Below are 57,671 nucleotides of genomic sequence, written 5' to 3'. Positions count from 1 at the left end.
CCGCCAGGCGGCCCCGGCGGAGTCCGCGACGGTGGGGTGGACGGCGATGACCGCGCCGAGCGGGGCGTAGTAGGCGTAGTCCGACAGCGTGGGCGGCAGCAGGACGGCGATCTGCCAGGCCAGCCCCGCGGCGACGGCGGCGCGGATGCCCCGCTGCACCCACGGCCGGCGCAGCACCTCGACGAGCGCGATCACCGGCCCCAGGGTGCCCTACGCGGCGCGGGCCGCCTCGACCCCGGCGGCGACGTACTCGGGGAGGCGGACGTCGTCCAGGGTGGCCGGGTCGACCAGCACCCAGCCGGCCAGCTCGCGGCCCTGCATGACCATCCGGGCCACGCCGTCGCGGGTGACCAGGTCGTCGGCGAGCGCGGGGTCGCAGCGCACCATCAGCCCGCCGCTGCCGCTGACCGCCAGCCCCATGGACCCGCCGACCAGGAACGCCAGCCCGCCGAACATCTTCTTCTCGGTGACCTCGGGCGTGCCGCCGAGCGCCGCCCGCACCCGCTCCGCCAGCTCGAGGTCGTACGCCACGCCGGCAGGATGGCGCCCCGCCCCGCGCCGGGCAAGACCCACTCGACGCAACTCCCGCGAGCGGGACGGACGCGCTCAGCCCACCGGGGAACGGCCGGTGGCCGCGGTGCGGTCCGCAGGACCGCGATCGGGCACTGCCTCCAGGTCCAGCGCCGTCACCCAGCCCTGCACGGGGAGCGGGTGGCCGGTGAGCCAGCCCTGCACGGCGTCGCAGCCCAGCCGGGAGAGCAGCTGCAGGTCGGCGGGGTCCTCGATGCCCTCGGCCAGCGCGGACAGCCCGAGGTCGTGGGCCAGCCGGATGCTGTGCCCGACGATCACCGCGGCCGCGGCGTCGGAGGAGATGCCCGCGGTCAGCGACCGGTCGAACTTGACCTCGTCGATGGGCAGCCGGTGCAGGTAGGCCAGCGAGCTGTAGCCGGTGCCGTAGTCGTCGACGGCGATGCGCAGCCCGATGGAGCGCAGCGCGGTCAGGGTCTGCAGGGCGCGGTCGGGGTCGAGCATGAGGGTGTCCTCGACGACCTCGACGGTGAGCGCGCGGGCGGGCAGGCCGTGCCGGTCGAGGGCGTCGGCGATGCGGTGGGGCAGCAGCGGGTCGTCGAGGTCGGTGGCGCTGAGGTTGACCGCGACGGGCACCTCGCGGTCGGCCCACCAGTCGGCGACGCCGCCGAGGGCGAGGTCGAGCACCCGCTCGGTGACCGCGTCGGACAGGTGGCCGTGCTCGGCGGCGCGCAGCACCTCGCCGGGGCCGAGCAGGCCGCGGGTGGGGTGCGCCCAGCGCAGCAGGGCCTCGCAGCCCACGACGGTGGCGACGGTGCCGGTGCCGGTGGCCTCGATCCGGTGCTGGGGCTGGAAGTGCAGCAGCAGCTGGTCGTCGGCGTCCAGGGCGGCGTGCAGGTCGTCGACCCAGGCCAGCAGGCTGTCCTCCTGGGCGCGGCCGCAGCGGGCGGGGTCGTGCACGGCCACGCCGCTGGTGCTGGCCTGCGCCTCGGCGAGGGCCTGGTCGGCGCAGCGCAGGAGGTCGCCGGTGGTCACGGTCTCGCCGGGGCGGTCGTCGAGGGCGTGGCTGGTCGTCGTCCCCACGTTGACGGTGAGGTGCAGCCGGTGCCGGTCCATGTCGAAGGGACGGCCCAGCACGTCGCGGACCTGGGCGGCCAGCAGGGAGGCGCGGGCCGGGTCCTCGCCGACGAAGGCCAGCGCGAAGTCGTCGCCGTCGATGCGGGCGACGACGGTGCCCGGCCCGGCGAGGGTGGACAGGTGCGAGGCGACCCGCTGCAGCACCCGGTCGCCGGTCTCGTGGCCGGCCTCCTCGTTGATCCGGCGGAAGCCGTCGAGGTCGAGGGCGAGCAGGGTGACCGGCTCGGGTCCGGTGAGCCAGCGGTCGACGCCGGCGCCGAGGCCGCGGCGGTTGAGCAGGCCGGTGAGCGGGTCGGTGAAGGCGTCGGCGAGCTGCTCGAGGGCGGCGCGGGCGACCCGGATGGTCAGCTGGAAACGCGCCACGACGACCGCGAGGCAGCCGGCGGCGGCCAGCACGAGCGGCAGCACCCAGCGGCCGGTGCCGGGGGAGTGGGCGGCCAGCAGGACGGCGAGCAGGTTGGCGCCGCACCCGGCGAAGGGCAGCACGTTGGACCAGCTGCGCAGCCGGTGGGTGGCGTCGAGCATGGCGTGGTCGGTGGTGCGCACCGGCCGGGTGACGGCGTAGGCGAGCACCACGCAGGCGCCGGCCATGAGCAGGAACGCGGGGCCGGGGGACGCCGGGCCGGCGTGGTGCAGCGAGTAGCCCGAGGCCAGGTCGGCGGCGAGCACCAGCGCGGAGCCGGCCAGCAGCGGCGGGACGACGGAGTCGCGGCCCGGGCGCAGCACGGAGCACAGCGCGACGGCGCCGGAGACCAGCGCGACGTCGATGCCGGTGAGCACGAGGACGGCGCGGGTGGCGGCGTCGGTGCCGCCGTCCCCGATGCCGATGAGCACGACGGTGCCGGCGACGGCGGTGAGGCCGAGGGCGGTGCTGACGGAGTCCAGGCCGATGCCGGCCAGCACGAGACGCCCGCGCAGCGGCAGGACCAGCGACAGCAGCAGGACGCCGATGCCGACCTGGCCGACCAGGTGCAGGCCGTCGAGCAGCCAGGCGAGCGCGCCGGTGGGCACCGGGTGCAGCACGCGGGCGAGCACCGCGCCCAGGGCGAAGGCGCCCAGGCCGGTGCCGAGGGCGGTGCGGGCGACGGAGCCGGGGGAGCCGGGCAGCCGGTCGCGGAGGGCGACCAGGGCGGCCAGGCCGTGCACGCCGGCGAGGACGACCACGTCCACCGCGAGCCGCCAGGCGCTGTCGGGTGAGCTGGTGCCCTGGACGAGCCCCCAGGCGGCGAGCACGCCGGCGGTGACGAGCAGGGCCCGGGGCGGGGTGACCCGGTGCAGCAGCGGGCGGGTGACGGGCGGGTGGTGCATCGCGACGGTCTGCACGGTCGACATCACCCTTCCTGGTCGTCGTCGGTCCACGGACGAGCAGCGGGGTCGCTGCTCGTCCGTGGGTTCTCGGCGGCCGCCGGCACGACGTTGACCAGGGATGGAGTCGTTCCACCCCCGCGGGTGAGAACGAACGCGCTCCGGTTTCAGCCCTGCCGGGCCGCGTTCGCCTGGCACGCGGTGGCGAGGAACGCGGCCAGGCCCGGGGCGACCCGCTCGTAGTACGCGGTGAACCGCTCGTCCTCGGTGTACATCCGCCCCAGGCAGGCGTGCAGCTCGGGGGAGCAGTCGTAGTACCGCCGGGTGATCTGCTGGCGGTGCTCCTCGGCCAGGTCCATCGCCCGCTCGCCGTCGGCCGGGGCGCCGTCGGCGACCGCGGCGGCCAGCCGGCGCTCGAGGTCGTCGGTCTCGGCCTTGATCTCCAGCCAGTCGGCCTTGGTGTAGCTGCCGGTGCGGGCCTGGGACTGCGACCAGGCCTCGGTGTCGCCCCAGCGCTGCTCGGCCTCGTCGGCGTACTGCTCGGGCAGCCAGTCGCCGAACACCTCGAGCTTGTCCTGCGGGGTCATCGGGTTCCCCATGGCCAGTGCCTCCATCTCCTTCTCCACGGCCGCCACCATCGCGTCGGTCCGGTCCCGCTGCTCCAGGAGCAGGCGGTGCTGCCGGCGCAGGTGCTCACCCGCGTCGGCGTCCGGGTCGTCCAGCAGGGCGGCGATCTCCTCGAGGCCGAAGCCGAGCCCGCGGTAGACCAGCACCTGGTGCAGCCGGTCGACGTCGGCGAGCTCGTAGACGCGGTAGCCGGCCGGGGTGCGGCCGGACGGGGTCAACAACCCGATCCGGTCGTAGTGGTGCAGCGTGCGCACCGTGATCCCGGCCAGCCTCGCCAGCTCGCCCACCGTGTGGCTCATCGCTCCGTCCTCCTCATGGCGACGATGGAAGTGCCTGACGTCGGGGGAGGGTCAAGCCCGTTCGCGGATCAGCGTGCGGTGCGGGTCCACTGCACGACGGTCTGCACCTCGTCGGTCACCGAGACCACTGCGGCCTGCCCGGTCAGGACACGTCGTAGCCCAGCGCGTCGTAGCGCTCGCCCGAGACCGTGCCGACACCTGTGGGTTCGCCGTCCCGGCCCACCTGCACGTCCGTGACGGGCTCGACGTCGTCCGTCGAGCCGGGCTCGGGCAGCGGTCCCTCGCCGTCGACGCCGTCGGTGGCCAGCGCGTCGGCTGCCTCGACGTCCCCCTCGGCGATCGCGTCGGTGTAGGCCACGACCAGGTCGTGGGGGTCGGTGCGCTGGGCGAGGCCCCAGGCCAGGACCGCGAGCGCGGCCACGGCCAGCCCGCCCAGCAGCAGCAGGGCGCGGCTGCGGGCGGGGGCCTTCTCGATCACGACCCGCACCCTGGCACAGCCGGGTCGCGGTCAGGGGCGGGCCGGGGCGAGGATCGGGCCATGGCGGCCTCCCCGCACGACCCCTTCCCCCGCTCCCGGGTGCGCGTCCGCGGCCACGAGATGGCCTACGTCGACGTCGGCGAGGGCGACGCGGTCGTGCTGCTGCACGGCAACCCGACGTCGTCCTACCTGTGGCGGGGGGTCATCCCGCACCTGACCGGGCTGGGCCGGTGCGTCGCGCCGGACCTGATCGGCATGGGCGAGTCGGACAAGCTGCCCGACCCGGGACGGGGCACCTACGCGTTCGCGACCCACGCGGCCTTCCTGGAGGAGCTGCTGGAGGAGGTGCAGCTCGGCGACCGGGTGACCCTGGTGCTGCACGACTGGGGCGGTGCGCTGGGCTTCGACTGGGCCCGCCGGCACGCCGACCGCGTCCGGGCGATCGCCTTCACCGAGACGATCGTGACGCCGCTGCTGTGGGCCGACTGGCCGCGGGCGGCGAAGGGCGTCTTCCAGGGCATGCGCTCCGACCACGGCGAGGAGCTGGTGCTGGAGCGGAACACCTTCGTCGAGCGGATCCTCCCCGCCTCGACGCTGCAGGGGCTCAGCCCCGAGGTGCACGACCGGTACCGGGCGCCCTACCCGACGCCGGAGAGCCGCTGGCCCACCCTGGAGTGGCCGCGGAACATCCCGATCGAGCACGTGCCGCCGGACGTGCACGACGTCGTCGACGCCTACGGCGAGTGGCTGGCGACCTCCGACGTCCCCAAGCTGTTCGTCGACGCCGACCCCGGCTCGATCCTGGTCGGCCGGCAGCGCAACCTGGTGCGCCGCTGGCCCAACCTCACCGAGGTGCAGGTGCCGGGCAACCACTTCGTCCCCGAGGACAGCCCCGACGAGCTGGGCCGGGCGATCGCCGACTGGCTGCGCACGGTCCCCTAGAGGACGGCGTCGCAGACGGCGAGCAGGCGGGCGCGCAGCGCCTGGCCGCGCTCGGCGAAGCCCCGCTGGGCCTCGGCGTAGGCGGCCTTGCCCGCGGCGGTCTCGATCGGCACCGGCGGGTAGCCGGCGCCGGCGAGGTCGTAGGGGCTGGCCCGCATGTCCAGGACCCGGATGTCCACCGCGAGCTCGAAGCAGTCCGCGAGCAGCTCGCCGGGCACCGCGGGGGCGAGCTTGTAGGCCCACTTGTAGAGGTCCATCCCGGCGTGCAGGCAGCCCGGCTGCTCCAGCGCCACCTGGGTGTCGCGGGTGGGGGTGAGGGCGTTGCGCGGGGCGGCGGTCGGGGTGAAGAACCGGTAGGCGTCGACGTGGGTGCACTGCAGGCGGTGCGACTCGACGACCGCGTCGGTGCCGGCCGGGCCCAGCCGGAGCGGGACGGCGCCGTGCCGCGGGGCGCCGCGGTGCACCATCGCCCACTCGTGCAGGCCGAAGCAGCCGAACTGGCCCGCCCGCCCGGCGGTGGCACCCAGCAGGCCGGCGACCCACCCGGCCGACGTCCCCCGCTTGGCCCGGTAGGCCGCGATGTCCAGCCCGACCGAGCCGTCGGGCAGCCGCGCGTACAGCGGCCAGCCCAGCCGCTCCTCGGCGAGGTCGCCGATGACCGAGCTGCCCACCCCGGCGTGCCAGCGCAGCAGCCGGGCCGGCGGTTCGGAGTAGTAGGTGAACAGGAAGTCCAGCACCGGGTGCGCCTCGTGCCGCTGCCGGCGCTCCAGGTGCGGCCCGACCCAGGTGAGCAGCCGGTCCCGGTGCGCGGCGGCGCGGGCGGTCGCCTCGTCGGGGGCCAGCACGGTCACCGGCCCAGCGTAGGTCGGCCTTGACACTGGTCGAACGCTCAACCAGTGTCGCGGGCGGACCGTGACCGCGGTCACCAGCCCTCAGCGAGGAGTGCGCCCGTGCCCGTGGAGACCGACGTCCTGGTGGTGGGGACCGGCCCCGCCGGCGCCTCCGCCGCGCTGTTCCTGGCCAGCTACGGCACCCGCGTCGTCGTCGTCACCAAGTACTCGCGGCTCTCGCAGGACCCGCGGGCGCACATCACCAACCAGCGGGCGCTGGAGACCATGCGGGACATGGGTGTCGAGGACACCCTCATGGCACTGGCCACCCCCTGGGAGCTGATGGGGACGACGACCTTCTGCACCTCGCTGGCCGGCGAGGAGCTGGGCCGGATCCCGAGCTGGGGCACCGACCCCGCCCGGCACGCCGACTACCAGCTGGCCAGCCCGTGCACGATGCTCGACGCCCCGCAGACGATCACCGAGCCGGTGATGGTCAAGGCCGCCCAGGACCGCGGCGCGACGGTGCGGTTCGACACCGAGTACCTGCGGCACGTGCAGGACGACGAGGGCGTCACCACCACCGTGCGCGACCGGCTCTCCGGCCTGGAGTACGAGATCCGCTCCCGCTACCTGGTCGGCGCGGACGGCGCGCGGTCGAAGGTCGCCGCCGACCTGGAGCTCCCCTTCGAGGGCCCCGGTGCCGTCGGCGGCGCACTGGGCATCGTGTTCAAGGCCGACCTCACCCACCTGGTCGCGCACCGGCCGTCGGTCCTCTACTGGATGCTGCAGCCGGGTGCGGAGAAGGAGGGCGTCGGCCTCGGCGTGCTGCGGATGATCGAGCCCTGGACGAAGTGGATGCTCATGTGGGGCTACGCCGTCGCCGACGGCCCGCCGGAGCTGACCGACGAGTTCGTCCGCGAGCTGGCCGTGGGGCTGGTGGGCAGCGACGACTTCGAGATGGAGGTCGTCTCGGGCTCGCCGTGGACGGTCAACCACCACTTCGCCACCACGATCGCCCGGGGCCGGGTGCTCTGCGCCGGCGACGCCGTGCACCGGCACCCGCCGACCAACGGCCTGGGCTCCAACACCTCGATCCAGGACAGCTACAACCTGGCCTGGAAGCTCGCCCACGTCATCAGGGGGACGGCGGACCCCTCGCTGCTGGACTCCTACGACGCCGAGCGGGCGCCGATCGCCCGGCAGGTCGTGGAGCGGGCGAACCAGTCGATCGCCGACACCGGCCGGATCATGGCCGCGCTCGAGCTGACCGACAGCACCGACACCGAGGCCCTGGAGCGGCAGCTCGCGCTGCGCCGGGCGCCGGGTGCCGAGGGGGACAAGGTGCGCGCGGCGGTCCGGGAGGCGATCGCCTACAAGGCCTACGAGTTCGACGCGCACGGCGTGGAGCACAACCAGCGCTACGCCTCGGGCGCGGTGGTCCCCGACGGCACCGACATGCCGCCCTACCGGCGCGACCACCAGCTCTACGCCCAGCCCACCACGTGGCCCGGCGCCAAGCTGCCGCACGCCTGGGTCACCCGCGGCGGCCGTGAGGTCTCCACGCTCGACCTGGTCGGCAAGGGCCGGTTCGCCGTCGTCACCGGGGTGGGCGGCGAGGCGTGGCTGGAGGCCGCCGCGTCGCTCGGCGCCGAGCGGGGGCTGGAGATCACGCCGGTCGCCATCGGCCCCGGCCTGCCCTACGACGACCCGTACGGCACCTGGGCCGACCTCCGCGAGATCGCCGACGGCGGCGTGCTGCTGGTCCGCCCGGACTGCTACGTCGCCGCCCGGCACCTCGAGGCGCCCGGTGCCGACGCGCGGGAGTGGCTGGCCGCTGCGCTGCGGCAGGTGCTGGGCCGCTAGTCCGCGGGGGCCGGGAACGGGCGCGCGAAGGTGAACGCGTCCGGGCCCGGCCCCTCCGCACGGAGCCGGGTGAGCCTCGCGTCGGCCTCGGCCACCGTCGGCCGGTGCCCGGCCGGCACCCACCACAGCACCGTGAAGGCCTCCCGCACCTGCTCGAACCACTCGCGCCGGCGCCGCATCGCCGCCGCGTGGGCGCCGGTGTAGACGAAGTCGCGCAGTGCCCCGAGCGACGTCCAGGTGCTCAGGTTGATGATCAGCCGGTCGCCGCGGGCGCGGAGGTAGGCGTCGGCCTCGGCGTCACCGGGCGGCAGTCGCCAGGCGAAGCCGGGCGCGGCGTCGGCGAGGGCGTTGACCGGCTCCATGAGCTCGAAGAAGCCGTCCAACCGGGCCGACGTCACCGGCTCCACCGTCGTCCCCACGTTCAGCTGGGCGACGTGGTGGCCGGGCACGGCCGGACCCTAGCGCCGGGTGCCCCCCGAACGGCAGGTCCGCCGACTACCGTGGTCGGCTCGCCCGCCCCTGAGGAGACCCGCACGTGTCGAGCAGCACCACCGACCAGGCGCTCGCCGAGGAGCAGGAGCACGTCACCGGTCTCTACGCCCGGCTGGACGCCGCCCGGGAGCTGGCGGTCACCCGCCGGCAGCAGGCCATCTCGGCGCCGCTGGTGGACAACCCGCAGGCGATGGGGGAGAAGGAGGCCGCGGTCCGGTTCCACGGCACCCGGATCGTGCAGCTGGACGCCGCCGAGGCCGGGCTGGTGCTGGGCCGGCTGGACCGCGAGGAGAACCCCCAGCCGCTGTACGTGGGCCGCACCGGGCTGCCCGCCGACGACGCCGGCGGCGACCCGGCCCTGGTCGACTGGCGGGCGCCGGCCAGCCGGCCGTTCTACACCGCCACCCCGTTCCGGCCCGAGGGCATCGCCCGGCGCCGGCACATCCGCACCCTGGGCCGGAAGGTCACCGGCATCGACGACGAGGTGCTGGTCCTCGCCGAGGGCGAGGAGGCCGACGACCGCGGGCTGACCGGCGAGGCCGCGCTGCTGCGCGCGCTGACCGCCGAGCGCACCGGCCGGATGACCGACATCGTGCGGACCATCCAGGCCGAGCAGGACGCCATCATCCGCTCGGACTCCCGCGGCATCCTGGTCGTGCAGGGCGGCCCGGGCACCGGCAAGACGGCCGTCGCGCTGCACCGCGCCGCCTACCTGCTCTACACCCACCGCGACCGGCTGGCCCGCAGCGGCCTGCTCGTCGTCGGGCCCACCCCGACGTTCCTGCGCTACATCGCCGACGTGCTGCCGGCCCTGGGCGAGACCGGCGTGGTCATGGCCGGGCTGGGTGACCTGCGCCCGGGGCTGTCGACCACGCGGGTCGACGAGCCGGCGGTGGCCGAGGTCAAGGGCCGGCTGGCGATGGCGGACGTGGTCGCTGCGGCGGTCAAGGACCGGCAGGGCGTGCTGCGCGGCACCCGCGAGCTGGTCGTCGACCGGGAACGGATCCGGCTGCGCGCCGGTGACGTCGCGAAGGTCCGCACCCAGGCGCGGCGGGCGTCGCGGCTGCACAACCTGGCCCGCCCGGCGTTCTACCGCGGCCTGGTCGACCTGCTCGCCCAGCGGGTGGCCGACCGGCTGGGCTCCGACGTCCGGGGCGGGGAGAACCTGCTGGACGCCGAGGACCGCCGCGCGCTGCGCCGGGAGATCGCCGGGGAGCCCGCGGTGGTCGACCTGGTCGAGGAGCTGTGGCCGCTGCTCACCCCGGAGGAGCTGCTGCGGGACCTGTTCTCCTCCCCGGACCGGCTGGCCCGGGCGGGCAAGGGGCTCTCCGAGGCCGACCGGGCGCTGCTGGTGCGCGACGCCGACGCCCCGTGGACGGTGTCCGACGTCCCGCTGCTGGAGGAGGCCGACGAGCTGCTCGGCGTCGACGACTCCGCGGAGCGCGCCGCCGCGGCGCGCCGCCGGCAGGCCGGGCTGGACGAGGCGCAGCGGGTGCTGGACCTGCTGCACGGCTCCCGGTCGCACGACGCGGACGACGACGAGGAGTCCGAGGAGCTGATGGCCGGCGACCTGCTGGACGCCGAGGGCCTGGCCGCCCGCGCCGACGAGGCCGACTACCGCTCCACCGCCGAGCGCGCGGCCGCCGACCGCACCTGGACCTTCGGGCACGTGGTGGTCGACGAGGCGCAGGAACTGTCGGCGATGGCCTGGCGGGTGCTGGCCCGCAAGTGCCCGACCCTGTCGATGACGGTGGTCGGCGACCTGGCGCAGACCGGGACGCTGGGCGGGGCGGACAGCTGGGCCGAGGTGCTCACCCCGCACGCCCGCACGCAGTGGCGGCAGGCGGTGCTGACGGTCAACTACCGGACGCCGACGGAGATCATGGAGGTCGCCGCGGACGTGCTGGCGGCGTCCGGGTCGTCGCTGGAGGCGCCGCGGTCGGTCCGCAGCAGCGGCGAGCAGCCCACGGCGGAGCGGGTGGCGGCGGGCGACCTGCTGGACCGGGTGGCGGAGGTGACCGCGGACCTGGCCGGCAAGGGCGGGACGGCGGCGGTCGTCGTGCCGCCGTCGCTGTTCGCCGCGGCGGTGGCCGCGCTGCCGGGTGCCACGTCGGGGGCGGACGCGGACTCCTCGGCCGGGCCGGTGCTGCTGCGCCCGGCGGAGGCCAAGGGCCTGGAGTTCGACTCCGTGGTGCTGGTGGAGCCGGCGGCGGTGCTGGCCGAGGGCGTGCGCGGGGACTCCGACCTCTACGTGGCGCTGACCCGCGCCACCCAGCGGCTGGCCGTGCTGCACGCGCTGGACCTGCCCGACAGCATGTCCCGCCTCACCGACCGGTAGCGGAGGCGCCGATGCCGGTGCGGACCTCGTAGAGCTCGGGGAAGAACGTGAGGTCCAGGGCGCGGCGGAGGAAGGCCGCGCCCGAGGAGCCGCCGGTGCCGGTGGTGAAGCCGATGGTGCGCTGCACAGTGCGCAGGTGGCGGAAGCGCCAGAACTGGAAGGCGTCCTCGATGTCGACGAGGTCCTCGCAGGTCGCGTAGGCGTCCCAGTGCGCGTCGGTGTCGTCGTAGACCCGGCGGACGACCGGGACCAGTTCGGGGGCGAAGGTCCAGGCCTCGCTGACGTCGCGGTGCAGCAGCTGCTCGGGGACGGCGTGGCCCGTGCGGGCGAGGTGGGCGAGGAACGCGTCGTAGACGGTGGGGGTGTCCAGCAGCTCGGCCAGCACGGCGCGGGCCGCGGGGTCGGCGTCGAAGACCTTCAGCATCGCGGCGTTCTTGTTGCCGAGGATGAACTCGACGGCCCGGTACTGGTGGGACTGGAAGCCCGACGAGCTGCCCAGCCAGCCGCGGAACTCGGCGTACTCGCTGGGGGTGAGGGTGGCGAGCACCGACCACTGCTCGGCCAGGGTCTTGAAGATGTGCTTGACCCGGGCCAGGCCCTTGCGCGCGCGGGCGGGGTCGTCGGCGTCGAGCTGGTCGCGGACCGCGCGCAGCTCGTGCAGGACGAGCTTGAACCACAGCTCGGTGGTCTGGTGCTGGATGATGAACAGCAGCTCGTCGTGGTGCTCGGGTCGGCTGACCGGGTGCTGCGCGGAGAGCAGGCGGTCCAGGTCGAGGTAGCCGCCGTAGGTCATGGTGTCGCGCAGGTCGGTGCGGATGCCTGCCTCGAGGGGGCGCTCGCCCGCGTGCTCGCTCATCCCCGCATCGTGCACCCCCGTGGGCGGCTCAGCCCTCGAGGTCGAGCACCAGGGGCCGGTGGTCGGACACGACCGGCGCAGCGACCACCTCGAAGCGGCGGACCGCGTCGACGTCGGAGACGAGCGCGTAGCTCGCGTGCCGCACCGCCTTGGCGTAGAGGTGGGTGCGGGTGTCGGCGGTGCCGACGAGGTCGCGCAACCCGATCCCGGCCAGCACGTCGAAGGTCTCCGAGTCCGGCAGCAGGTTGAGGTCGCCCGCCAGGACGACCAGGTCACCGGGACGGCGGACCCGCTCGACGACCTCGGCGAGGCGCCGCGCCTGCGCCCGTCGGAGATCGGTGTCGCCCTTGCCGCTGCGCTCGCGGACGCCGTGGGTGTGCAGCACGACGACGGGCCGGCCGCCGTCCGGGTCGACGACGCGCACGGCCTGCGCGAGGCGCGGCCGGCCCCCGGGTGGCCACTCGTCGTGCGCGGCGAAGTCGCCGACGACGTACTCCGCGCCGAGACCGACCACCGGCAGCCCGTGGCGGACGAACACGGCCTGGCCGAACAGCTGGCGGTGCCGTGTGCCGTCCTCGCCGACCACCGGGCCGGTGTCGAAGGTGACGAAGTGGGCCTCGTGGCCGGGCAGCACGGCGCGGACGTCGGCGAGCAGGTCGGAGCGCTGGCGCAGCGTGCGGTCGCCGTCGGCGTAGGTCACCCAGCCGTGGTGCGTCGAGGAGCTGGTGACCTCCTGCAGGCACAGCACGTCGGCCCCGACGGCGGGGAGCCAGGCGAGCAGGGCGTCCAGCTCGACCCCGCACCAGGCGTTGAGGCTGACGACGCGCACGGGCGCCGAAACTAGCGAGGCGCGCGGGCGTCCGGACGAGCGGCCCCCGCGGGAGACGCCAGCCGACGGCGGCGCCGTCGACGCCGGGGCGGGGTGCTGCTCAGAACGGGGCGGGGTCGGCGACCGGGTCGTGCGGTGGCGGTGGCGGGTGGCCGAGGTCGAGGACGTGGCCCTCGCCCGGTGGCCGGGTGACCAGGGTGCCGCCGCTCCGGCGCGGCCCACGGCGAGGCGCGGGGTGATCTCCACCCAGAACCGCTGTGCCGTCGCCGTCATGGACCCGTTCGACCAGAGGGGTACGACATCCCTGCCCCGCCGAACTGGCCGCGGCGCCGGAGATCAGCGGACGGCGGCGCCGGTCACGCGGAGGAAGTCCAGCTTCTCCGCCGCCGGCGACCCGGCGGGCACGGTCATGGCCACGATCTGCAGCTCTGAGCCGCTCACGGTGAACACGTCGCAGTCGACCTCGAGCCGGCCGACCGTCGGGTGCTCCACCACCTTGCGCTGGGACAGGTGCTCGCCGACCACGCCGGTGCGCCACAGCCTGGCGAACTCGGCACTGCTGTCCTGCAGCCGGCCGATCAGTGCCCGCAGCCCCGGGTCGTCGGGGTGACGGCCCTGGGCTCGGCGCAGGCCGGCGACCAGCGACGCCCGGAAGCCCGCCCCGCCGTCGGTGTACACCGCCCGGCCGATCCGCTCCCCGGCGAACAGGTCCTCGTGGAACGTCTGCACGACCAGGTTCCGCTCCCACGCGGTGCGCCCGGCCGGCTGCCCGAACAGCGCCGCCCAGGTGGGGCTCCACAGCAGGATGTCCCAGCTCGCGGTGAACACCGCGATCGGGTTGTCGCCCATCCGCGTCACCATCCGCTGCACCCCGGCCGGCACGTGCGTGCTCACCAGGGCGTCCCCGGGCGGCCGCAGCCCGGCGAGGGAGTAGAGGTGGTCCCGCTCGGCCCGGTCCAGCTGCAGCGCGCGGCCCAGCGCCGCCACGACCTGCGCGGACGGCGTCCGGGCGCGGCCCTGCTCCAGCCGGACGACGTAGTCCACGCTCACCCCGGCCAGCGCCGCCAGCTCCTCCCGCCGCAGCCCGGCGGCCCGCCGCACGCCCCCGGTCGCCGTCCCCACGTCGGCGGGGGACAGCCGGTCCCGCCAGGACCGCAGCAGCGACCCGAGCTCACCGTGGTCCGTCACGCCCCCAGTCTCGTCCCGACCGCACCCGGCAGCCTGGTACCGGCACTCCACAGGCTGTGCCGGGCCACGCGCGGGCCCCGGCCCCCGGCGCACAGTGGCGGACATGACCACGACACTGATCACCGGCGGCAACAAGGGCCTCGGTCGCGAGACCGCCCGCCGCCTCCTCGCCGAGGGCCACACCGTGTGGATCGGCGCCCGCGACGAGACCCGGGGCCGGCAGGCCGCCGACGAGCTCGGGGCCCGCTTCGTCCAGCTCGACGTCACCGACGACGCCTCCGTCGCCGCCGCGGCCGCGGCCGTCGGCGCGCAGGGCGGCCTCGACGTCCTGGTGAACAACGCCGGCATCGCGGGCAGCCACGCGGACCCGGCCGACCTGACCGGCGCCGACGCGCTCGCCGTCCTGGACACCAACGTCGCCGGCGTCGTCCGGACGACGACCGCCTTCCTGCCGCTGCTGCGCGCCTCCGCCGCCCCCGCGATCATCAACGTGACCAGCGGCCTGGGTTCCTTCGCCGCGGTGCACGACGCCGACCGCATCGAGTCCACCGTCGTCGCGCCGCTGTACACCGCGTCGAAGTCGGCGCTGACGATGCTGACCGTGCAGTACGCCAAGGCCTTCCCCGGCATCCGGGTGAACGCCGCCGACCCCGGCTACACGGCCACCGACCTGAACGGGAACAGCGGCCCGCAGACGGTCACCGAGGGCACCGACGCCGTCGTCGCGCTGGCCCTGCAGGGCGCCGACGGCCCGACCGGCACGTTCACCGACCGCTCGGGCACCGCACCCTTCTGACACCCGGCCGGGGGAGGGCGGCCGACGGCGGGGGCCGGGGCGCGCGACACTGATCACCATGGGGTTCACCTCGGTCTACCGGCACGGGTTCGCGCGGGTGGCGGCCTGCACGCAGCGCACCGCGCTCGCCGACCCGCCGGCCAACGCCGACGCCGTCCTCCGCCAGGCCCGGGCCTGCGCCGACGAGGGCGTCGCCGTCGCGGTGTTCCCCGAGCTGACCCTGTCGGGCTACTCCATCGACGACCTGCTGCTGCAGGACCCGCTGCTGGACGCCGTCGAGACCGCGCTGGTCCAGCTGGTCGAGGGGTCCCGCGACCTGCTGCCGGTGCTGGTCGTCGGCGCCCCGCTCCGGCACCGCAACCGCGTCTACAACTGCGCGGTCGTCGTCCACCGCGGCCGGGTCCTCGGCGTCGCCCCCAAGTCCTACCTGCCGACCTACCGCGAGTTCTACGAGCGCCGCCAGCTCGCCCCCGGCGACGACCAAGCGGGGGGCGAGATCCGGGTGAACGGAAGAGCAGTCCCGTTCGGCCCCGACCTGCTCTTCGCCGCCACCGACGTCCCCGGCCTGGTGCTGCACGCCGAGGTCTGCGAGGACATGTGGGTGCCCGTCCCGCCCAGCGCCGAGGCCGCGCTGGCCGGCGCCACCGTGCTGGTCAACCTGTCGGGCTCGCCGATCACCGTCGGCCGGGCCGAGGACCGCCGGCTGCTCGTGCGGTCGGCGTCCAGCAGGTGCCTGGCCGCCTACGTCTACGCCGCCGCCGGCGAGGGCGAGTCCACCACCGACCTGTCCTGGGACGGCCAGACCCTGGTCTACGAGAACGGCGTCCTGCTCGCCGAGACCGACCGCTTCCCCGACGGCGACCGCCGCGCCGTCGCCGACGTCGACCTGGACCTGCTCCGCCAGGAGCGCGCCCGCATGGGCACCTTCGACGACAACCGCCGGCACGTCGCGCCGTCGGTCCGCACCGTCGAGTTCACCCTCGACCCGCCGGACGACGACCTCGGCCTGCGCCGGGAGCTCGAGCGGTTCCCGTTCGTGCCCAGCGACGACGCCCGCCTCGAGCAGGACTGCTACGAGGCCTACAACATCCAGGTCGCCGGCCTCGCGCAGCGGCTGGCCGCGATCGGGGACCCGAAGGTCGTCATCGGGGTCAGCGGCGGGCTGGACTCCACCCACGCCCTGATCGTCGCGGCCCAGGTGATGGACAAGGCAGGCCGGCCCCGCAGCGACATCTTGGCGTTCACCATGCCGGGGTTCGCCACCAGCGACCACACCAAGGGCAACGCCTGGGCCCTCATGCGCGCCCTCGGCGTCACCGCCGCCGAGCTGGACATCCAGCCCACCGCGACGCTGATGCTGCAGAACATGGGTCACCCGGCGGGCGACGGCGAGCCGGTCTACGACGTCACCTTCGAGAACGTGCAGGCCGGTCTGCGCACCGACTACCTGTTCCGGATCGCCAACCAGCGCGGCGGCGTCGTGCTGGGCACCGGCGACCTCTCCGAGCTCGCGCTGGGCTGGGCCACCTACGGGGTCGGCGACCAGATGAGCCACTACAACGTCAACGGCGGCATCCCGAAGACCTTCATCCAGCACCTCATCCGCTGGGTCATCGCCACCGGCCAGTTCGACGACGAGGTCGGCGCCACCCTGCAGTCGATCGTGGACACCGAGATCAGCCCCGAGCTGGTGCCGGGGGAGACCGCGCAGTCCACCGAGGCCAGCGTCGGCCCCTACGCGCTGCAGGACTTCACCCTCTTCCACGTCCTCCGCTACGGCTTCCGGCCGAGCAAGATCGCCTTCCTCGCCTGGCACGCCTGGCGGGACGCCGACGCCGGGGACTGGCCGCACGCCTACCCCGAGGCCAAGCGGGTGGCCTACGACCTGCCCGAGATCCGGCGCTGGCTCGAGGTGTTCTGCCAGCGCTTCTTCGGTTTCAGCCAGTTCAAGCGTTCGGCGCTGCCCAACGGCCCCAAGGTCAGCGCCGGCGGGTCGCTGTCCCCGCGCGGTGACTGGCGGGCGCCGTCCGACGGCTCCGCCGCGCTGTGGCTGGCCGAGCTCCGCGCGAACGTCCCGGGGTGAGCGTGCGGCCGACGGCGGCCGAGCGGGCCGCCGTCCTGCCCGGGGACGACGTCGTCCCCGACGCCACCGTCGCGATGGACACCGCCTTCGACCTGCCTGCACCCCCGGCCGACGTCTGGCCCTGGTTCGTGCAGCTGGGCAAGCGCCGGGGCGGCTACTACCTGCCGCGCCGGGTCGACGCGCTCACCCCGCGGGCCCGCCGCGGCCTGCGGCACCTGGACCCGGCGCTCGCCGGCCTGCAGGTCGGCGACACGATCCCCGACTGGGGCGGCCGGCACGCCACCTTCACCGCGCACCGGATGGACCCGCCGCACGTGCTGGTGCACCGCTCGGTCCGTGACCACGTCCGGCTCAGCTGGGCGATCGTGCTGCACGACCGGGACGGCGGCACCCGGGTGCAGCTGCGGCTGCGGCTGGCCGGGGTGCGGCACGAGCGGCTGGCCCGCGTGCTGGGCGGTGCGGCCGACCGGCTGACCGTCGCGGGGCTCGCCGTCGGGATGCGGGAACGCCTCACCAGCGCAAGCGCCGCTGCCGGTGCGGAACCGATCCGGCCGCGACACGATGGGGCGATGGCCACCGTCTCCCGGCACGTCGACGCCCCGCCCACCGCCGTCTGGGACGTGCTCGCCGACGGCTGGTCCTACAGCAACTGGGTGGTCGGCGCCTCGCACATGCGCGCCGTCGACGCCGCCTGGCCCGCGGCCGGCGCGGTGCTCCACCACAGCCAGGGCAGCTGGCCCCTGACCCTGGACGACGAGGCCCGCGTCGAGGTCTCGAAGCCCGCCAGCCGGCTGGTGCTGCTGGCGCAGGGCTGGCCGCTGGGCGAGGCCCGGGTGGAGCTGGACCTGCGCAGCGAGGACGGCGGCACCCGGGTGACCATGACCGAGCAACCGGTCAGCGGGCCCGGCAAGTGGGTGCACAACCCGCTGTCCGAGGCCGTGCTGCGCCGGCGCAACGTGGAGGCCCTCGACCGGCTGGCCGCCATGGCCGAGCGGCGCACCGAACCCTGAGACCCGCTGCGCCGCCGGGCGTCAGGTCAGCTCGGTGACGGCCTCGACCAGCAGCCAGGCGCCGAAGAGGAAGAACAGCGCCGCGGCGCCGTACTTGATGGTCTTCTCCGGCAGGCTCCTGCCCAGCCAGCGGCCGACCAGGATGGCCAGCGCGTCGGCGGCGACCATGCCGAGGGTGGAGCCCAGCCAGGTGCCGAACCAGCCGTGGTCGGTGGCCAGCGTGATGGTGGCCAGCATGGTCTTGTCGCCCAGCTCGGCGAGGAAGAACGCGGTGCCGACGGCGATGACCGCCGACTTCGTCGTCCGGTTGACCTTGTCCTTCTCGTCGTCGCTGAGCTCGTCGCCACGCAGGGTCCAGAAGCCGAAGGCGATGAAGGCCAGCGCCGCGACCAGGCTGATCCAGCCGGTGGGCAGCGAGACACCCAGGCCGTAGCCGATGCCCACCGAGGCCAGGTGCACGACCGCGGTGGCGATCGTGATGCCGATGAGGGTGGGCACCACCTTGTAGCGGGTGGCGAAGGTGAGCGCCATGAGCTGGGACTTGTCGCCGAGCTCGGCGACGAAGACGACACCGAAGCTGAGCACGGTGCTGTAGAAGACTGCGTCCACTCGGGGTGGGCCTCTCTGCGACCGGCCGGGCCGGGTCCGCGCGAGACCTCGACCCGGCACATGGGTGTACCTGGGTCGAAGGTCTCGCCCGCCCCGGTCTCCCGGGGCCCTCGTGACCGGGCGCCGGAGCGCCAGCATGTCGACCACGATGTTGGGGGGCTACTCCCCTTCGCTGGGAGAGGACCCTACCAGCGGGTTCGGCGCCCAGGACCCCGCCGCGGCGTGGGTCCGGTCACGGCTCAGCGCCGGGCGATGCGGGCGGCGACGACCCCGGCGGCGCAGCCGTCGTCGATCGCGGAGACCACCACGCCGGCGGTCCCGGAGTTCAGCATCGTCATCAGCGCGCCGATGCCGCCGAACGCCCCGGACTGCCCCGCGGACGTGGGGACGGCGACGACGGGCACCTCGGTGACCTGCGCGACCGCGGTGGCCAGGGCGGCGTCGGTGCCGGCGACCACGACCACGCAGCCGGTGCCCTCCAGCAGCGACCCGTCGGCCAGCAGCGCCGGCACCTGCGCGACGCCGACGTCCTCGACGCGCACCACCTCGGTGCCGCCCACCCGGGCCAGGAACGCGGCCTCGGCGGCGACGGCGGCGTCCACCGACCCCGCACCGAGGACGACGACCCGGCCGTGCGGCTCGGGCAGCGGGCCGACGGCGGCGGCCATCGCGGCGTGGTCCATGGTCGTGTAGGCGTCGTGCTCGGCGGCCAGCGCGACCAGGGTGTCGGCGGGGGCGCCGACGACGACGGCGGGCCGCTCGGGGTGCTCCTGGCGGGCGGCGCGGACCAGCGCCAGCACCTGGTCGGTGCTGCGGCCGCCGGCGCGGACGACCTCGGGGCCGGTGCGCGGTGCGCGGGTGGCCGGGGTGCGGTCGGTGGCCGGCTCGCCGGCGTCGGGCACGGTGTCGGGCCCGGTGGCGGGGCCGACGACCCGGCCGGCGACCCGCGGACGGGGTCCTGGGCGGGTGGGGAACGGCTCCGCGGGCACGGGCTCCACCAGCAGCGGGCCGAAGCCGCCCGCGTCGTCCTGCTCGGTGCGCGGGGCGGGCTCGGTGCGCGGGGTGGGGACGTCGCGCGGGCCGCCGAAGAGGATGTCGGTCGGCTGCGGCTGCACGTCGGTGACACTATCCGCCGGGTCCGCTGACGCGGCGTCACCGGCGGGGGTCGTGTCGAGGTCGAGCAGCTCGCCCTCGAACACCGGGGCGGCCGGCCGCGGCGGATCGGCGGGGGCGCCGTCCGCGGCCCGGGTCTGGGTGACCCCGGACAGCCGGACGACCCGGTCGCGGCCGCTGCGCTTGGCGTCGTAGAGCACGCCGTCGGCGGCGGCGAACAGCGTGCGGCGGTCGTCGCCGCGGGCCGCCGAGGCGATGCCCGCGCTGATCGTCACCGGGACGTCGACGCCGAGCGCGGACCAGTCGTTGGTGGCGATGGACGCCCGGATCCGCTCCATGGCCCGCTCGCCCTGCTCGGCGGTGGTGTCGGGCAGCAGGATGACGAACTCGTCGCCGGCCCAGCGGCACACCTCGTCGGTGTCGCGGACGCCGTCGACCAGCAGCTGGGCGACCGCGCGCAGCACGGCATCCCCGCCGGGGTGCCCGGCCTGGTCGTTGATCGCCTTGAAGTGGTCGATGTCCACGACGGCGAGCGCGGGGGCGGCACCGGCGGCGAGCAGGCCGTCCAGCCGGCCCTCGGCGTAGCGCCGGTTGGGCAGGTGGGTCAGCGGGTCCTCGTAGGCCTGCCGGCGCAGCTGCCCGGCGGCGCGCTCGGTCTCCAGCAGGCTCTTGCGGCGGCCGAACAGCTCCACCCAGCGGGTGCGCCGCTCGTCGACGCGGTCCAGCTCGTCGGCCAGGTAGGCCTGCAGGTAGGGCAGTGCCCGCGCGGCGTCGTCCAGGTCGGCGTGCAGGGTGCACAGCTCGCGCAGCGCGGAGCGGCGCAGCCGGGGCAGCCCGTGCTCGGTGGCCAGCGCCAGGGCGTGCGCGAGGTGGTCGTCGGCGTCCGTGCCCCGGTCCTGCCGGCGCAGGGCCCGGCCGAGGGCGAGCTCGGCGGCGGCCAGCAGTGCGCGGTCCTGCGCGGCCGGGACCGCCGCGACCACCCGCTGCAGGGTGGCGACGGCGGCGTCGTGCTCGCCCAGGCCGACCAGGGCCGAGCCGAGCACGACCTCGGCGGTGGGCCGGTGCGGGTCGCCCTCGGGCAGCCCGGCCAGGCTCTCCTCGGCCAGCGCGCGGGCCTCGGTGAAGTGCGGGTCGGCGGCGTCGGGGCTGTCGTCGTCGAGCAGGCCCTCGCCGACCTCGGCGCACAGCGCGGCCAGCCGGGCGGCGCTGTCGCCGACCAGCCCGGTCCCGCCCGGGCCGGGCTCGTCCTCGGCCAGCCGCAGCGCGGTGTGGTGGGCGCGGCGCTGGTAGTCCAGGGCCAGCGGCATGAGCTCGAGGTCGGCCAGCACCGCCGACAGCGCGCCCAGGGTGTGCACCAGCAGCGGCGACGGGGGGAGCGCGGGGTCCAGCAGGCTGGCCGCCTCCACCGCCTCGTCCATGGCGGCGTCCACCCGGCGGGACAGCAGCTCGATGCGGGCGTGCCGGGCCAGGCCCGCGGCCCGCTGCAGGTCGTCGTCGCTGGCGTCGAAGGCCGCGCGCGCCGAGCGGACCAGGGCGATGGCGGCGGCGGCGTGCCCGGCGGACTCCGTCCGGGTGTCCACCCGCGCGCCGGGGTCGGTGCCCCCGTGCAGGTCCAGCGGGGGCTCGGCGGCCCCGCCCGCGTCGTCGATCGGGTCGCCGAGCAGGGTGAAGCCGGCCATCCGCAGCCGGCGGACCAGCAGCTCGGCCCGCAGCGTGTCCGCCCAGGCGCGCGACAGCGACGTCAGCGGCGCGCCGCTGGTCGCCGACGGGGCGGGGTCGGCGTCGGTGTCGGCCAGCAGGGCCTCGGCCACGTCGAGCTGCCAGTTCGCCAGCGCGACGCTGACCTGCTCGTGCAGGATCCCCGGTGGCACGAGCGCACTGTGCCCGTCGGACTGCGTTCTGTCACGCATTCCGTCGGGGCCACGCCGGGACCGTCGGGCGCGCCGGGTCACGGCCGTCCCAGGGGCCCCGGCCGTCCCGGGGGCACCAGCGGCACCAGGGCCCGGCGCATCACGGCGCGGGCTCCGGATCGGGCGCGTCGGGGTCGGGCTCGAAGGCCCAGCCGGGGGAGCGCGGGGTGCGGGCGCCCAGCAGCTCGTCCACCAGCGCGTCCACCGACGTGTGCGGACCGGGCGGCGGGGGCGCGGCGTCGTCGCCGTCGCGGGGTCCGGTGCGCACCCGGTCCCGGCCGGACCGCTTGGCGGCGAACAGGTGCAGGTCGGCGTCGTCGAACAGCTGCCGCCAGGTGCGCGGGGTCTCGGGGTGGGAGGTGGCGATGCCGATGCTGACGGTGACCTCGTCCCGCACGTCGAGCTCGGCCCAGGCGCACTGCACGACGGCGCGGCGCAGCCGCTCCATCGCCACCACCGCCTGTGCCTCCCCGGCGCCGGGCAGCACCACGAGGAACTCGTCCCCGGCCCAGCGGTACACCTCGTCGCCGGTGCGGCAGTGCAGGCGCAGCAGGTCGGCCAGCCGGCGCAGGACGGCGTCGCCGTGCAGGTGCGAGTGCGTGTCGTTGACCAGCTTGAACCGGTCGACGTCCACCACCGCCAGCGCCAGCGGCGCGGCCGTCGGGTCGAGCTCGGCCAGCCGCCGCTCGGCGCTGCGCCGGTTGCCCAGGCCGGTCAGCGGGTCCTCCAGGGCGTGCCGGCGCATCAGCGCGGTCTGCCGCTCGGCCTCCCGCAGCCGGGAGCGCCGCACGAACAGGTCGGCCCACAGCTCGCGGCTGCGCTGGTGCATCCGCACCGTCTCGCCGCGGTAGGCCTCCAGCCAGTGCAGCGCCTCGGCGGCCCGGCCCAGCGCGGCGGTGGTGCGGCCGAGCTCGAGCAGCGCCTGGCGGTAGCGGCGCCGGTCGCCGGTCGCCGCGAACGCCGTGGCGGCGTCGGCGAGCAGGTCCGCGGCCTCCTCGGCCTGCGGGCCCAGCGCGTCCGGGGGGCCGGCCAGCCGGCAGAGCAGCCGGGCCAGGGCCAGGTCGGCGTACCCGCGCAGCCACGGCCCGCCCTCGGCGGCCACCCGGTCCCGGACCCGGCGCAGCGCCGGCAGGGTGTCCTCGAGGTCGCCGGCCAGGGTCAGCGCCCAGCCGTGCACGACCGACAGCAGGTCGGACTCGGCGTCGGCCGGCTCGTGCGGCAGGTCGGTGGCGGTGAACGAGCAGCGCAGCGCGACCGCGGCGAGCCGGGCGGCCCGCACCTCGTCGCCGCGCCGGTGCACGGTCTGGGCCAGCTCGGCGTGCTGCTGGGCGCACAGCGCCAGCAGCTGCCAGCGGGCGGCGTCGTCGTCGAGCTCGGCGGCGACCCGGTGGCCGCGCAGCGCCTGGGCGACCGCCAGCTCCTCGAGGTCGAGCCGGGTCAGCGCCAGCGACAGCCACAGGTGCGCCTGGTGCAGCGCGCGGCTGGGCTCGTCGGCGGGCACCTGGTCGGTGAGGAGGCTGGCGTCCACGGCCAGGTGCAGCGCCGCCTCGAACCGGTCGCCGGCCACCTCCAGGTGCGCCAGGTAGGCCAGCACCAGGGCGCGCTCGGCGCCGGCCGGGCAGTCCTCGGCGGCGGCGCGGGCGGCGACCACCTGGGCGCCGGCGGCCTCGGCGTCGTGCTCGGCGAGCAGCCGGCGGGCGGCGAAGGCGTGCGACCACGCCTGCCAGCGCGGGGCGGACGACGCCGCGGTGAGCTCGGCCTCGTGGTCGGCGAGCAGGTCGGTGAAGGCGCGGGGGTCGTCGCCGTCGCTGACCGCCAACAGGTCCCAGCGCAGGCCGGACAGGGTGGCCTCGTCCACGACGGAGGTGTCGGCGGCGCCGGTGCTCACGCGGACCTCTCCTCACCTGGGCGACGGCGGACGCCGACACGACGGTGGCGAGGCAGCTCCCCCCGGGTCGCCCACGCTGCACGCCCCGGCCGCACTACCCTCGCCGGATGCCTGCTCAGCCCACGGGACCGACTCCGACGAGGTTCGCCTTCCTGGGGCCCGAAGGTACCTTCACCGAAGCTGCCCTGCGCAGTCTCGGACCCCCCTCCGAGGGGGGCGCGGTGCCCGCGCCCAGCGTGCCCGCGGCGCTGGCCATGACCCGGGCCGGCGAGGTGGACGCGGCCTTCGTCCCGCTGGAGAACTCCGTCGAGGGCTCGGTGTCCCCGACCATCGACGGCCTGGCCGGCGGCGAGCCGCTGGTGATCACCCGCGAGGCCTTCCTCGAGGTGGACTTCGTGCTCGCCGTGCGGCCGGGCACCGCCCTGGCCGGCGTGCACCGGCTGGCCAGCCACCCGCACGCCCTGGCCCAGACGCGCGGCTGGGTGGCCGCCCACCTGCCCGCCGCCGAGGTGGTGCCGGCGGCCTCCACCGCCGACGCCGCCCGGCTGGTCGCCGAGGGCGCCCACGACGCCGCGGTCTGCCCGGCGTTCGCCGCCACCCGCTACGGCCTGGAGGTCCTCGCCGACCGGCTGGCCGACACCCCCGGCGCGGTGACCCGCTTCGTCCAGGTCGAGCGGCCCGGCCGGCTGCCCGCACCGACGGGCGCGGACAAGACCACGCTGACCTGCTTCGTCGCCGACCGCACCGGCGCGCTGCTGGACCTGCTCACCGAGTTCGCCTCGCGCGGCATCAGCCTGACCCGGCTGGAGTCCCGGCCCACCCGCGAGCGGCTGGGCGTCTACTCCTTCTCCGTGGACTGCGAGGGCCACGTCGCCGACCGCCGGGTGGGCGACGCGCTGGTCGCGCTGCACCGGCTGTGCGACGAGGTGCGCTTCCACGGCTCCTACCCGCGGGCCGACGGCCGGGCCGCGGCCGCGGTGCCCGAGCGCTTCGCCGACGACGCCTTCGGGACGGCGGAGGGCTGGCTGGACCGGCTGCGGCACGGCTCCGCGGACTGATCCGGGGAGTCGGCGCCGCGCGGTCACGGCTCCCCATCCTGCTACCGCGAGGGGTCTGCGCAACCCCCGACGACCACGTGGTGTGGTCGGCCGCTCACAGGTAGAGGCCGCCGGCCTCCTCGATCCGCTCCGCGGCGACGGCGTGCACGTCGCGCTCGCGCAGGATCAGCAGGTCCTCGCCGTGCACCTCGACCTCGTGCTGGTCGTCGGGGGAGAACAGCACGTGGTCGCCGACCTTGACCTGCCGCACGTTGCCGCCGACCGCCCGCGCCTCGCCCCAGACCAGCCGCTTGGCGATCTGCGCGGTGGCCGGGATGAGGATGCCGCCGGAGCTGCGCCGGTCGCCCTCGTCGGCGCGCAGCGACACCAGCATCCGGTCGTGCAGCATCTTGATCGGCAGGCGCTGGTCGTCGGTGGGCACGCGGTCAGTCAACCTCAACCCCAGCCCAGGTCGTGGAGCGTCGCCTCGTCGATGCCGAAGTGGTGCGCGATCTCGTGCACCACGGTCACCGTGACCTCGTGGGCGACCTCGGCGGCGGTGTCGCAGACGTCGCAGATGGCCTCGCGGTAGACCATGACCCGGTCCGGCAGCTGGCCCGAGAGGTCCCACGAGCGCTCGGTGAGCGCGTAGCCCTCGTAGAGCCCCAGCAGCGACGGCTCGTCGGGGTTGCGGTCCTCCACCAGGACGACGACGTTGTCGACCAGCGCCATCAGCTCGGCCGGCACCTGGTCCAGCGCGTCGGCGACCAGGTCCTCGAACTCCTCGAGCGGGAGCGGCCTCACCAGCTGGTCGGCAGCGGGCGGCCCTCCTCGTAGCCGGCCGCCGACTGCACCCCCACCACGGCGCGCTCGTGCAGCTCGTCCACGGTGCGCGCCCCGGCGTAGGTGCACGCCGACCGGACGCCGGCCACGATCTGGTCGACCAGGTCCTCCACACCCGGGCGGGCGGGGTCCAGGTACATCCGGGAGGAGCTGATGCCCTCCTCGAAGAGCCCGGCGCGGGCCCGCTCGAACCCGGACTGGCCGGCGGTGCGCGCCTTGACCGCGCGGGCCGAGGCCATCCCGAAGCTCTCCTTGTACATCCGGCCGTTGCCGTCGGTCTGCGCGTCGCCGGCGCTCTCGTAGGTGCCGGCGAACCAGGACCCGACCATCACGCTGGCCGCGCCGGCGGCCAGGGCCAGGGCGATGTCGCGGGGGTGGCGCACCCCGCCGTCGGCCCAGACGTGCTTGCCGCCCTCGCGCGCGGCGGCCGCGCACTCCTCGACGGCGGAGAACTGGGGCCGGCCGACGCCGGTCATCATCCGGGTGGTGCACATGGCGCCGGGGCCCACGCCGACCTTGACGACGTCGGCGCCGGCCTCGAGCAGGTCGCGGGTGCCGGCCGCGGTGACCACGTTGCCGGCCACGATCGGGACGCCGGCGGCCACCGAGCGGGCGGCGCGCACCGCCTCCACCGCCTTGCCCTGGTGGCCGTGCGCGGTGTCGACGACGAGGACGTCGACGCCGTGCGCCAGCAGCGCCTCGGCCTTGCCGGCGACGTCGCCGTTGATGCCGACCGCGGCGGAGGTGAGCAGCTGGCCGGCCGCGTTGACCGCCGGGGTGTACAGCGCCGAGCGCAGCGCGCCGGTGCGGGTGACGACGCCGACCAGCTGGTCGCCGTCCACCACGGGAGCGGCGTTGACCCGGGCCTCGGACAGCACGTCGAAGACCTTGGGCAGGTCGGTGCCGGCCGGGACGGTGAGCGGGTCGGGGGCCATGACCTCCGACAGCTGGGTGAACCGGTCCACGCCCTGGCAGGCGCCGTCGGTGACCACGCCGACCGGCCGGCCGCCGTCCACCACGACGACGACGCCGTGCGCGCGCTTGGGCAGCAGCTGCAGCGCCTCGGCCACCGTCGCGGTGGGGGCCAGGGTGATGGGGGTGTCGTAGACGGTGTGCCGGGTCTTCAGCCAGCCGACGACCTCGCCGACGACGTCGACCGGGATGTCCTGCGGGATGACGGCCAGCCCGCCGCGGCGGGCGATGGTCTCGGCCATCCGCCGGCCCGAGATCGCCGTCATGTTCGCCACGACCACGGGGATCGTGGTCCCGACCCGGTCCGGGGTGGTCAGGTCGACCTCCAGCCGCGACCCGATGGTCGAGGGGTTGGGCACCATGAAGACGTCGGCGTACGTCAGGTCGGTGGTCGGGCGCTGGTCGCTGAGGAACCGCATGGGCCCATGGTCCCGCACGCCGGGTCTGGTTGGCTCGGGCACATGCGACGTCTGCGGGTCATCGGCATCGGGGCGGGCGACCCGGACTACGTCACCGTCGGCGCGGTCCGGGCGCTCAACGAGGTCGACGTGTTCCTGGTGCTGGACAAGGGCCCGGCGACGGCGGACCTGACCGCGGCCCGCCGGGCGGTCTGCGAGCGGTTCGTCGAGGGGGAGTACCGCTTCGTCGAGCTCGCCGACCCCGAGCGCGACCGGGACCCGGCCTCGGTGGCCGCGGCCGACCGGTACACCCGCGCGGTCGACGACTGGCGCACCGACCGCGCCGTCCTGCTGCAGCGGGCCATCGAGACCGAGGTGCCCGACGGCGGCACCGGCGGGTTCCTGGTGTGGGGCGACCCGTCGCTCTACGACGGCACCATCCGGGTGCTGGAGGAGATCGCCGCGGCCGGCGAGCTGGACATCGAGTGGGACGTCGTCCCCGGCATCACCGCCGTGCAGGCGCTCACCGCCCGGCACGGCGTGCTGCTCAACCGGGTCGGCGGCGCGGTCCACCTGACCACCGGCCGCCGGCTCGCCCAGGAATTCCCCCCGAACGCCGACGACGTCGTGGTGATGCTGGACAGCGACCTGGTGTGCCGGGAGTACGCCGACCAGGACCTGACCATCTTCTGGGGCGCCTACCTCGGCACCGCCGACGAGCTGCTGGTGTCGGGGAAGCTCGCCGACGTGGTGGACGAGATCGCCCGGGTGCGGGCGCAGGCGCGGGAGCGCAAGGGCTGGGTGATGGACACCTACCTGCTCCGTCGGCCGTGATCCGGTCGAGCGTTATGCAACCGTGACATCCAGATCTTGACGTCGGCCCGAACTCCCCGTGACCGCCCCACACCGGAGCAACGAGGAGCAACCGTGAACATGAACAAGATCGCCCTGAAGCGCACCGGGGTCGCCGCCGTCGCCCTGAGCGCCGCCCTGACCATGGCCGCCTGCAGCTCGGACTCGGGCAGCAGCAGCTCGAGCAGCAGCACCTCCGCCGCCGCGGCGACCTCGTCGACCGTGACCAACCCGGAGCCCGTCGCCACCATCCCCGCCATCTCCGGCGGCGACACCGCCGTGGCCCTGGACGCCGGCTTCCTCGACGCGCTGACCACCCTGGGCATCACCCCGGGCGTCATCGGCGGCGCGACGCTGGACGGCACCACGCTGGACTTCCCGATCACCGGTGGCACCGCGACCGTCTACCCGAAGGACTCCGGCTACCGGCCCTTCGTCCAGGGTGCGATCTTCCACCAGGGCTCGGGCATCTCCCTGACCGCCGGCGCGAACGTGATCCAGCTGGAGAACTTCGTCGTCGTCCCGAGCAAGCCCGCCATCCTCTTCGCCGACGTGTCGGTGAACGGCGAGCTGGCCGCGGCGTCCTTCCCGCTGTTCAACCTCAACGGCACCACGCTGGAGCCCGTCACCGTCGACAGCTCCGGCAACGCCATCCTGACCGGCACCCAGGTCGAGGTCTCCGCGGCCGCCGCGGACTTCCTCAACACCACCCTCGGCGCCCCGAACGCCGTCCCGGCCAACTTCCTGGTCGGCGTCGCCACCCTCACCATCCCCACCGGTTCCTGACCCGGTAGCAGCAGCGCCCCCCACCTCCGCGGAGGTGGGGGGCGCTGCTGCGTGCGGGGCCGGGAGCTCCTAGCGCAGGACGACCCAGACGTGCTTGCCCTGCTCGGAGGCGTACCAGCCCTCCTGCACCGCGTCGTGCGCCACCAGGCCCAGGCCCATGCCGCCCTCGACCGGGTCGCGGTCCAGCGCGGGGCGCGGCGGGGTGTCGGCGGCCCGGTCGCACACCGTGAGCAGCCACGCGTCGTCGGTGCGGCCCACGTCGACGAGCACCGGGGTGCGCCCGTGCCGCAGCGCGTTGCTCATCAGCTCGTCCAGCGCGAGCACGAACATGTCCGGGTCGGCCACGGGTGGGCCGTCGGTGGCCTCGTGCTCGGCGATCGAGGCCCGCAGCTCGCGGCGGATGCGCGGCAGATCGGTCAGGCTGGCGGGCGACCAGTGCCAGATCGGGTGGGCGTCGGGCGGCCGGCGCTCCTGCCACACCGCGGTCGGCTCAGCCACGACACGGCCCGTGGGACGGCATGCGGTGGACCTCCTGGTCAGCGGCGCTCCGTGTCCGCCCTCCAGTCTGCCCGCCCCGCCGCGGGCGGAAACGCGGTGCTCCGGCCGGGCGGGACGACGGCGCCACCTACCATCGGCGCGTGATCGACCTGCGCATGCTCCGTGATGACCCCGACGCCGTCCGCGCCAGCCAGCGCGCCCGCGGGGACGACGAGTCCCGGGTCGACACCCTGCTCGCCGCCGACGCCGAGCGCCGCGCGGCGGTGCACCGCGCCGACGACCTGCGCGCCGAGCAGAAGACCGTCTCGCAGTCGGTGAAGAAGGCCACCCCCGAGGAGCGGCCCGCGGTCCTGGAGCGGGCCAAGGCCCTCTCCGCCGAGGTCAAGGCGGCCGAGGAGGCCACCCGCGCCGCCGACGAGGCGCTGCGCGCCGCGCACCTGGCCATCGCCAACGTGGTCGCCCCCGAGGTGCCGCCGGGCGGCGAGGACGACGCGGTCACCCTGCGCACCGTCGGCGAGGTGCCCAGCTACGACTTCGAGCCCCGCGACCACCTCGACATCGGCACCGCGCTGGGCGCCATCGACATGGAGCGCGGCGCCAAGGTCTCCGGCTCGCGCTTCTACTTCCTCACCGGCCCCGGCGCGCTGCTGGAGTTCGCGCTGGCCCAGCTGGCCATCACCCGCGCCGTGGCCGCCGGGTTCGTCCCCGTCGTCGCGCCCGCGCTGGTCGGCGCGCAGGCGATGGAGGGCACCGGGTTCCTCGGCGAGCACCTCGAGGAGGTCTACCGCGTCGAGCGCGACGACCTGTACCTCGTCGGGACGTCGGAGGTCGCGCTGGCCGGCATGCACGCCGACGAGGTGCTCGACCTGTCGGCCGGGCCGCGCCGCTACGCCGGCTGGAGCTCCTGCTTCCGCCGCGAGGCCGGCTCCTACGGCAAGGACACCAAGGGCATCATCCGGGTGCACTGGTTCGACAAGGTCGAGATGTTCAGCTTCTGCCCGCCGGAGCAGGCCCAGGCCGAGCACCTGCGGCTGCTGCAGTGGGAGGAGGAGTTCCTCCAGGCCCTCGAGCTGCCCTACCGGGTGGTCGACATCGCCGCCGGCGACCTGGGCACCAGCGCCGCCCGCAAGTACGACATCGAGGCGTGGTTCCCCACCCAGGGCACCTACCGCGAGCTGACCTCCACCTCGGACTGCACCACCTTCCAGGCCCGCCGGCTGGGCATCCGCTACCGCGACGCCGACGGCAAGCCGCAGACCGCGGCCACCCTCAACGGCACGCTGTGCGCGATCGCCCGCACCATCGCCTGCCTGCTCGAGGTGCACCAGCGCGCCGACGGCTCGGTGCACGTGCCCGCCGCGCTGCGCCCCTGGCTCGGCGGCCACGAGGTCCTCTCGCCGGGGATGTCCCTGGCGCCCTCCGCGTGACAGCCCACATCCCTGCTCGGGCGGCCAACCAGCTGCCCGCGCACAGCGGCGGTGCGGGCAGCGACGTCGTCCTCGAGCTCGGGAATCTCGGCCCCTGGCGGCCGCGGCTGGTCGCGACCGACCTCGACGGCACGCTGCTGACCAGCCAGGGCACGGTCAGCGACCGCACCCGGGCCGCGATGGACGCCAGCTGGGCGGCCGGGGTGCCGGTCGTCGGCGTCACCGGCCGGGGCCCGCGCCTGCTGGACAGCGTGCGGACGACGCTGGGCGGGCGCGGTGTCGCCGTCCTCGCGCAGGGCGGCTTCGTCGTCGACCTCGACCGGGACGAGGTGCTGCGCACCGTCGGGCTGCCCCGCGACCGGGCGCAGGCCGTCGTCGACGCGATCGAGGCGGTCACCGGTGAGCTGGTGCTGGCCGTCGAGGACGCCGACACCCAGGGCGCCGCGCTCTCGCCGCTGCGCGTGCAGCACGGCTTCGACTGGCCCTACCCCGAGCCCGCCGACCTGCTGCCGCGGCACGACGTGCTGCCTGAGGGCCCGGTGCTCAAGGTGTTCCTGCGCTCGGAGACCCTCGGCCAGGACGAGCTGCTCGCGCTGGCCCGCTCGGTCACCGACCCCTCCGACGCCGAGGTCACCCACGCGGGCCTGGGCTTCATCGAGGTCCTGCCGCCGGGCATCACCAAGGCCAGCGGGCTCGCGGTGGCGCTGGAGCGCTTCGGCGTCGCGGCGTCCGACGTCCTGGTCTTCGGCGACATGCCCAACGACCTGCCCATGATCACCGCGGTGAACGAGGCCGGTGGCCGCTCGGTCGCCGTCGCCAACGCCCACCCGGCCGTGCTCGCCGCGGCCACCGGCCGCACCGGCGGCCACGACGCCGACGGCGTCGCCCGCTACCTGGAGGCCCTGCAGCAGTGACCGCCTGGACCCCGAAGCTCATCGCCAGCGACATGGACGGCACGCTGCTGCGCAGCGACGAGACCGTCGCGCCGGCCACCCTGGAGCAGGTCCGCGCCTGGGGCGAGGACGGCGTGCCCTTCGTGCTGGCCACCGGCCGCCCCCCGCGCTGGATGCTGTCCATCCGCGAGGTGGTCCCCGAGGGCGTGGCGGTCTGCTGCAACGGCGCCGTCCAGCTCGACCTCGGCCGGTTCGAGGTGCTGCACGAGCACGCCATGGACGTCGACGTCCTGCGGCACGTCACCGCCGAGCTGCGCCGCGAGCAGCCGGGGACCTGGTTCGCCGTCGAGTACGGCCTGGAGTTCCGGCACGAGCCCGTGTACCAGCCGCGCTGGGACGTCGACGCCCCCGGCGTGGCCGTCGCGACGCTGGACGAGATGGTGTCCGCGCCCGCCGCCAAGCTGCTGGCCCGGCACGAGGACCTGCCCCGCGAGGAGTTCCTCGACCTCGTCGCCCGGGCCGTCGGCGACCGGGCCACGGTCACCAACTCCTCCTCCGACGCCCTCGCCGAGATCTCCGCGAAGGGGGTCAGCAAGGCCACCGGCCTGGCCGACGTCTGCGCCGACCTGGGCATCGGCCCGGCCGACGTCGTCTTCTTCGGCGACATGCCCAACGACGTCGCCGCCTTCGAGTGGGTGCGGGCCGGCGGCGGGCGGGCCGTCGCGATGGGCAACGCCCACCCCGACGTCCTCGCCGTCGCCACCGACGTCACCGCCCGCAACGACGAGGACGGCGTGGCCCGGTTCCTGGCCGGCCTACGCGGCTGACCCCGGTCAGAGGTACTGGCCGCCGCCGGGCTGCGGCTGCACCGGCATGCCCTGCTGGCCGCCGGGGAGGGCCTTGCGGCGCATCTCCTCCAGCTGCGCGCGGGCGGCCATCTGCTGGGCGAACAGCGCGGTCTGGATGCCGTGGAAGACGCCCTCGAGCCAGCCGACCAGCTGGGCCTGCGCGATGCGCAGCTCGGCGTCGCTGGGGGTCTCCTCGGCGGTGAAGGGCAGGGTGATGCGCTCCAGCTCGGCGCGCAGCTCCTCCGACAGGCCGCCCTCGAGCTCGCGGATCGAGGCGGCGTGGATGTCGCGCAGCCGGTTGCGGCTGGCCTCGTCCAGGGGAGCGGCCCGGACCTCCTCGAGCAGCTGCTTGATCATCGTGCCGATCCGCATCACCTTGGCCGGCTGCTCCACCAGGTCGCCGACGTCCTCGCCGGTGCCGTCGGGCGCGGGCAGCGCCCCGATCGGCTGGCCGTCGGGCCCGACCACCACGACCTGCCGGCCGCGGGCGGACTGGTCGTCGTTCGAGGGTGCAGTCATGCCTCCATCCTGCCTGCGGCCGCGGCGACCAGCCCGGCGGGTGGCCTGTGACGGAGCGGCCCCTCACCGTCACCGGGGGCCGGTCTAGGGTCGCAGGCATGGGACCCGGGGGCGCTGCGCTGGACGTCGCCCGCGTCCGCGGTCTGTTCCCCGGCCTGTCCGACGGCATGGTGCACGTCGACGGTCCCGGCGGGGCCCTGGTGCCCGAGAGCGTGCTGCGCGCGGTGTCCCAGGCGATGCGGGTGCCGATCGCCAACCGCGGCGGGGTGTTCCCCTCCTCCGCCCGGGCCGAACAGCTGGTCGCCGGGGCCCGCTCGGCCGTGGCCGACCTGGTCGGCGGCACCCCCCGCGGCGTCGTCCTCGGCGCGAGCACGACGTCGCTGACCTACGCGATGGCCCGCACGCTGGCCAAGACCTGGCGCCCCGGCGACGAGGTCGTGGTCAGCCGGCTGGACCACGACGCCAACATCCGGCCCTGGATCCAGCTGGCCCAGGAGCTCGGCCTGCTGGTCAAGTGGGCCGAGGTGGACATCGAGTCCGGCGAGCTGCCGGAGTGGCAGTACGACGAGCTGCTCACCGACCGCACCCGGCTGGTCGCGGTCACCATGGCCAGCAACGCCATCGGCACCCGGCCCGACGTCCGGGCCATCGCCGACCGGGCGCACGCGGTGGGCGCCCTGGTCTACGTCGACGGCGCGCACGCCGCGCCGCACGGCCTGATCGACCTCACCGCCACCGGAGCGGACCTGCTGGCGCTGTCGGCCTACAAGTGGTGCGGGCCGCACGTGGGCGCCGTGGTCGCCGACCCCGACCTGCTGGAGACCCTCGCCCCGGACAAGCTGGCGCCGGCCCCCGACCGGGTGCCCGACCGGTTCGAGACCGGCACCCCGCCCTTCGAGCTCTACGCCGGGGTGGCCGCCGCCGTCGACCACCTGGCCGCGCTGCACCCCGACGCCACCGGCACCCGCCGCGAGCGGCTGCAGACCTCGATGGCCGCGGTGGTGCGGTACGAGGGCGCGCTGTTCGACCGGCTGGACCGCGCGCTGCGGTCGATGCGGCACGTGCAGGTGCTGGGGTCGCCGCAGTACCGCACGCCCACGGTGAGCTTCACCGTCTCCCGGATGACCCCGCGGGCCGTGGCCCGCGAGCTGTCCCGGCGCACGATCTGCGCCTGGGACGGCGACCACTACGCCCGCGAGCTGTTCGACGCCCTCGGCGTCAACGAGCAGGGCGGCGCGGTGCGGCTGGGCATCCTGCACTACAACACGGTCGAGGAGGTCGACCACGTGGTCGACAGCGTGGCCGCCCTCGCCTGAGGTCGGTCAGTCGACGACGAGCAGCACCTTGCCGGTGTGCGAGCTCTCCTCCAGGATGCGGTGGCCGTCGGCGGCCCGGGCCATCGGCAGCCGGGTGTGCACGACCGGGCGGACCCGGCCGGCCTCGACGTCGGGCCACACGTTCTCCCGGACGGCGGCGACCACCGCGGCCTTGCCGTGCGGGCCCTCCACCGGCCGACCGCGCAGCCCGGCGGCGTAGACGCTGCCGCGCTTGGCCAGCAGCGCCCCGAGGTCCAGCTCGCCCTTGCGACCTCCCTGCATGCCGATGACGGTGATCCGGCCGTCGGGGGCGAGGGCGGCGACGTTGCGGGCCAGGTAGGCCGCGCCCATGTTGTCCAGCACCACGTCCGCACCGCCGGCGGCCCGCACCACCTCGACGAAGTCCTCGTCCCGGTAGTCGACGGTGATCTCCGCACCCAGCTCGCGGCAGAACGCCAGCTTCTCCGCGCTGCCGGCGGTGGTGGCCACCCGGGCCCCGGCCCGCACCGCGAGCTGGATGGCCATGGTGCCGATGCCGCTGCCGCCGCCGTGCACCAGCAGCAGCTCGCCGGCCCGCAGCCCGGCCTGCATGAACACGTTGGACCACACGGTGCAGGCCACCTCGGGCAGCGCCGCCGCCGCGGCCAGCTCGACCCCGGCCGGGCGGGGCAGCAGCTGCGCCGCCGGGACGGCGACCCGCTCGGCGTACCCGCCGCCGGCCAGCAGCGCGCAGACCTCGTCGCCGACCTTCCAGCCCTCGACGCCGGGCCCGACCTCGCGGACCACCCCGCTGCACTCCAGGCCGAGCACCTCGCTGGCGCCGGGCGGCACCGGGTAGTTGCCCTCGCGCTGCAGCAGGTCGGCGCGGTTCACCGCGCTGGCCACCACGTCGAGGACGACCTCGCCCTCACCGGCGACCGGGTCGGGCACCTCCGCCCACACCAGGGTCTCGGGGCCGCCGGAGGACTGCTGGGTGATCGCGTGCACGTCCCCGACCGTAGGGGCCACCCGCCGCGCGCGCCCGGCCGGGAACCCGCAGGGTGGGGCGTGCCCCAGCTGCCCGTGCCCGCCGTCGACGCCGTCCCCGCCTGGGTGGGGGAGCACCTGGGCCACCTGCACCGCGACGACGCCGTCCGTCCCTCGGAGCGGTTCCGCGGCGGGCAGGCCGCCGCCGACGCGGCGCTGGCCGCCCTCGACGTCACCGGGTACGCCGGCCGGCGCAACCAGGTGCTGCCTCCGTCGCGCCGAGGGGCCAGTGCGATCAGCCCCTACGTCCGGCACGGGCTGCTGCAGCTGCCCGAGGTGTGGGACGCCGTCGCCGACGCCCCCACCCGCGACCGCACCAAGTACCGCGACGAGCTGATGTGGCAGGAGTACAGCCGGCACCTCTACGCCCGGCTGGGCGCCCGTACCCGGTCGGCGCTGCGGGCCGAGCCGGCCCGCGCGCACGCCCGCTGGCAGGAGCCGTGGCCGCGGGACATGGCCTGCCTGGACACCGTGCTCGGCGAGCTCGACCGCGACGGCTGGCTGGTCAACCAGACCCGCATGTGGGTGTCCTCCCAGTGGACCGTGCGGGCCGGGCACGACTGGGCCGAGGGCGAGGACGAGCTGTACGCCCGGCTGCTCGACGGCTCGCGCGCGGCCAACCGGGTGGGCTGGCAGTGGACGGTCGGGGCCGGCAACGGCAAGGCCTACGGCTTCTCCCGCTGGCAGGTGCGCAAGCGGGCACCGGGGCTGTGCGAACGGTGCCCGCTGGCCGCGGACTGCCCGATCGAGGACTGGCCCGAGGACCAGCCGACCCGCTGGCTCGACCGCGAGCCGCTGCTGGCCGCCGACCCCTCGCCCGGCACCACCGCCGGCCCGGTCGAGGTGGAGTCCACCGGGGAGCCCGAGGCGGTCTGGCTGACCGCGGAGTCCCTGGGGACGTCGGACCCCGCGCTGGCCGCCCACCCCGGCCTGCCGGTGGTGTTCGTGCTGGACGAGCCGCTGCTGGCCCGGCTGCGGCTGGCCTCCAAGCGGCTGGTCTTCCTGGTCGAGACCCTCGCCGAGCTGGCGGAGGACCGGGAGGTCGAGCTGTACCTGGGCGACCCGGCCGACGTGCTCGCCGGCCGGGCCCCGGCGGTGACCCACGCCCCGGTGCCCGGGTTCGGCCGCCGGGCCGCGGCGGTGCAGCCGGTGGAGCTGCACCCGTGGCCCTGGCTGCGCCGCCCGGGGGCCGGGCCGGTGTCCAGCTTCAGCGCCTGGCGGAAGGGGCTGCCCCGCCGCTAGCGGGAGCGGAGCTCCTTGCGGAGGATCTTGCCGGCCGCGCTCTTGGGCACCGTCTCGATGAACTCCACGATGCGGATCTTCTTGTGCGGCGCGACCTTCTCGGCCATGTAGGCCATCACCTCGTCCTCGGTGATCCCCGACCCGGGCGCCCGCACCAGGAAGGCCTTGGGCAGCTCCTCGCCCGACTCCTCGTCCTTGACCCCGATGACCGCGGCGTCGGCGATGCCCGGGTGGGCGATGAGCACGGCCTCGAGCTCGGCGGGCGCCACCTGGTAGCCCTTGTACTTGATCAGCTCCTTGACCCGGTCGACCACGGTGTAGCGGCCCAGGTCGTCGACCACCGCGACGTCGCCGGTGTGCAGCCAGCCCTCGCCGTCCAGGGTGTCGCGGGTGGCCTGCTCGTTGTTCAGGTAGCCGGCCATCACCTGCGGCCCGCGCACCCACAGCTCCCCGCTCTGGCCCTCGGCGGCGTCCTCGCCGGTGGCCGGGTCGACCAGCCGGCACTCGGTGCCCGGGATGGCGTAGCCCACCGTGCCCTTGGGGACGTCGGGGTCGCCGGCCGGGCCGGTGCCGCGGTCGGGCGTGGTGTGGCTGACCGGGGAGAGCTCGGTCATGCCGTAGCCCTGCGCGACCGTGACGCCGTCCTCGCCGGCGCCGGCCAGCCCGCGCAGGCGCTGCTCGACGGCCAGCGCCAGCGACTCGTCCAGCGGCGCGGCACCCGAGGTGATCGACCGCAGGCTGGACAGGTCGAACTGCTCGACCAAGGGGTGCTTGGCCAGCGCCAGCAGGATGGGCGGGGCGACGAACGCCCGGGTCACCCGGTGGTCCTGGATGGCCCGCAGGAACTGCTCGAGGTCGAAGCGGGGCAGGGTGATCACCGCGCCGCCCCACTGCAGGCCCTGGTTCATCAGCACGGTCAGGCCGTAGATGTGGAAGAACGGCAGGACGGCGATGATCCGCTCGCCCCCCGGGGCCAGGTCGATGAGCGGGCGGGTCTGCGCGACGTTGGCCACCAGGTTGCGGTGGGTGAGCATGACGCCCTTGGGCAGGCCGGTGGTGCCGCTGGAGTAGGGCAGCGTGACCAGGTCGGTGGCCGGGTCGACGTCCGGGGAGACCGACGGGGCGCCGGAGGTGAGCAGGTCGCGCAGGCTGTCGGCCCCCTCGGCGCCGTCGAGGACGACGAGGTCGGTGATGCCGGCGGCCTCCATGGCCGGCCGGGCGCGGTCCAGGAACGGCGAGACGGTGACCAGCAGCTTGGCCCCGGCGTCCTTGAGCTGGAAGGCGATCTCGTCGGGCGTGTAGAGCGAGTTGACCGGGCTCATCACGCAGCCGGCGGCGGCGATGCCGTGGAAGACGACCGGGTACCAGATGGTGTTGGGGGAGAAGACCGCGACGACGTCGCCCTTGCCCAGGCCGCGGGCGTGCAGCGCGGCGGCGAACCGGTCGACGTACCCGACCAGCTGACCGTGGCTGATCGTCTCGCCGGACAGGCCGTCGACCAGCGCCGGGGCCTCACCGAGCTCGCGCGAGGCGGCGAGCACGTAGCTCGGCACGGGCAGGTCGGGGATCTCGACGTCGGGGAAACGGCTGGCGAGCACCACGGCGGGCTCCTCCTCGGGGTGGGGGTGACGCCAGTCTCACACCCGCCCGGTGAGCCGCGTCACCGGGGCCAGAGCACCTGCTGGGTGCAGCGGAACAGCGCGGTGGTCCTGCCGGTCCCCGGGTTCGTGACCACGGCGTCCCAGACCTGGGTGGTGCGACCGGCGTGCACGTTCGTGGCCACGCACTCGATCCGGCCCTCGCGCGCGGTGCCGAGGAAGTTGCTCTTCAGCTCGATCGTGGTGAACCCGGTCGAGCCCTCGGGCAGCAGCGCGCGGGTGGCCAGCCCGCACGAGGTGTCCGCCAGCGCCACCACCGTCGCGGCGTGCAGGTAGCCGTTGGGCGCCAGCACCTCCGGCCGCACGTCGAGGTGGCTGGTCAGCCGGCCGACCTCGTGCGTGTCGACGACGACGCCGACCAGGCCCGGCAGGGTCCCCGGCAGCAGGTCGTTGAGCTCGTCGGCGGTGTGGAACCCGGTGGCGGCCATGCCGCGCACCCTAGGTCCGGGGCCACCGGTGGGCGGCTGCCGGGTGGCTGGCCGGCAGGCGCGGTCCCTCGCCGCCCATCCGCTCGCGCAGGGTGCCCGTCCTCCGCCGTCCGGGGGTGCGCAGGCCGCGGCGCTCCAGCTCGGGCAGCACGTGCTCGACGACGTCGACGAACGCGCTGTGGTCGCCGAACGTCGGCTCGAACATGAACCCGTCCACGCCGGTCGCCTCGACGACCGCCGCGAGCTGCTCGCCGACCGACGCCGGGTCGCCGGTCACCTGGAACCCGCGCAGGCCGTGCGCCCGGAACTTCTCCAGCACCTCGGCCACGGTCGGCTCGCCGGTGCGGGTGAACCGTTCCAGGGCGGTGCGGCCCTGCTCGGTCGACTGGGTGGAGATGGGCAGGTCGGGGTCCAGGGCCAGCAGGTCGATGCCGGTGTTGGCCAGGTAGAGCGCGGCGGCGTCCTCGGGGCGGAACTGCGCGTCGAGCTCGGCGCGCAGGTCGGCGGCCCGGCCGGCGTCCGGGTCGACGACGACGCTGACCCCGGTGACCACCCGCAGCCCGTCGGTGCGGCCGTGCCCCTCGGCGCGGCGGCGCAGGTCGGCGACGTGCTCGGCGCAGGAGGCGGTCGAGGTGCCCTGCAGGAAGACCACCTCGGCGTGCAGCGCCGCGAAGTCCCGGCCCCGGGCCGAGGTGCCGGCCTGGAACAGCGTGGGCGTCCGCTGCGGGGACGGCGGCACCACGAACACGCCGGTGGAGGTGCGGTGCGCCCCGCGGTGCTCGACCGGGCGGATGCGTGCCGGGTCGGCCCACACGTCGCCGGCGACGTCGTTGCGGAGGGCGTCGTCGGCCCAGGAGCCCTCCCACAGCTGGTAGCAGATCTCGGCGAACTCGTCGGCGATGTCGTAGCGGGCCGCGTGGTCGGGCAGCACCTGCTGGCCGAAGGTGCGGGCGATGGAGTTCGGGCTGGCGCCGGTGACCATGTTCCAGCCGATGCGGCCGCGGGTCAGGTGGTCCAGCGTGGCGAACCGGCGGGCTGAGGCGTAGGGCGCCTCGACGGTGGTCTGCGAGGTGACCACGATGCCCAGGTCGCGGGTGGCCGCGGTCAGCGCGGTGACGATCATCATCGGGTCCAGCTGGCCGAACTGGACGCCGTGCCGGGCGCCGACGTCGAGCAGGTCACCCCGGGCGTCGGTGGCGTAGCCGTAGCTGTCGGCGAAGAACAGGAACTCCAAGCCCGCGTCGTCCAGCAGCCTGGCCAGGCCCAGCCAGTGGTCGAGGTCGGTGTACCGGTCGGCGCGGGCGTGCGGGTGCCGCCAGGTCGGGTGGGCGTTGTTCGGGTAGAGCATCTCGAAGACGCCCAGCACCAGGTCGCGGGTCACGGCGCGGAGGCTAGGTGCGCCGCATTACGGACGTGGTCGTCCCTCAGGCCAGGCCGCGGACCGTCCGCAGCGGAGGCCGGTCGCCGCGGATGCTCGCGACCATGTCGAGGGTCTGCCGGGTGGCCGCGACGTCGTGCGCGCGGAACACCCGGGCGCCCAGCCACGCGCTGACCGCGGTCGCGGCGAGGGTGCCGGTGAGGCGGTCCTCCAGCGGGACGCCGAGGGTCTCGCCGACGAAGTCCTTGTTGCTCAGCGCCATGAGCACCGGCCAGCCGGTGGCGACCAGCTCGCCGATCCGCCGGGTGGCCTCCAGGGAGTGCCGGGTGTTCTTGCCGAAGTCGTGCCCGGGGTCGACCAGCACCCGGTCCCGGTCCACCCCGGCGGCCACCGCCTTCTCCGCGAGGTCCGTCGTGCGGGCCACGATGTCGGCGACCACGTCGGGGTAGCCGACCCGGTGCGGTCGGGTCCGCGGCGGCAGCCCGCCGGCGTGCGTGCAGACGATCCCGGCGCCCGCCTCGGCGGCCACCTCGGCGAGCTCGGGCTCGACCCCGCCCCAGGCGTCGTTGACCACGTCGGCGCCGGCGGCCAGCACCTCGCGGGCCACCTCGGCGCGCCAGGTGTCGATCGAGATCGGCAGCGCGGGGTGCGCGGCCCGGATGGCGGCGACCAGGTCGACGGTGCGGCGGATCTCCTCGGCCGGGGTCACCACCTCGCCGGGTGCGGCCTTGACCCCGCCGACGTCGACCATGTCCGCGCCCTCGGCGACGACGCCGTCGACCCGCTCGACGGCGGCCTGCAGCTCGTAGGTCGCGCCCCGGTCGAAGAAGGAGTCCGGCGTCCGGTTGACGATGGCCATCACCACCAGCCCGCCGTCGGGGACGTCGAGGGAGCCGATCCGCAGGGTCACGCCAGCAACCGTGCCACGGGCAGCAGGGCGTGCACGCCGACGACCTGGTTGACCACCTGGGTCACCCGCAGGTCGACCAGCACCGAGGCCAGCGCCAGCGCCTCCGACCGGCTCACCCCGTGCAGTGCGCCCATGAGGTCCAGCACGGCGTCCAGGGCGTGGCCGGTCGCGGTGTCCAGGTCGTCGGCCACGCCCATCGCCACCCACCCGGCCGGGGTGCGCGCGACCGGGGTGCGCAGCTGCAGGCCGTGCAGGTCGTCGAGCAGGTCGACGGTCAGCGTGGCCTCGACGGGGCACTCGATCGCCGTCCCGCTGACCTCGCCGTCGCCCTGCGCGGCGTGCCCGTCGCCGACCGACAGCAGCGCACCGGGCACGGTGACCGGCAGGTACAGCACCGACCCCGCGACCAGCTCCCGGCAGTCCAGGTTCCCGCCGTGCCAGCGGGGCGGGACGGTGGAGTGCCGGCCCGGCTCGGCCGGGGGCACGCCCACCACCCCGAGGAACGGGGTGGTGGCGACCCGGTGGCCGTGCTGGGTGGTGGCCACGCCGTCGGCGATCGTCCAGCGCAGCACCACCGGGTCCTCCAGCACGCCCAGCCGGCGGTTGAGCGGGGTGTCCCGCAGCCCGCAGTACGTCGTCCCGAAGGCGCCGGGGACGACGTCGTCCACCCGGACGGCGAGGACCTGCCCCGGCCGGGCGCCCCGGACGGCGACCGGGCCGGTCAGCGCGTGCCCGGTGCCCGGCTCCCAGGACGGGTGCCGCGGCCGGGCGGCGAGGTCGCCGCCGTCGAACGGGCCGGTGGACCACCCCGGGTCCAGGCACCCCACGGTGAGGGTGGTGCCCGGGTCGACGGTCACCGCCGGGCGCAGGCCGGGGTCGAACCAGCCGTGCAGCGTGCCCGGCCCGGGGTCGAGCCTCACTCGATCGCCTGGTGCACCAGCGAGCGCAGGTAGCCGCGGATGGGCAGGGTGCTCGAGGGCAGCAGCTGCGTGTAGAAGGTGACGGTCAGGTCCTCGACCGGGTCCACGTAGAACGCCGTGGACGCCGCCCCGCCCCACGAGTAGTCGCCCACCGAGGAGACCGTGCCGTAGCGGGCCGGGTCCAGGACCATCGAGAAGCCCAGGCCGAAGCCGACCCCGCGCAGCGGCGTCTCGGCGAACAGCGGCCGGCCGTAGGTCTCCAGGTCCGCACCGCCCGGGATGTGGTTGCGGACCATGTGCGCGATCGTCCGGGAGCCCAGCACCCGGGTGCCGTCGGGCGCGGTGCCGCCGGCGCGGAGCATCTCGACGAAGCGCAGGTAGTCCCCGGCGGTGGAGACGAGCCCGCCGCCGCCGGACAGGAACGCCGGCTTCTGCTTCGCGGCGGGCTCGAAGGCCTCGAGCGGGACCAGGCCCGGGGCGTAGAGGCGGGCCAGCCGGGCGGGGTCGTCGCCGGGGCGCAGGCCGAAAGAGGTCTCGGTCATGCCGAGGGGGCCGAACACGCGCTCGGCGAACACCTCGTCCAGCGGCTTGCCGGCGACCACCTCGACCAGCCGGCCCAGCACGTCGGTGGACACGCCGTAGTTCCACTCGCTGCCGGGCTGGAAGACCAGCGGCAGCGCGGCCCACTGCCGGCTGACCTCGGCGGAGTCCGCCCCCGGCGGGGTGCCCCACTCGTGGCCGGCGGCCCGGTAGGCGGCGTCGACCGGGTGCACGTGGTGGAAGCCGTAGGTCAGGCCCGAGGTGTGGGTGAGCAGGTGCCAGATGCGGATTGGTTCGGTGGCGGGCACGGTGACCGGCTTGGCGGCGGGGCCGGCGACGTAGACCCGCGGCTCGGCGAACTCCGGCAGCCAGCGGCTGATCGGGTCGGTCAGCTCGAAGGCGCCCTCCTCGTACAGGCTCATCGCCGCGACGGAGGTGATCGGCTTGGTCATCGAGTAGATGCGCCAGATCGTGTCGGGGGTGACCGGGAGCCCGGCCCCGACGTCGCGGGAGCCGTAGCTGCCGACGTGGGCGAGCGCCCCGTGCCGGGCCACGGTGACCAGGAAGCCGGGCAGCCGGCCCTCGTCGACCCAGCGGGCTAGCCGGGCGTCCAGCCGCGCCAGCCGGGCGGCGTCCAGTCCTACGGAGGCGGGGTCGGTCTCGACGGTGAGCACACCCGCATCCTGCACCGCGGGTCCGACAGCCCGGGTTCCTCCCCCACAGAAGTCCGTCCCCCTGCACCAGATCTCGTGCAGGGGGACGGAGTTCGATCAGGGGACCTGATCAACGCTGCGCAGGCGCAGCGGAGGCGTCACTTCACCGGGACGGCGGCGGCGGCCTTCTTCAGGTTGGAGCCGGCGGTCAGCTTCGCGGTGTTCGAGGCGGCGATCTCGATGGTCTCGCCGGTCTGCGGGTTGCGGCCGGTGCGCGCCGAGCGCGAGGAGCGCTCCAGGGTCAGCAGGCCGGAGATGGCGATCTTGTCGCCGCGGGTGAGGGCGTCCACGAACTCCTCGCCCATGGCGGCGATGACGGAGTCGACGGTGGCGGCGGGCACGTCGGCGCGCTTGGAGATGGCGGAGACGAGTTCGGCCTTGTTCACGGTGGTTCCTCTCGGTGGTCTGCAAGGCCCGGTCGGGGTGTCCACCCCGGTGCGGGCGGGCCGGACGACGGGGTCGTCGGCCGGGGACGGCAGGCACGTTGCCATGCCACGGCGCGGTCTGGCCAGTCAGATGCCCGGATTGGCGGGCTTTTCACGTCCCAACCGACCCAGGCGACCCTCTGCGGCACCCGCGCGGTCTCCTTATGGTTGGTCCATGCCACGACTCCCCGGGACCGACCTGACCGTCAGCGACCTCTGCTTCGGCGGCAACGTGTTCGGCTGGACCGCCGACGAGTCCACCTCCTGGGCGCTGCTGGACCGCTTCGTCGACGCCGTGCCCAGCACGCAGACGCCGTTCGTGGACACCGCCGAGATGTACGGCAACGGCCTGTCGGAGCAGATCCTGGGCCGCTGGATGGCCGAGCGCGGGCGCGACCGGGTGGTGGTGGCCACCAAGGCCTCCCCGGGGGAGAAGGAGCACCCGCTGTCGGCCCCGGAGATCCGCGACGCCGCCGAGCGGTCGCTGCGCAACCTGCAGACCGACCACATCGACCTCTACTACGCCCACTACGACGACCAGACCACGCCGCTGGAGGAGACGCTCACCGCCTTCGACGAGCTGGTGCAGGCCGGCAAGGTGCGCCACGTCGCGGCGTCCAACTACTCGGCGCAGCGGCTCACCGAGGCCCTCGACATCCAGCAGGAGAAGGGCCTGGCGCCCTACGTCGCGCTGCAGCCGCACTACAACCTGATGGAGCGCCCGGTCTACGAGGACGAGCTGCGCGACGTCGTCGCCGACCGCGGGCTGGGCACGCTGCCCTACTTCTCGCTGGCCAAGGGCTTCCTGACCGGCAAGTACCGGGCCGGGGAGACCATCGACTCCCCGCGCGCGAAGGGCGCCTCCGCCTACGTTGGCGAGAAGGGCGACCGGGTGCTCGCCGCGCTGGCGCAGGTCGCCGACGCGCACGGCACCACCGGGTCGGCGGTCGCGCTGCGCTGGCTGGCCGACCGGCCGACCGTGGTCGCGCCGATCGCCAGTGGCCGCTCGGTCGAGCAGCTGGCCGACCTGCTGCCGATGCTGGACCTGCGCCTCACCGACGACGAGCGCGCCGCGCTGGACGACGCCTCGGCCTGACCTACCGGGCGGCGGCGGCGCCGGCCAGGTCCTCCACCCGGACCAGGCCGACGACCGCGCCGGCGGCGTCGGTGCAGGGCACCGGGTCGAACCGGACGGCGGGACGGCGGGCCAGCGCCCGGTGCAGGGCCTCGGTGACCGGGGTGCCCACGTCGAGCACCAGCGCGGCCGGGGCCTCGAACCAGGCGCCGGTGCGGGCGTCCACCAGGGAGAGGGTGGCCGGTCGGCCGGCGTCGTCGAGGACCAGCACCGGCGGGGTGAGCTGGCGGTCGTCCCGGCCGGGGGACCAGGTGCGCACCGGGCGCAGCAGGCCGCGGACCGTGGTGTCGCCGCCGGCCCGCTGTGCGCGGGTGCCCAGCGCGCGGACCACGCGGGGCGCGGCCGGGCCGTAGCCGTCGGCCGGCGGGCCGACCAGCCAGCCGCGGGCGGCGTGCACGCCGGCGTCGAGCAGGCCGTGCAGCTCGGCGTCGGTCTCCACGCCGTCGGCCAGCACGGTCGCCCCGGCCGCTGCGGCGTAGGCCAGCACGCCGGTGGCCACCGCGGTGCGCCGGGTGTCCCCGGCCAGCCCGGCGACCAGCGGCGCGGGCAGCAGGACGACGTCGGCCGGCAGCTGCGGCAGCCGGTGCAGCAGGGCAGCGGGGACGGCGAGGGCGGCGCCCCGCTCGCGCAGCACGGTGCAGCGCCGCAGCAGGGCGGCCTCGTCGTCGACGTTGGCGTCGGCGAGCTCGAGGACGACCCCGGTCAGCGGGACGGACAGGGCGGTGTGCACGACCGGCGCGCCCAGCAGCCACGGGTCGACCGGGACGTGCAGCCGGCCGGCGGCGGGGCGGCGGGCCAGCGCGGTCTGCAGCAGCAGGGCCTGCAGGGGCGCGGCCAGGCCGGCGTCGTGCGCGGCGGCGAACCAGACGTCGGGGGTGGCGGTGCCGGGGAAGCGGGCGGCCGCCGTCCAGCCGGTCACCGAGCCGTCGGCCAGGTCGACCACGGGGGAGTGCACGACGGTGAGGTCGTCGGGGTCGGCCAGCAGCGGACGGCAGTCGGTGCGGGCGGTCGGCTCGTACAGGTCGGTCACGCTGGTCTGATCGACCGGCACCGGACGGTCCTGGACCGTTCGTCCCCCCACGGGGGGAGATCAGGCGGGGATGGCGATCCCGTCCAGCAGCGGGGGCACCGCGTCCACCTCGACCGGCCGCCCGAGCAGGTAGCCCTGCGCGTGCAGGCAGCCCAGGGCGCGCAGCAGGTGCAGCTGGGCCGGCCGCTCCACGCCCTCGGCCACCACGGGCAGGCCGATCTCCTCGGCCAGCCGCAGCACCGCGTGCAGGAAGCGGGCCTGCCGCGGGTCGCTGTCCACCGCGGCGAGGAAGGAGCGGTCGATCTTGACCGAGTCCAGCGGCATCGCGTTGAGCTGGGCCAGCGAGGAGTAGCCCACCCCGAAGTCGTCCAGGGAGACACCGACGCCCAGCCGGCGCAGCTCCACGACGGCGGCCCGGGCGGCGTCCAGGTCGGCGAAGATGCCCGACTCGGTGATCTCCAGGACCAGCGCGCCCGGCCGCAGCCCGTGCCGGCGGACCAGGTCGGCCACCGTGGTGACGAAACCGGGGGCGACCAGCTGGCTGGGTGCCACGTTGACGTGCACGGTGAGCAGGTCGTCCCGGCCGGCGCTCCAGCCGGCGAGCCGCGTGCAGGCCTCCTCGAGCAGGTCGGCGGTGAGTGCCCCCATCAGCCCGGCGCGCTCGGCGAGGGGGATGAACACGTCCGGCGGGACGTCGCGGCCCTCGTGGCGCCACCGGGCCAGCGCCTCCAGGCCGGACAGCCGCCCGGTCGTCAGCTCCACGATGGGCTGGAAGGCGAGCCGGACCCGGCGGTCCTCGACGGCGGTGCGCAGCGCCGACCGCAGCTCCTCGTCCTCGAGCTCGGCCAGGCTCATGCCCGCGCTCCAGGAGACGATGGTGTCCTTGCCCGAGCGCTTGGCCGCGTACATGGCGGTGTCGGAGCGGGCCAGCAGCTCGTCGGCGGCCAGCGGCGCGTCGTCGGCGGACAGCTCGCAGATCCCGACGCTGGCCCGCACGTCGACGACGTCCCCGCGCAGGGTGAACGGCGTCCCGAGCGCACCGGCCACCTTGGCCGCGGTCAGCACCGGGTCGCCGCCGTCCTCGAGCAGGACGGCGAACTCGTCGCCGCCGAGGCGGGCGACGGTGTCCCCGGCCCGGACGGCGCCGCGCATCCGCTCGGCGACCCGGACCAGCAGCTCGTCGCCGACGGCGTGGCCGAGGGTGTCGTTGACGACCTTGAAGTCGTCGAGGTCGAGGAAGACCAGCGCCACCGGGCGCAGGTCGCGGGCGTGCAGCTTGAGCGCGTGGTCGAGCCGGTCGAGGAACAGCGCGCGGTTGGCCAGCCCGGTGAGCGCGTCGTGGAAGGCCTGGTGGCGCAGCTCGGCCTCGCGGGCGGCGAGCTCGGCGGCCAGGCGGGCGTTGTCGCGCAGCGCCAACCACTGCCGGGCCAGCAGCAGGGCGACGACGACGCCGGCGGTGAGCAGCTCCCAGCCGTCCAGCCGCCGGCCGCCGAAGGCCAGCACGGTGGTGACGGCGAAGGCGATGGCGACCGGCACGTAGAGCAGCAGGTCCGACCCGCCGCGGTCGTCGCGGCGGCGGCTGCGGGCGGGCGCGGCGTCGCCGGGCGGGCAGAGCGCGGCCAGCGCCACCAGCAGGAATCCGGCGATCCAGCCCAGGTCGAGCAGGTTGCCGTCGTAGTCGCCCTCGGCGGCGACGTAGGCGAACGCGCTGTCGGAGACGGCGAAGGAGACCAGGCCGAGGGTGACCAGCACCTGGGGGAACCGGGCGACCGTGGCCCGGGCGACGGTCAGCGTGCCGAGCACGATGAGCAGGACGTCGAGCACGGGGTAGCCCACCAGCAGCCCGGCGACCAGCGGGTCGTTGCCGGCGTTCATCGCCACGACGGTGCCCAGCGTGGTCTCCCAGCTGACCAGGCCGACCGCGGCGGAGGTCATCGCGGCGTCCAGCGCCCGTCGCCAGCGGGCTGTGGAGCCGTCGCCGGTGGGGGTCAGCAGCAGCGCGGCGCCGGCCAGCAGCGGGAAGGCGACGAAGCCGACGTCGGCGACCGAGGGGAAGGGTGCCTCGCCGCCCTCGACGACCTGCACCCAGCACCACCAGCCCTGGCCGGCGGCCCAGGCGGCGGTGCCGGCGGACAGGCAGGTCCACGACCAGCGGGTCCGGCCGGTGAGCGTGCGGGCCCGGACGGCGCAGGCCACGGCCGCGGTCACCCCGGCGCCGAACTGCAGCAGGTTGGAGACGTAGACGTCGACGAAGGCCGCGTCGCCGAAGGTGGAGGCGGCCTGGAAGCCGAGCAGCACGGCGAGGACGAGGGCGAGCGCGAGGGGTCCGGGGCCCCGCCGGGAGCGGGCGCGCGGGGGCGCGGGGACGTGCGGGTCCAGCACGGCGCTCCCTCCGGGTCGGCAGTGCTGGATGGTTCGGCAGCACCCCGCCGGACTTGACCCCGGCTCACCCCTCCGGGCGACGTCGGCGGGCCGACCAGCGGGAACGGGCGCGCAACGGCAGGTCGATCGCCACCGGTGCCGACCAGCCGCGCCGCACCGACAGCAGGCGCAGCCCGGCCACCAGGGCGATGGTGGCGGCGGCGACCGGGAGCAGCGGCAGGTCCAGCGGCCCGGACAGCACGGCCAGCAGCGAGGCGCCGATGAGCGCGGCGACGGCGTTGTAGGGGCCCGGCTGCACGATGTCGGCGCGCTGGGCCAGCAGCACGTCCCGGATGACCGCGCCGCCGACCGCCGTCGCCACGCCCAGGAAGACCACGCTGGCCACCGGCAGCCCGGCGGTCTGCGCCTTCTGCGCGCCGATGACGGTGAAGAAGCCCAGGGTCAGCGCGTCCAGCCCGGTGAGCAGGCCGGTGGTGCGGTTGAGCCAGCCGGCGAAGAAGAAGGTGACCATCGCGGCGATGCCCACCGTCGGCAGGTAGGCCGGGTTGGTGAGGGCCACCGCCGGCACGCCCATCAACGCGTCGCGGATGAGCCCGCCCCCCAGGCCGCCGGTGACCGCGAGCAGCAGCACCCCGGACAGCGCGAAGCCCTCACGGGCGGCCAGCAGGCCGCCCGTGAGGGCTCCGACCACGACGGCGGCGAGGTCCACCGCCACCGGGATGCGCAGGACGTCGGCGGTGGCGCTCACCCCGCCATTGTCGCTGCGCCCGCGATCACTGCGCCGGTGCCATCTCCAGGTCGACGGCGGTGGCGTCGGGGGTGTCGACGGCCGACCCCTCCCCGTGCGCGGCGCGCACCCGGGCGTCCTCGGCGGCCATGACCTCCTGTCGGGGGCCCTCCTCCGACACGATCCGCGCCTGCACCCACGCGTCGGGGATGGCGAAGCCGTCGACCAGCGTGGACATGTACGGGCGCAGCTCCTTGAGCAGCCCGTTCACCGCGCTGGTCACGGCCTTGGAGCGGGCCGGGGTGAGCCGGCCGTGCTCGAGGAACCAGCCGCGGTCGGCCTCGATGGTGGTCAGCGCGTACAGGTCGCAGAGCTTGGCCAGCAGCGCCTTGGCGGCCGGGTCGGCGGTGCGGTCCACCGCGGCCACGAACGCCTCCAGCACCACGCGGTCGATGTGCGTGGTCGCCGTCCGCAGCACGTGGTCCTGCACGTCGTTGAACACGTCGAAGAGCTTGTTGTCCTTGTTCGAGGCGCCCTTGCGCAGCCGGTTCGCCGCGCCCTCGAGGGTGTGCTTCTCGCGGTCCTCGAACATCCTCAGCTGCCAGCCGCGGTCCAGGAGGGAGACCTCCTCGTCGCGGCCGGGGACGGCGTCCACCAGCCGGGCGATGAGGCCGCGGGCGGCGGTGCGCTCCAGCACCGTCTCCTTGACCAGGTCGGCGACGAACTGCGCCTTGCCCCAGCTGTCCAGCGACCCGAAGGAGTCCTGGTACCCGGTGAGCAGGCCCTTGGCGACCAGCTGCAGCAGGACGGTGTTGTCGCCCTCGAAGGTGGTGAACACGTCGGTGTCGGCCTTGAGGGCCGGCAGCCGGTTCTCCGCCAGGTAGCCCGCGCCGCCGCAGGCCTCGCGCGCCATCTGGATGGTCTGCGTGGCGTGCCAGGTGTTGGCGGCCTTGAGCCCGGCGGCGCGGGACTCGAGCTCGCGCTGCGCGGCCTCGTCGACGTCGTCGGCACCCTGGACGTCGTGCATGGTGGAGGTGAGCTCCTCCTGCGCGAAGTGCAGCGCGTAGCTCTTGGCCAGCGCCGGCAGCAGCTTGCGCTGGTGCACCAGGTAGTCGTTGATCACGATCTCGCGGTCCTCGCCCGGGGCGGCGAACTGGCGGCGCTGGTCGCCGTAGCGGGTGGCGATCTGCAGGGCCAGCTTGGTGGCCGAGCCGGCCGAGCCGCCCACGCTGACCCGCCCGCGCACCAGGGTGCCGAGCATGGTGAAGAAGCGGCGGGTCTCGTTCTCGATGGAGGAGGTGTAGGCGCCGTCCTCGGCGACCTGGCCGTAGCGGTCCAGCAGCATGTCGTGGGGCACGGTCACGTGGTCGAAGGACAGCCGGCCGTTGTCCACGCCGTTGAGGCCGGCCTTGGGGCCGTCGTCGCCGATGGTGACGCCCGGCAGCGGGTTGCCCGCCTCGTCGCGGATGGGCACCAGCCAGGCGTGCACACCGTGCCGCTGCCCCTGGGTGACCAGCTGCGCGAACACCACGGCCATCCGGCCGTCCTTGGCCGCGTTGCCGATGTAGTCCTTGCGGGCCGACTCGTGCGGGGTGTGCAGGTCGAAGGTCTGCGTCGCCGGGTCGTAGGTGCACGTGGTGCGCAGCTGCTGGACGTCCGAGCCGTGGCCGGTCTCGGTCATCGCGAAGCAGCCGAGCAGGTCGGCGTCGATGATCTTCTGCAGGTAGGCCTCGTGGTGCCGCTCGGTGCCCAGCAGCTGCACCGCGCCGCCGAACAGGCCCCACTGCACGCCGGCCTTGACCATCAGCGACAGGTCGCCGAACGCGAGCATCTCGATCGAGGTGACCGAGGCGCCGGCGTCGTCCTCGCCGCCGTAGGCCTTCGGGAAGCCCAGCCGGGTGCGACCGGTGGCCGCGAGGTCCTTGAGCAGGCCGGTGATCCGCTCGCGGGCCTCGGCGCCGGTCTCGCCGTACACCGGGGCGTACTTCTGCTCGCCGAGCTGGTCGCGGGCGTCGCGGCGCACGTGCGCCCAGCGGCCGTCGAGCACCTCGGTGAGGCGGGCCGGGTCGACCGGGGTCAGGTGCTGCTGCGTGCTGGTCATCGGGGTCCCTCCGTGGTGGCGTGCGGGGTCTGCGGGGTGCGTGGCTGGACGACGCCGGACAGGCCGGCCCAGGCCAGGTCGGTCAGGTGCGCGGTGAGCTCCGCGCGGGGCATGGGGTCGGACGAGCCCAGCCACCGGTCGGCGGCCGAGCGCACCAGGCCGACCAGGCCGTGGCCCCAGGGCTCGGCGGCCGCGGTGGGCCGGCCGGCCTGCTCCAGGGCCAGGGCCACCAGTGCGGTGGCCTGGGCGCCGACGAGCTCGGACAGCCCGGCGATGGGGTCGGCGGACGGGTCGCGGTCGACCGGCGGGTGCACCACGAACCGGTAGAGCTCGGGGTCGGCCTCGATGAAGGCCAGGTAGGTGTCGATGGCCGCGGCGACCATGTGCCGGGGCCGGTCGGTGCTGGTCATCGCCTGGCGCAGCGCGTCCAGCAGCTGCTCGGCGACCTGCGCGCAGACCGCCAGGTGCAGCTCCCCGCGGTCGGCGAAGTGCCGGTAGACCACGGTCTTGCTGGTGCCGGCGGCGGCGGCGATGTCCTCCATGCCGACGCCCGGGCCGTGCTCGCCGACCGCGGCGACGGTGGCGGCGACGAGCTGCTCGCGCCGGGCGCGCCGGTGGTCGTCCCACCTCGAGTCGCGCCGGTCGCGGCGCCGCGGGACGGTGCCGGCCGGAGTGGGCGGTGTCACCGCCGTCGATTTCATGTGAACGACGGTACCTGATACCGTCGGTACCGACAACGCGACCTCGTGACACCCGGAGGGCCCCATGACCCGCAAGGCTGCGATCGTCGGCGGGAACCGCATCCCGTTCGCCCGGTCCAACAAGAAGTACGCCCGCGCGAGCAACCAGGACATGCTCACCGCGACCATCGACGGCCTGGTGGCCCGGCACGGCCTGGCCGGCGAGCAGGTCGGCGAGGTGGTGGCCGGCGCGGTCCTCAAGCACGCCCGCGACTTCAACCTCACCCGCGAGGCGGTCCTGGGCTCCCAGCTGTCCCCGGCCACCCCGGCCTACGACGTGCAGCAGGCCTGCGGCACCGGCCTGGAGGCCGCCGTCCTGGTGGCCAACAAGATCGCCCTCGGGCAGATCGAGTCCGGCATCGCAGGCGGCACCGACACCACCTCCGACGCCCCGCTCGCGGTCAACGACGACCTGCGCAAGGTGCTCATCGCGGCCAACGCCGCCAAGACCCTGCCGGACCGCCTCAAGCTGCTCTCGCGCATCCGCCCCGGTCAGCTGGTGCCCGACCAGCCGCGCAACGTCGAGCCGCGCACCGGCCTGTCGATGGGCGAGCACGCCGCGATCACCGCGAAGGAGTGGGAGATCAGCCGCGAGGCGCAGGACGAGCTGGCCGTGGCCAGCCACCACCACCTGGCCGCCGCCTACGACCGCGGGTTCTTCGACGACCTGGTCACCCCGTTCCTCGGCCTGACCCGTGACGACAACCTGCGCCCGGACTCCACCGTCGAGAAGCTCTCCACCCTGAAGCCGGTCTTCGGCAAGGGCGAGGGCGCCACGATGACCGCGGCGAACTCCACCCCGCTCACCGACGGGGCCTCCGCCGTCCTGCTGGCCAGCGACGAGTGGGCGGCCGAGCACAAGCTGCCGGTCTGGGCGCACCTGGTCGACGCGCAGACCGCCGCCGTGGACTACGTGCACGGGGGCGAGGGCCTGCTCATGGCCCCGGCCTACGCGATGCCGGTGATGCTGGCCCGCAACGGGCTCACCCTGCAGGACTTCGACCTCTACGAGATCCACGAGGCCTTCGCCTCCACGGTGCTCTCGACGATGAAGGCGTGGGAGGACCCGGGCTTCTGCAAGGAGAAGCTGGGCCTGGACGCCCCCCTGGGCCCCATCGACCGGTCCAAGCTCAACGTCAACGGCTCGTCGCTGGCCGCCGGGCACCCGTTCGCCGCGACCGGCGGCCGGATCGTCGCCTCGCTGGCCAAGATGCTGCACGAGGCCGGGCCCGGGAAGCGCGGGCTGATCTCCATCTGCGCGGCCGGCGGCCAGGGCGTCGTCGCCATCCTCGAGAGCTGAGAAGGGACACCGCCATGAGCGACTGGTACCGCGACTTCGCCAACTCCGGCATCGGGTCCACCATCACCAAGCAGTTCGGCCTGCCCCGGCCGGTGCGGCTGCGCCGCTACACCCCCGGGCAGCCGCTGCTCGACGGCCCGGCCCTGGTCGGCTCGGCCGGCGACGGCCGGCTGCGCGCCGAGGTCGAGTCGGTGCTCAAGGAGGACGGCGTCACCGTGCTGTCCCCGGTCACCGCCGACGGGGAGCGCGGCACGAAGGTGGCCGCCGTCGTCCTGGACGCCACCGGCGTGACCACCCCGGCCGACCTGGCCGCCGCGCACGACTTCCTCGCGCCCGCGGTGAAGCGGCTGGGCACCAACGGCCGGGTCGTCGTCCTCGGGGAGGTGCCCGGCGAGGCGCCCTCGCCCGCGCTGGCCGCGGCCCGGCAGGCCCTGGACGGGCTGGTCCGGTCGCTGGCCAAGGAGCTGCGGGCCGGGGCGACCGCCAACCTGGTCTACGTGCCGAGCGGCGCCGAGGCGTCCGTGCCGGGGCCGCTGCGGTTCTTCCTGTCCGGCCGGTCGGCCTACGTCGACGGCCAGACGGTCACGCTCAGCGCCGCCGACGTGCCCAGCGCGGACGGCGGGGCCACCCCGCTGGCCGGCAAGGTCGCCGTCGTCACCGGTGCGGCCCGGGGCATCGGTGCCTCGATCGCCGAGGTGCTCGGGCGGGACGGCGCCCACGTGGTCGCCGTCGACGTCCCGGCCGCCGGCCAGGCGCTGGCCGAGGTGGCCAACCGCATCGGCGGGACGGCGCTGCAGCTGGACATCACGGCCCCCGACGCCGCGGCGCGGCTGGTGGAGCACGTGGTGGAGCGGCACGGCGGGGTCGACGTGGTGGTGCACAACGCCGGCATCACCCGGGACAAGCTGCTGGTCAACATGGACGCCGCGCGCTGGAACTCGGTGCTCGCGGTGAACCTGCAGGCCCAGCTGGACATGACCCAGGCCCTGCTCGACGCTCCTGGCGCGCTGAAGGACGGCGCGCGGGTGGTCGCGGTCAGCTCGCAGTCGGGCATCGCCGGCAACCGCGGGCAGACCAACTACTCGGCGTCCAAGGCCGGCGTCATCGGCATGGTGCGCTCGTGGGCGGCGAAGTTCGCCTCCCGCGGGGCGACCATCAACGCCGTCGCGCCCGGGTTCATCGTCACCGAGATGACCGCCAAGATGCCCTTCGGCACCCGCGAGGTCGGTGCCCGGCTGAACTCGCTGCAGCAGGGTGGTCTGCCGGTGGACGTCGCCGAGGCCATCGCCTGGCTGGCCCAGCCGGCCAGCGCCGGGGTCAACGGCCAGGTGCTGCGGGTGTGCGGCCAGAACCTGCTGGGGGCCTGATGGGCACGCCCGTCGTCCTGTCCTCGGCCCCGTCGATGGGGCAGCTGTTCGCCAAGGCCGCGCTGACCGCGCGCGGCCGCGGCGGGGCGCTGCCCGACACCCACCTGACCCGGGTGGCCGTGGCGGTCGACCCGGCGCAGGTGGCCGACTACGCGGAGGTCTGCCGGTTCCGCTTCGGCGACACCCTCCCCGCCACGTTCCCGCACGGGCTGACCTTCCCGCTGCAGGTCGCGCTGATGGCCGACCGGTCCTTCCCGCTGGCCCTGCCCGGTCTGGTGCACGTGCGCAACCGGGTGGACGTCGTCCGGCCGATCTCGGTGACCGAGAAGCTGGACCTCGAGGTCTGGGCCGACCGGTTCGCCCCGCACCGCAGCGGTGCGACCGTCGACCTGGTCGCGTCGGTGCGCTCGCGCGGGGACGAGGTGTGGCGGGGCCGGTCGACCTACCTGGCGCGGGGGGCCTCCGCGCCGGTGGCCTCGGTGCCCGACGTTCCGGACCTGGAGATCGGGGACGTCGCGCAGGCCGCCCTCTGGCGGGTGCCCGACGACGCCGGGCGCCGCTACGCCAAGGTCTCCGGCGACGTGAACCCGATCCACCTGTCGGGCCTGACCGCCAAGGCGTTCGGCTTCAAGCGGGCCATCGCGCACGGCATGTGGGTCAAGGCGCGGGCCCTGGCGGCGCTGTCGGGCCGGCTGCCCTCGGCGTTCTCCGTCGACGTCGCGTTCCGCAAGCCGCTGTTCCTGCCGTCGACGGTCACCCTGGCCACGGGTCAGCGCGAGGGGGGCTGGGACCTCGCCGTCCGCAACGCCAAGGCCGGCACCGACCACGTCCTGGCCACCGTCCGCCCCCTCTAGCCCTCCGCCTGGTCAGCGATGATCAGGGGAGTTGATCGAAGTCCGTCCTCCTGCACCAGAGCTGCTGCAGGAGGACGGACTCCGGTGCAGGAAGATGCTCCTGATAATACGAGCCGAAATATTTCGGTATGAGGTCGACTCGACTGTTCACAGTGAGCTGACAGGCAGCCGATGAGGGCGGTGCGCGGGACATCCGCGCACGTGCCCGGCGCTCCGGGCAGTCCCGGGGGAGCCCCGCACATGCGCTTCACGTCCCCGTCCCGTCGCGCGCTGGGCCTCGCGGCCGCCAGCACGATCGGGATGTCCACCGCCCTGCTGGGCGTCACCGGCATCGCCTCCGCGGCGCCGACCCCGACCTGGACCTTCAACGGTTCTCAGGGCACGGTCACCGTCCCGGACGGCATCTGCGCCATCGACGTCGTGGCGATCGGCGGCGCCGGCGGTGCCGCCAGCGACGGCTCGCCCGGCGACCCGGGTGGCCGCCTGGAGGTGGAGGACGTCGACGTCCAGCCCGGTGACGTGCTGGAGCTGTACGTGGGCGCGGCCGGCGGCGCCGGCGGTACCGCGGGCGGCACCGGTGGCGCGAGCACCTACGCCGACTTCGCGGGCAGCGCGGGTGAGGACGACGGCAACGGCGTCTTCGGTGGTGGCGGCGGCTCCATGACGGGCATCGTCGTCGTGGACGACGAGTACGGCGACTACTCCATCGCCGAGGCCTTCGGCGGCGACGGCGGCGGGGACGGCGGTGGCTTCGGGAGCGGGTTCCAGAACTACGCCTCTGCCGACGACGGCACCTACTCCCAGACCGCGACCAGCACCAGTGCGCCCAGCATCAGCGGCACCGGCGTGGCCTGCGTCGCGGATGCGCCCTACCTGAACTACGTCACCGCCGGCAACGGTTCGGCGACGGTCGGCTTCGTCGCCCCCCAGTCGGACAACGGGATTGCGATCACCGGGTACGAAGTCACCACGAACAACGGCAGCAGTTGGGCGCCGCTGACCGTCGTCACCGATGAGAACGGCACCTCCGGCACGATCACCGGCCTGACCAACGAGACGACCTACACGGTCGCCGTCCGCGCGGTCGGTGGTACGAACAACGAGCTCAAGGGCGCCGCGAGCCAGAGCCAGTCGGTCACCCCCTACGTGCCGCTCCCGGCCCCGACCAACGTCTCCGTCACCACGACGACGTCGCGGATCACCGTCACGTGGACCGCCCCCGCGGGTCAGGTCAAGGGCTACGACGTCGGTGTCAGCTACGGCCAGTCCGGCGACCAGGGGTGCGCCATCACCGACCCGTCGGTGACGACCTGCACCTTCTTCGCCCCCGCCGGGTCCGACTACACCGTGGGTGTCCGGGCCATCGACATGCAGGACCGCCCGGGCCTGTCCGCCACCCGGCCGGGCGTCACCGTGCCCGGCCCGGTGAAGCCGACCGCCGTCCCGACCCAGGACAACGGTGACATCGTCGGCCCGTCCGGCCCGATCTCGAAGATCACCGCCGGCCAGACCCTGACCCTGCAGGGCTCGGGCTACGCCCCGAACTCGACGGTCGAGCTGCTGGTCTTCTCCTCCCCGGTCAGCCTGGGCACCGTCGTCACGGACGAGAACGGTTCCTTCTCGGTCGAGGTGACCGTCCCGGCGAACCTGGCCAACGGCACCCACCACCTGGTCGCGACCGGTGTGGACGCCAACGGCAACGTCCGGAACCTGGTCATCACGGTGACCGTCTCCGGCGGCGTCGCCACCCTCGCGACCACCGGCTTCGACGCCGTCCCGGTCGCGGTCGGTGGTGGCCTGGTGCTGCTGACCGGTGCCGGTCTGCTCGTCGGGGCTCGCCGCCGCAGCGACGCCTGACCCGTACGGCCTGACAGCGGCCCCGTCCCCCATCCCGGGGGGCGGGGCCGTTGATCTTGCAGTTCCGCAACGCCGCCGCGCCGAGCACCGGCGTGGCGGCGTTGCCGTTCTGCAAGATCACGACGCGAGCCGGTGCACCGTCCCCCCGCCGAGTACCTGCTCGTAGTGGCCGACCAGCTCGTCGCCCAGCCGGCCCCAGGTGCGGTGCGCCACCGAGGCCCGCGCCCGCCCCGCCGCCGCGCGCAGGGCCAGCCGGTCGTCCCGCAGGCCCTCGACCTGCGCGGCCAGCACCCACGGGTCGTCACCGGCCCACAGCCACCCGTTCTCCCCGTGCCGGACCAGGTCCAGCGGGCCGCCCGACGCCGCGACCAGCGCCGGCACCCCCGCCGCGAGGGCCTCCTGCACCGCTTGGCAGAACGTCTCGTCCGCGCCGGGGTGCACCAGCAGGTCCAGCGAGGACACCAGGTCGCCGAGCTCCTCGCCGACCACCCGGCCGGTGAACACCGCCCGCGACAGCACCCGCTGCAGGGCCCGCCGCTGCGGACCGTCCCCGACCACCACCAGCCGCACCCCCGGCAGCTCGGACAGCGGCCCCAGCAGGTGCAGCCGCTTCTCCACGGCGAGCCGGGCGACCGTGCCGACCAGCAGTTCCCCGTCCGGGGCCAGGGCCGTGCGGACGGCGTCCGACCGGCGGGTGGGGGAGAACTGCTCCAGGTCCACGCCCCGCGCCCACAGCGCCAGCGGCCCGATGCCGTGCCGGCGCAGCTGGGCCATCGTGGGGGTCGAGGGCACCAGGGTCAGCGCCGTCCGGTCGTGCAGCGCACGCAGCCACCGCCACGTCGTCGCCGACCCGCCGGGCAGCCGGTAGCGCCCCGCGTAGGCGGCCAGGTCGGTCTGGAACACCGCGACGGCAGGGATGCCGCGCTGCTGCGCCGCCCGCGCCGCGGTCGACCCGAGGACGGCGGGGGAGGCGAGGTGGACGACGTCCGGGCGCAGCTCGTCCAGCAGCTCGCCGACCTCGCCGGTGGGCGCGGCCAGTGGAAGCTCCCGGTACCGCGGCAGCCGGACCGACCGCACCGCGTGCACCGGGACCACCGCCCCGCAGCGGGTCTCGTAGTCCGCGCCGGACGGCGCCACGACGACCGGTTCGTGCCCGCGCAGGGCCAGGTGGTCGGCGGCGCGCAGCACCGAGGTGACGACGCCGTTGACCGCAGGGGTGAACGTCTCCGAGACCAGGGCCACGCGCATGCTGCCCAGGACAGCGGCCGCGGGTGACGGGCGGTCGACACCGCGACGACGGTCGGGTGCAGGTCAGGCGGCGGGCTAGGCTCGACCGGCCAGGAGGGCTCGCCTAGTGGCCGATGGCGGCAGTCTTGAAAACTGCTAGGGGTTCACGCTCCTCGAGGGTTCGAATCCCTCGCCCTC

At 75.2% G+C, this 57,671-nt stretch carries 51 protein-coding genes and 1 tRNA gene (2 of these 52 cut by a window edge); 20 read left to right on the top strand and 32 right to left on the bottom strand.

The features are described from left to right. The 5 genes from BM158_RS11710 to BM158_RS11690 all read right to left on the bottom strand — a co-directional run. On the bottom strand, positions 1-195 hold the 5' portion of the coding sequence (locus BM158_RS11710) for an FUSC family protein (protein WP_091558285.1). It extends 894 nt beyond the left edge of the window; the window shows 195 of its 1,089 coding nt (coding positions 1-195); it begins with the start codon at positions 193-195; its stop codon lies off the left edge, out of view. 15 nt (positions 196-210) lie between these two features. Then, positions 211-531 (bottom strand): TfoX/Sxy family protein, encoded by a 321-nt coding sequence (locus tag BM158_RS11705; protein WP_091558282.1) that lies wholly within the window; start codon positions 529-531, stop codon positions 211-213. A 75-nt stretch (positions 532-606) separates the two neighbouring features. Further along, the gene (locus tag BM158_RS11700; RefSeq protein WP_091558279.1) at positions 607-2,997 is read right to left on the bottom strand and encodes a putative bifunctional diguanylate cyclase/phosphodiesterase; all 2,391 of its coding nucleotides are present in this window, start codon (positions 2,995-2,997) and stop codon (positions 607-609) included. A 140-nt stretch (positions 2,998-3,137) separates the two neighbouring features. After that, positions 3,138-3,896 carry a MerR family transcriptional regulator gene (locus tag BM158_RS11695; protein ID WP_091558275.1) on the bottom strand — a complete coding sequence of 253 codons (759 nt, stop codon included), beginning with the start codon at positions 3,894-3,896 and terminating at the stop codon, positions 3,138-3,140. Between the two features lie 142 nt (positions 3,897-4,038). Further along, positions 4,039-4,374 carry a hypothetical protein gene (locus BM158_RS11690; RefSeq protein WP_091558272.1) on the bottom strand — a complete coding sequence of 112 codons (336 nt, stop codon included), beginning with the start codon at positions 4,372-4,374 and terminating at the stop codon, positions 4,039-4,041. Between the two features lie 60 nt (positions 4,375-4,434). Here BM158_RS11690 and BM158_RS11685 point away from each other — a divergent pair, with 60 nt between their 5' ends. Continuing rightward, positions 4,435-5,316 carry a haloalkane dehalogenase gene (locus BM158_RS11685; protein WP_091558270.1) on the top strand — a complete coding sequence of 294 codons (882 nt, stop codon included), beginning with the start codon at positions 4,435-4,437 and terminating at the stop codon, positions 5,314-5,316. Here BM158_RS11685 and BM158_RS11680 read toward each other — a convergent pair. Then, on the bottom strand, positions 5,313-6,167 hold the full coding sequence (locus tag BM158_RS11680) for a 3-methyladenine DNA glycosylase (RefSeq protein ID WP_091558267.1): 855 nt from the start codon (positions 6,165-6,167) through the stop codon (positions 5,313-5,315). The two genes, BM158_RS11685 and BM158_RS11680, sit on opposite strands and share 4 nt — an antisense overlap. A 99-nt stretch (positions 6,168-6,266) precedes the next feature. Here BM158_RS11680 and BM158_RS11675 point away from each other — a divergent pair, with 99 nt between their 5' ends. Continuing rightward, on the top strand, positions 6,267-8,012 hold the full coding sequence (locus BM158_RS11675) for an FAD-dependent oxidoreductase (RefSeq protein ID WP_091558265.1): 1,746 nt from the start codon (positions 6,267-6,269) through the stop codon (positions 8,010-8,012). On the opposite strand, the gene BM158_RS11670 is transcribed toward BM158_RS11675, so the two are convergent. After that, positions 8,009-8,461, bottom strand: coding sequence for a DUF3291 domain-containing protein (locus BM158_RS11670; protein ID WP_091558262.1), 453 nt, complete (start codon positions 8,459-8,461; stop codon positions 8,009-8,011). The two genes, BM158_RS11675 and BM158_RS11670, sit on opposite strands and share 4 nt — an antisense overlap. 86 nt (positions 8,462-8,547) lie before the next feature. On the opposite strand from BM158_RS11670, the gene BM158_RS11665 reads away from it, so the two are divergent. Continuing rightward, positions 8,548-10,842, top strand: coding sequence for a HelD family protein (locus tag BM158_RS11665; protein WP_091558258.1), 2,295 nt, complete (start codon positions 8,548-8,550; stop codon positions 10,840-10,842). Here BM158_RS11665 and BM158_RS11660 read toward each other — a convergent pair. The 3 genes from BM158_RS11660 to BM158_RS11650 form a co-directional block, all read right to left on the bottom strand. Further along, the gene (locus BM158_RS11660; RefSeq protein ID WP_091558256.1) at positions 10,829-11,698 is read right to left on the bottom strand and encodes a tryptophan 2,3-dioxygenase; all 870 of its coding nucleotides are present in this window, start codon (positions 11,696-11,698) and stop codon (positions 10,829-10,831) included. The two genes, BM158_RS11665 and BM158_RS11660, sit on opposite strands and share 14 nt — an antisense overlap. A 28-nt stretch (positions 11,699-11,726) precedes the next feature. Next, positions 11,727-12,527, bottom strand: a complete 801-nt coding sequence (locus BM158_RS11655) for an endonuclease/exonuclease/phosphatase family protein (protein WP_091558253.1) — start codon at positions 12,525-12,527, stop codon at positions 11,727-11,729. 336 nt (positions 12,528-12,863) lie between these two features. After that, positions 12,864-13,715, bottom strand: coding sequence for a helix-turn-helix transcriptional regulator (locus BM158_RS11650; protein ID WP_229827677.1), 852 nt, complete (start codon positions 13,713-13,715; stop codon positions 12,864-12,866). 103 nt (positions 13,716-13,818) lie between these two features. Here BM158_RS11650 and BM158_RS11645 point away from each other — a divergent pair, with 103 nt between their 5' ends. Genes BM158_RS11645 through BM158_RS22050 form a run of 3 tightly spaced genes read left to right on the top strand, consistent with a single transcriptional unit; the run spans position 13,819 to position 17,604 of the window. Continuing rightward, positions 13,819-14,511: an SDR family NAD(P)-dependent oxidoreductase gene (locus tag BM158_RS11645; protein ID WP_091558249.1), complete on the top strand. Its 693-nt coding sequence runs from the start codon at positions 13,819-13,821 to the stop codon at positions 14,509-14,511. Positions 14,512-14,569: 58 nt separating this feature from the next. Then, a complete protein-coding gene (locus tag BM158_RS11640) occupies positions 14,570-16,594 on the top strand; it encodes an NAD(+) synthase (protein ID WP_091558246.1) in 2,025 nt (674 codons plus the stop codon). Then, positions 16,591-17,604, top strand: a complete 1,014-nt coding sequence (locus BM158_RS22050) for an SRPBCC family protein (RefSeq protein ID WP_207506410.1) — start codon at positions 16,591-16,593, stop codon at positions 17,602-17,604. The genes BM158_RS11640 and BM158_RS22050 overlap by 4 nt, the downstream gene beginning before the upstream one ends. A gap of 21 nt (positions 17,605-17,625) precedes the next feature. Here BM158_RS22050 and BM158_RS11625 read toward each other — a convergent pair whose 3' ends face one another. From BM158_RS11625 to BM158_RS22700, 3 genes are all read right to left on the bottom strand, one after another. Continuing rightward, complete coding sequence (locus BM158_RS11625) at positions 17,626-18,213, bottom strand: TMEM165/GDT1 family protein (protein ID WP_207506408.1); 588 nt, start codon at positions 18,211-18,213, stop codon at positions 17,626-17,628. Between the two features lie 239 nt (positions 18,214-18,452). Further along, positions 18,453-21,197, bottom strand: a complete 2,745-nt coding sequence (locus tag BM158_RS11620) for a diguanylate cyclase domain-containing protein (protein ID WP_229827678.1) — start codon at positions 21,195-21,197, stop codon at positions 18,453-18,455. A gap of 139 nt (positions 21,198-21,336) precedes the next feature. Then, positions 21,337-23,124 (bottom strand): GGDEF domain-containing protein, encoded by a 1,788-nt coding sequence (locus BM158_RS22700; protein WP_268247926.1) that lies wholly within the window; start codon positions 23,122-23,124, stop codon positions 21,337-21,339. 107 nt (positions 23,125-23,231) lie between these two features. On the opposite strand from BM158_RS22700, the gene pheA reads away from it, so the two are divergent. Beyond that, a complete protein-coding gene (pheA, locus tag BM158_RS11610) occupies positions 23,232-24,182 on the top strand; it encodes a prephenate dehydratase (RefSeq protein WP_091558240.1) in 951 nt (316 codons plus the stop codon). Between the two features lie 94 nt (positions 24,183-24,276). Here pheA and BM158_RS11605 read toward each other — a convergent pair whose 3' ends face one another. From BM158_RS11605 to BM158_RS11595, 3 genes are read right to left on the bottom strand one after another with little or no spacing between them, the layout of a single operon-like run. Continuing rightward, positions 24,277-24,603 (bottom strand): GroES family chaperonin, encoded by a 327-nt coding sequence (locus BM158_RS11605; RefSeq protein WP_229827679.1) that lies wholly within the window; start codon positions 24,601-24,603, stop codon positions 24,277-24,279. 14 nt (positions 24,604-24,617) lie between these two features. Next, positions 24,618-24,965 (bottom strand): metallopeptidase family protein, encoded by a 348-nt coding sequence (locus BM158_RS11600; RefSeq protein ID WP_091558236.1) that lies wholly within the window; start codon positions 24,963-24,965, stop codon positions 24,618-24,620. Beyond that, a complete protein-coding gene (locus tag BM158_RS11595) occupies positions 24,962-26,395 on the bottom strand; it encodes a GuaB1 family IMP dehydrogenase-related protein (protein ID WP_091558233.1) in 1,434 nt (477 codons plus the stop codon). Before BM158_RS11595 ends, BM158_RS11600 begins: the two co-directional genes overlap by 4 nt. Before the next feature lie 42 nt (positions 26,396-26,437). Here BM158_RS11595 and cobF point away from each other — a divergent pair, with 42 nt between their 5' ends. Continuing rightward, positions 26,438-27,208, top strand: coding sequence for a precorrin-6A synthase (deacetylating) (cobF, locus tag BM158_RS11590; protein WP_091558230.1), 771 nt, complete (start codon positions 26,438-26,440; stop codon positions 27,206-27,208). Between the two features lie 99 nt (positions 27,209-27,307). After that, on the top strand, positions 27,308-28,012 hold the full coding sequence (locus BM158_RS11585; protein ID WP_091558884.1) for a hypothetical protein: 705 nt from the start codon (positions 27,308-27,310) through the stop codon (positions 28,010-28,012). Between the two features lie 69 nt (positions 28,013-28,081). On the opposite strand, the gene BM158_RS11580 is transcribed toward BM158_RS11585, so the two are convergent. Then, on the bottom strand, positions 28,082-28,510 hold the full coding sequence (locus tag BM158_RS11580) for an ATP-binding protein (protein WP_165628900.1): 429 nt from the start codon (positions 28,508-28,510) through the stop codon (positions 28,082-28,084). A 140-nt stretch (positions 28,511-28,650) separates the two neighbouring features. Here BM158_RS11580 and serS point away from each other — a divergent pair, with 140 nt between their 5' ends. The 3 genes from serS to BM158_RS11565 are packed head-to-tail and all read left to right on the top strand — an operon-like array spanning position 28,651 to position 31,657. After that, the gene (serS, locus tag BM158_RS11575) at positions 28,651-29,937 is read left to right on the top strand and encodes a serine--tRNA ligase (RefSeq protein WP_091558223.1); all 1,287 of its coding nucleotides are present in this window, start codon (positions 28,651-28,653) and stop codon (positions 29,935-29,937) included. After that, the gene (locus BM158_RS11570; protein WP_229827680.1) at positions 29,934-30,851 is read left to right on the top strand and encodes an HAD family hydrolase; all 918 of its coding nucleotides are present in this window, start codon (positions 29,934-29,936) and stop codon (positions 30,849-30,851) included. Before serS ends, BM158_RS11570 begins: the two co-directional genes overlap by 4 nt. Continuing rightward, positions 30,848-31,657 carry a Cof-type HAD-IIB family hydrolase gene (locus BM158_RS11565; RefSeq protein ID WP_091558219.1) on the top strand — a complete coding sequence of 270 codons (810 nt, stop codon included), beginning with the start codon at positions 30,848-30,850 and terminating at the stop codon, positions 31,655-31,657. The genes BM158_RS11570 and BM158_RS11565 overlap by 4 nt, the downstream gene beginning before the upstream one ends. A gap of 6 nt (positions 31,658-31,663) precedes the next feature. On the opposite strand, the gene BM158_RS11560 is transcribed toward BM158_RS11565, so the two are convergent. Beyond that, entirely contained in the window at positions 31,664-32,197 is a 534-nt protein-coding gene (locus BM158_RS11560) for a bacterial proteasome activator family protein (protein ID WP_091558215.1), read from the bottom strand. A 98-nt stretch (positions 32,198-32,295) separates the two neighbouring features. Here BM158_RS11560 and BM158_RS11555 point away from each other — a divergent pair, with 98 nt between their 5' ends. Further along, positions 32,296-33,513: a cysteine desulfurase-like protein gene (locus tag BM158_RS11555; protein WP_091558210.1), complete on the top strand. Its 1,218-nt coding sequence runs from the start codon at positions 32,296-32,298 to the stop codon at positions 33,511-33,513. A 6-nt stretch (positions 33,514-33,519) separates the two neighbouring features. Here the strand turns inward: BM158_RS11555 and BM158_RS11550 are convergent, their stop codons facing one another. Continuing rightward, on the bottom strand, positions 33,520-34,500 hold the full coding sequence (locus BM158_RS11550; RefSeq protein WP_091558206.1) for an NAD(P)H-quinone oxidoreductase: 981 nt from the start codon (positions 34,498-34,500) through the stop codon (positions 33,520-33,522). A gap of 60 nt (positions 34,501-34,560) precedes the next feature. Here BM158_RS11550 and BM158_RS11545 point away from each other — a divergent pair, with 60 nt between their 5' ends. Continuing rightward, positions 34,561-35,781, top strand: a complete 1,221-nt coding sequence (locus BM158_RS11545; RefSeq protein WP_091558203.1) for an FAD-binding domain-containing protein — start codon at positions 34,561-34,563, stop codon at positions 35,779-35,781. Here BM158_RS11545 and BM158_RS11540 read toward each other — a convergent pair. From BM158_RS11540 to BM158_RS11510, 7 genes are all read right to left on the bottom strand, one after another. Then, positions 35,778-37,382, bottom strand: a complete 1,605-nt coding sequence (locus BM158_RS11540; RefSeq protein WP_091558200.1) for a 4-coumarate--CoA ligase family protein — start codon at positions 37,380-37,382, stop codon at positions 35,778-35,780. The genes BM158_RS11545 and BM158_RS11540 overlap by 4 nt on opposite strands. A gap of 59 nt (positions 37,383-37,441) precedes the next feature. Next, positions 37,442-37,867, bottom strand: coding sequence for a PaaI family thioesterase (locus tag BM158_RS11535; protein WP_091558878.1), 426 nt, complete (start codon positions 37,865-37,867; stop codon positions 37,442-37,444). A 10-nt stretch (positions 37,868-37,877) separates the two neighbouring features. After that, positions 37,878-39,248: an NtaA/DmoA family FMN-dependent monooxygenase gene (locus BM158_RS11530; RefSeq protein ID WP_091558197.1), complete on the bottom strand. Its 1,371-nt coding sequence runs from the start codon at positions 39,246-39,248 to the stop codon at positions 37,878-37,880. A gap of 43 nt (positions 39,249-39,291) precedes the next feature. Then, positions 39,292-40,155 (bottom strand): dihydropteroate synthase, encoded by an 864-nt coding sequence (gene folP / locus BM158_RS11525; RefSeq protein ID WP_229827681.1) that lies wholly within the window; start codon positions 40,153-40,155, stop codon positions 39,292-39,294. Beyond that, positions 40,152-41,075, bottom strand: coding sequence for an acetamidase/formamidase family protein (locus tag BM158_RS11520; protein ID WP_091558194.1), 924 nt, complete (start codon positions 41,073-41,075; stop codon positions 40,152-40,154). Before BM158_RS11520 ends, folP begins: the two co-directional genes overlap by 4 nt. Continuing rightward, entirely contained in the window at positions 41,072-42,289 is a 1,218-nt protein-coding gene (locus BM158_RS11515; protein ID WP_091558191.1) for a serine hydrolase domain-containing protein, read from the bottom strand. The genes BM158_RS11520 and BM158_RS11515 overlap by 4 nt, the downstream gene beginning before the upstream one ends. Before the next feature lie 137 nt (positions 42,290-42,426). After that, complete coding sequence (locus BM158_RS11510) at positions 42,427-42,714, bottom strand: HU family DNA-binding protein (protein ID WP_191328681.1); 288 nt, start codon at positions 42,712-42,714, stop codon at positions 42,427-42,429. Between the two features lie 214 nt (positions 42,715-42,928). On the opposite strand from BM158_RS11510, the gene BM158_RS11505 reads away from it, so the two are divergent. Further along, entirely contained in the window at positions 42,929-43,849 is a 921-nt protein-coding gene (locus BM158_RS11505) for an aldo/keto reductase (protein WP_091558184.1), read from the top strand. Position 43,850: 1 nt separating this feature from the next. On the opposite strand, the gene BM158_RS11500 is transcribed toward BM158_RS11505, so the two are convergent. From BM158_RS11500 to BM158_RS11480, 5 genes are all read right to left on the bottom strand, one after another. Further along, a complete protein-coding gene (locus BM158_RS11500) occupies positions 43,851-44,939 on the bottom strand; it encodes an EAL domain-containing protein (protein WP_165628899.1) in 1,089 nt (362 codons plus the stop codon). A gap of 39 nt (positions 44,940-44,978) precedes the next feature. After that, positions 44,979-47,300, bottom strand: a complete 2,322-nt coding sequence (locus tag BM158_RS11495) for a putative bifunctional diguanylate cyclase/phosphodiesterase (RefSeq protein ID WP_091558176.1) — start codon at positions 47,298-47,300, stop codon at positions 44,979-44,981. 64 nt (positions 47,301-47,364) lie between these two features. Then, positions 47,365-48,048, bottom strand: a complete 684-nt coding sequence (locus tag BM158_RS11490) for a trimeric intracellular cation channel family protein (protein WP_091558173.1) — start codon at positions 48,046-48,048, stop codon at positions 47,365-47,367. Between the two features lie 25 nt (positions 48,049-48,073). After that, positions 48,074-50,128, bottom strand: coding sequence for an acyl-CoA dehydrogenase family protein (locus BM158_RS11485; protein WP_091558170.1), 2,055 nt, complete (start codon positions 50,126-50,128; stop codon positions 48,074-48,076). Continuing rightward, positions 50,125-50,829, bottom strand: a complete 705-nt coding sequence (locus BM158_RS11480) for a TetR family transcriptional regulator (protein WP_091558167.1) — start codon at positions 50,827-50,829, stop codon at positions 50,125-50,127. Before BM158_RS11480 ends, BM158_RS11485 begins: the two co-directional genes overlap by 4 nt. A 64-nt stretch (positions 50,830-50,893) precedes the next feature. On the opposite strand from BM158_RS11480, the gene BM158_RS11475 reads away from it, so the two are divergent. The 4 genes from BM158_RS11475 to BM158_RS11460 all read left to right on the top strand — a co-directional run bounded on the left by BM158_RS11475 (position 50,894) and on the right by BM158_RS11460 (position 56,246). Next, positions 50,894-52,168, top strand: a complete 1,275-nt coding sequence (locus tag BM158_RS11475) for an acetyl-CoA C-acetyltransferase (protein ID WP_091558164.1) — start codon at positions 50,894-50,896, stop codon at positions 52,166-52,168. Positions 52,169-52,182: 14 nt separating this feature from the next. After that, positions 52,183-53,535, top strand: coding sequence for a 3-oxoacyl-ACP reductase (locus BM158_RS11470; protein WP_091558161.1), 1,353 nt, complete (start codon positions 52,183-52,185; stop codon positions 53,533-53,535). Next, positions 53,535-54,389 (top strand): MaoC family dehydratase, encoded by an 855-nt coding sequence (locus BM158_RS11465; protein ID WP_091558158.1) that lies wholly within the window; start codon positions 53,535-53,537, stop codon positions 54,387-54,389. The genes BM158_RS11470 and BM158_RS11465 overlap by 1 nt, the downstream gene beginning before the upstream one ends. Before the next feature lie 240 nt (positions 54,390-54,629). Continuing rightward, on the top strand, positions 54,630-56,246 hold the full coding sequence (locus BM158_RS11460; RefSeq protein ID WP_165628898.1) for a fibronectin type III domain-containing protein: 1,617 nt from the start codon (positions 54,630-54,632) through the stop codon (positions 56,244-56,246). A gap of 117 nt (positions 56,247-56,363) precedes the next feature. Here BM158_RS11460 and BM158_RS11455 read toward each other — a convergent pair whose 3' ends face one another. After that, the gene (locus BM158_RS11455; RefSeq protein WP_091558151.1) at positions 56,364-57,494 is read right to left on the bottom strand and encodes a glycosyltransferase family 4 protein; all 1,131 of its coding nucleotides are present in this window, start codon (positions 57,492-57,494) and stop codon (positions 56,364-56,366) included. 92 nt (positions 57,495-57,586) lie between these two features. Between BM158_RS11455 and BM158_RS11450 the strand changes: the two genes are divergently transcribed. Beyond that, a tRNA-Ser gene (locus BM158_RS11450) sits at positions 57,587-57,671 on the top strand; it runs 2 nt beyond the window's last position.

The sequence above is a fragment of the Klenkia taihuensis genome (assembly GCF_900112525.1).
GTDB lineage: Bacteria > Actinomycetota > Actinomycetes > Mycobacteriales > Geodermatophilaceae > Klenkia > Klenkia taihuensis.
This window is presented reverse-complemented; position numbering and strand designations above follow the sequence as displayed.

Excerpts from the sequence above, each read along its gene's own strand:
- BM158_RS11700 (WP_091558279.1), bottom strand. The coding sequence starts at position 2,997 with ATGTCGACCGTGCAGACCGTCGCGATGCACCACCCGCCCGTCACCCGC.
- BM158_RS11695 (WP_091558275.1), bottom strand. The coding sequence starts at position 3,896 with ATGAGCCACACGGTGGGCGAGCTGGCGAGGCTGGCCGGGATCACGGTG.
- BM158_RS11685 (WP_091558270.1), top strand. The coding sequence starts at position 4,435 with ATGGCGGCCTCCCCGCACGACCCCTTCCCCCGCTCCCGGGTGCGCGTC.
- BM158_RS11660 (WP_091558256.1), bottom strand. The coding sequence starts at position 11,698 with ATGAGCGAGCACGCGGGCGAGCGCCCCCTCGAGGCAGGCATCCGCACC.
- BM158_RS11645 (WP_091558249.1), top strand. The coding sequence starts at position 13,819 with ATGACCACGACACTGATCACCGGCGGCAACAAGGGCCTCGGTCGCGAG.
- BM158_RS11640 (WP_091558246.1), top strand. The coding sequence starts at position 14,570 with ATGGGGTTCACCTCGGTCTACCGGCACGGGTTCGCGCGGGTGGCGGCC.
- pheA (WP_091558240.1), top strand. The coding sequence starts at position 23,232 with ATGCCTGCTCAGCCCACGGGACCGACTCCGACGAGGTTCGCCTTCCTG.
- BM158_RS11595 (WP_091558233.1), bottom strand. The coding sequence starts at position 26,395 with ATGCGGTTCCTCAGCGACCAGCGCCCGACCACCGACCTGACGTACGCC.
- cobF (WP_091558230.1), top strand. The coding sequence starts at position 26,438 with ATGCGACGTCTGCGGGTCATCGGCATCGGGGCGGGCGACCCGGACTAC.
- BM158_RS11585 (WP_091558884.1), top strand. The coding sequence starts at position 27,308 with ATGAACAAGATCGCCCTGAAGCGCACCGGGGTCGCCGCCGTCGCCCTG.
- BM158_RS11560 (WP_091558215.1), bottom strand. The coding sequence starts at position 32,197 with ATGACTGCACCCTCGAACGACGACCAGTCCGCCCGCGGCCGGCAGGTC.
- BM158_RS11555 (WP_091558210.1), top strand. The coding sequence starts at position 32,296 with ATGGGACCCGGGGGCGCTGCGCTGGACGTCGCCCGCGTCCGCGGTCTG.
- BM158_RS11535 (WP_091558878.1), bottom strand. The coding sequence starts at position 37,867 with ATGGCCGCCACCGGGTTCCACACCGCCGACGAGCTCAACGACCTGCTG.
- BM158_RS11505 (WP_091558184.1), top strand. The coding sequence starts at position 42,929 with ATGCCACGACTCCCCGGGACCGACCTGACCGTCAGCGACCTCTGCTTC.
- BM158_RS11485 (WP_091558170.1), bottom strand. The coding sequence starts at position 50,128 with ATGACCAGCACGCAGCAGCACCTGACCCCGGTCGACCCGGCCCGCCTC.
- BM158_RS11480 (WP_091558167.1), bottom strand. The coding sequence starts at position 50,829 with ATGAAATCGACGGCGGTGACACCGCCCACTCCGGCCGGCACCGTCCCG.
- BM158_RS11475 (WP_091558164.1), top strand. The coding sequence starts at position 50,894 with ATGACCCGCAAGGCTGCGATCGTCGGCGGGAACCGCATCCCGTTCGCC.
- BM158_RS11470 (WP_091558161.1), top strand. The coding sequence starts at position 52,183 with ATGAGCGACTGGTACCGCGACTTCGCCAACTCCGGCATCGGGTCCACC.
- BM158_RS11465 (WP_091558158.1), top strand. The coding sequence starts at position 53,535 with ATGGGCACGCCCGTCGTCCTGTCCTCGGCCCCGTCGATGGGGCAGCTG.
- BM158_RS11460 (WP_165628898.1), top strand. The coding sequence starts at position 54,630 with ATGCGCTTCACGTCCCCGTCCCGTCGCGCGCTGGGCCTCGCGGCCGCC.
- BM158_RS11455 (WP_091558151.1), bottom strand. The coding sequence starts at position 57,494 with ATGCGCGTGGCCCTGGTCTCGGAGACGTTCACCCCTGCGGTCAACGGC.